Here is a 57,671-nt window from a genome sequence, read left to right on the forward strand (position 1 = left end):
AAGTATAGATGCCAATGGAACTTAAAAAAGATGACTCCTGTTCAATACAGAAATCATCTTTTATCTTAGGGTCTTTTTATAAAATGTCCTTGACTTAGGGTACATTTTATTTATTAATTTGAGAAGACTTTTTATTTGTCTACTTAGTTTTAGAGTCAAATAGAACTGACATCATATATCCAAATACTACAGCTGCAGCTATACCTGCAGAAGTAGCACTTACACCTCCTGTGACAATTCCTAATAAACCATTTTTATCAACTTCCTCCATAACACCTTTAGCTAAGGAATATCCAAATCCAGGTAGAGGAATCCTAGCTCCAGATAAACCAAATTCAGCTATCTTTTCATATATGCCAAATCCTTGAAGAACTACTCCCGCTACCACAAAGATAACTAATATTCTAGATGGAGTTAATTTTGTTGTATCCATTAAAACTTGACCTATCACACAAATGATTCCACCAACTACAAAAACCCTTAGAAAATCTCCCCACATATTTATTCACCCCCAAACTCTAGAGCAATGGCATGGGCTATACCTGGTATAGTTTCACCTTGATAGTTAGATATTGTACTTAGAAGAGCTCCTGTAGCAATTAGTAACACCTTTTTATACTTTTTCTGTATCATTCCTTTATAAATCATACTACTCATAACTGTAGCAGAACATCCGGCTCCACTACCTCCACAGTTGGTACTCTGCGATTTACAATCAAATATTTCATCACCACAATCAATATAATTTGATCCTATATTATAGCCATATTCCTTTAATAACTCAGTAGTTATTTGCTTACCTACAGAACCTAAATCTCCACTGACAATGATGTCGTAATCACTAGGCTTTCTGCCTGTGTCTTGAAAATGTTGTTTTATAGTATCAACTGCTGCTGGAGCCATGGCTGCTCCCATTTCATTAGGGTCAGTTATTCCATAATCCTTTACCTTACCAAGGGTAATATGAGTTACACGAGGTACATTATTTCCCTTTTTAGCTAATACCACTGCTGCTGCACCTGTAACCGTCCATTGAGATGATGGAGCTCGTTGACTTCCCATTTCTAGAGGTACTCTAAACTGACGCTCTGATGATGAGAAATGAGATGAAGATACTGCCATCATATGATTACCTATATCTGCTTCTAAACATATTGATGCTAGTGAAAGTGCTTCTATAAATGTAGAACATGCCCCATATAAACCCAAAAACGGAATATCTACTTCTCTTGCCATAAAACAAGATGGCATTAATTGATTTATTAAATCTCCAGCAAAAACATAAGAGATATCTTGTTCTTTAAGGTGTGCTTTTTTAAGTACTTCTTGAACTACATGTAATTGCATTTTACTTTCTGCCGATTCAAAGGTCTTACAACCACATAAATCATCCTCTAGAATCTCGTCAAAATTATCCTTTAATGGACCTTCCCCTTCTTTGGGACCAACAACGGTATATGTAGCTATAAGTCTTGGTTTTGTCAATAATTCTACTGTTTGTAATCCTACTTTTCTTCCCATCTTATTACCACCTAAAAATATAATATAAAATTCCAAGTATAACAGAGGCACTAATGCTATAAACAAGCACTGGTCCTGCTATAGTAAACATCTTTGATGCAACTCCAAACACATATCCTTCTTTTTTAAATTCTATGGCTGGTGATACAATAGAGTTTGCAAAACCTGTTATTGGGACTACAGATCCAGCCCCTGCATAATCTCCAATTCTGTCATATATACCTATCCCTGTTAATAGGGCTCCTAGAAATATCATAATAACTGTTTCCCATGCAGTAGCTTGTAATTTATCTTGACCTAAATAAATCAATGTTTTAAATATAATCTCTCCAATTACACATATTAATCCACCAGTCCAAAAGGCTCTGAAAGAATTCTTAAATATAGTAGGTTTAGGTTTGGAACTTTCATATACATTTTGAAACTTAGCTTTTATTTTAGTTTCTTTTACTTTCATTATTATCCTCCTAACATCAAAATTGTAAAAGTATTAATGATAGTATCTGCATTTTACTAAAATTTAAACAAAAAAAGATGCTTACGCATCTTTTTCAAATTTACAAATTAAAAATTTATGATTTTTTTAACTTTCCATCATAAAAGCTAAGAACTCTGTTTACCCGATGACTATCAGCTCTAATACTCCCACTTCTTCAAAGTGGGAGTAAAGAGCTGCTACGTCCCTGGATAACGATTTCTAACCTTCGAAGAAGCTAAGAACTCTGTTTACCCCGATAGCCTATCTCTCATAATTTTTAGAACTTTTTTTTCAATTCTAGAAACTTGTACTTGACTTATGCCCATCATCTTAGCTACTTGAATTTGAGTTTTATCTTTAAAATATCTAAGTATTATAATTTGCCTTGATTTAACATCCAATTTATTTAAGGCTTCCTTCAATGCTAGCTTATCAATTACCTCATTATCTTCTTCATAATCCTCACTAAGCTTATCTATAAGTAATACTGGAGCTCCATCATCTTGATGAATAGTGTCATATAAGTATTGCATACTACTAGCAGATTCTAGTGCAGTGATTATGTCTTCTTTATCTACCTTTGAATAGTCTGATAATTCTTCAATGGTAGGTTCTCTTCCGAGTTCTTTGGTTAATGCATCCTTATCATAGTGTAACTTTCTAGCCGTATTTTTAATGCTTCTACTTACCTTTATCATTCCATCATCTCTTAAAAATCTTTTTATTTCTCCTATAATCATTGGAACAGCATATGTAGAAAATTTTACATTAAAGTTCTCGTCAAAGTTATTTATAGCTTTCACTAGGCCTATGCATCCTATTTGAAATATATCATCGTACTCATAGCCTCTATTTAAAAACTTTTTGCTTATAGAAGAAACTAAAGGTAAATTCATTTCTGTTAAATATTCTAAAGCTTCATTATCTCCTTCTTTAGCCCGTTTTATTAGTTCTTTATTATCGTCATAATTATAGTTATTATTTCTATGAATTTTCTCACTCATATTTTTCACCTATCTTACAGTGTTGAAAGCTTTTTTCATTGTTACAGTTGTTCCCTCACCCTTTACAGATTCTACTATTAGGCTATCCATAAAAGTTTCCATAACTGTAAAGCCCATTCCTGATCTCTCTAGGTCAGGTCTAGATGTATATAGAGGTTGCATTGCCATATCTACATTATCTATTCCTGCACCATTATCTATTACTTTTACTGTAAACTCATTTTCAATAATTGTAGCCTCTAATTTTACAAAGTTACCTTCACTTTCATTGCCATAGCCATGAATAATTGCATTAGTAACTGCTTCTGATACTGCAGTTTTTATATCACTAAGCTCGTCTAATGTAGGATCTAACTGCGCAGCAAAAGCTGCTATTACAACTCTTGCAAAGCTTTCATTTTTAGATAAACTACTAAATTCAACTTTGATTTTATTTTCCATATCATTAATTCCTCCCACTAAATGTTCCTTAGTGCTTCTTCAACATTTTCATACATTGAAATTATTTTAAACATACCTGAAAGTTCAAATATTCTCTTAACTGTAGGTGTAACATTTGTTAAGCACACCTTTCCACCCCTTAAGGACATCTTCTTATATCTCCCTATTACTGCTCCAATTCCTGAACTATCCATAAAATTCACACCAGAAAAATTGAAAATTAAAGCCTTATATCCATCTTTATCTAAAATATCATCAATCCTAGTTCTAACTTCTTCTGCACTGTGATGATCAAGTTCTCCTTGAAGTGTAACTACGATTTTGTCATCTAATGGTTCAAACCTAAGTAACATATGCTTCCCTCCAACCTATATTATATTCATAAATTTTTACATTTAGAACATACACTAATTATACACTATATTGTTAATTCGTTACAGTTTTTTCCAAAATTTATTTGAGAAATTTAATACAAAAATATTTACTTGTCAACATATTTTTACATTCATCGCCTTCATTATTTTACATTTAAGCATAATTCTCATATTTGCACAAATATTATTGATTTAAAACTTAACAACTTAGCAACTTAGCGTAATAAAAATTAGAGGTATTGCATCTCTGTATCTTACTAATTTAAAAATTATTCAGTGAGTTCTTCATATTTATAACTATATTTATAAAAATAATCTTATTAAAAAAGAGAATGCACTCAATGGATATTCTTCCCTGAGACATTCTCTTTAATATAGTGTTTGTAATTATCTTAAGCTACATATGTTGATTTACAATAGCTAATATCTCTTTTTGCTTTTTCATACCATCTTCACTTAATTTTTTTAATTCACTTCTAATTTCCTCTGTATAAGCTTCATCCTTTATAGAAGAAAGATTTATTTTTACATTTAAAATTGCTCCCTCTATAGCACTTTGAGCCAATAATGCTGCTACACCACCATCAGAAATAGCATTTTTATTACCATATTTAACACATACTAGAATTCCTTCATAAATTTCATAGGATCTTCTTGCTACTTTTAATGGTACTTGTGTTGCCGCCTTATACCCTAATTGTATTTTAGTACTTCTAGCAGCTTTTTCTTCATCAGTGTCCTTAGGCATTTTAAATGCAGCCATAAGTTCATTGAAAGCTTCTGTATCTTCATTCATAAGGTCTAAGAATTCATCCTTTTCTCTTCCTGATACTTCTAAATATTTATTTACTAATGCTTTCTCTTCCTCATTTAATGCTTCATAAGCTTTTTTGCCTACAGTTAAGTTAAAAACCATTGATGATAATGCACTAGATAATGATGCACAAAGAGCTGCTACACTTCCACCACCTGGAGCTGGTGAATTTGAACCTAATTCTCCAATAAACTCTCTCACAGTTTTTGTATCTAACATAAATATTCCTCCTGTAATTACTTATTTTTTTCTCTATCTACAACTATCTTACCATTTTTTATTACCTTGTCTATAGAATTTATTCCAAAGTGATAAACTAGATAATTTAAGTTTTTGCTATTAAATATAGCTATATCAGCCTTTTTACCTTTTTCTATAGAACCTACAGATTTTTCTCTATTAATAGCACAAGCTGCATTTATAGTCATAGCATTGATTATCTCATTAGGAAGCATTCTCATTCCGAAACATGCAAAGGTCATAACATTTTGCATGGATTCAGTAGGAGATGTTCCTGGGTTACAATCTGTAGCAAGTGCAACGGCCACGTTATTATCAATCATATCTCTTGCTCTTGCAAACTTACCAAGCATTAAATAGAAAGCTGTAGATGGTAATAATACCGCTACCACATCATTTTCACTTAAAGCCTTTATTCCTTCATCAGAAGCTGCTATTAAATGCTCTGCTGAAATACATTTTAACTCTCCTGCAAGCTCTGCTCCCTTAACAGATTCAACTTCATCACCATGAAGCTTGAGTTTCATTCCATATTCTCTACCCTTTTCAAGGATTTTTCTACATTCCTCAGTAGTGAATACTCCTTCTTCACAGAAGCAATCTATAAATTCTGCTAAATTTTCTTTTGCTATACCTGGTATCATTTCTTCCATTATAAGTTTTATAAAACCTTCTCTATCACCTTTATATTCCTTAGGAATAGCGTGGGCTCCCATAAAAGTAGATACCACATCTATTGGATGAGTCTTATCTAATCTTTTATTTACTTCTAATATTTTTTTCTCAGTCTCTAAGTCTAAACCATAGCCTGATTTACTCTCTACAGTAGTTGTACCGTGATTTAACATTATATTAAGTCTACTTTTAGCTTCTGCTACTAATTCATCTAGAGATGCTTTCCTAGTGTTTTCTACAGTACTTAATATTCCTCCACCCATATTTAGAATTTCAATATATCCTACCTTATTTAATTTTAGAGGTAATTCATTTTCACGACTTCCGCTATAAACTAAATGAGTATGGGGATCTACAAGTCCCGGTGTAACTGTTTTGCCTTTACCACTAATAATTATGGTATCTTCATCTATATAGGATTTATATTCCTCATCTTTTCCTACAGCAGATATTATATCGTCTTCTATAAATACAAAACCATTATCTATGATATTGGCATCATTCATTTCCTTGCCTTTTTTTCTATGGCTACCTTCACAGGTAACCAGGCAATCAATATTCTTAATTAATATAGACATGTCTTTCAACTCCTAAGCTATTTTATTCGCTTATTCTTCTTTCTAGTATTTGATCCATTGAGAAATTTTCTATTTGAAGATAGTACTCAGCACTATTGATTAAAGCAGCCATTGGTACAAGTCCTATAACTTCACTACCAACTACTGGTACTCCATAGCGTTTTGCTTCCATCTTAACCATTTCAAAAGCTCTGTATACTGCTGTTTTTTCATAGTTTACTAAGTTCATAGATACTTGTGCTATATTTCTATCTTCAAGCATTACTCCCATAGCCTTTGCAAATCTTAATCCACCACCTAAATGTCTAACTGTCTTAGCAATGGTATCTGCTATTTGTAAATTGTCTGTGCCTAAATTTACATTGAAGGCTACTAAAGGTTGTCTTGCAGCAATAGCAACGCATCCACCCTTAACATTAACTTCTTTTGGACCATAGTCTGGTGCCCATTTATCTTCTTTTATTTTTTCAAAGAAGCCTTCATATTGACCTTTTCTTACCGTTGCTAAATTTTCTCTATGTGAAGCTGAAGCAGCTTTTTCATATAAATATACTGGAATATTAAATCTTTCTGCAATTACTTTACCAACTCTATTAGCTATTTCTACGCACTCTTCCATGGTAATTCCATCGATAGGTACAAATGGAACTACATCTAGAGCACCCATTCTTGGATGAGCTCCTGTATGAGCACTCATATCTATATTTTCATAAACCTTTTCTGCCATATTTATTATCGCTTTCTCTAGAGCTTCTGGTTCTCCTACCACAGTAACAACAGATCTATTATGGTCTGCATCACTAGAATAGTCTAGTAACTTTACTCCCTCTACTCCTCTAAATACATTTACTATAGCTTCAATTTTTTCCTTGTCTCTACCTTCACTAAAGTTAGGTATACATTCTACTATTCTTGCCATAATTAACTCCTCCTATTTATTTGTAGTTGATACCAATACCTGTATTTATAGATATTGGTATCACTTTTTATTTTTAAATTATAATATACTAATTCTTTAAAGTCTTTAGGGTTGCATTAATAATTAACCTTAACTACTTCTTCAACTTTATTAGCTAGTTCTCCACTACGAAGAAGATCTGTAACCTTATCTATCTCTTTATACATAACTACATCATTTTCTATAAAGTTAACTACGTTTCTAACTGATTCATAGGCAACCTTAGTTCCTTTACCTAAAGTATAATCCTCTCTAAAATCGATAGCTTGACATGCTGCTAAAATTTCAGTAGCTACTACTCTCTCTGCATTTCTTATTATATCCCTTGCCTTTCTAGCTGCTATTGTACCCATGCTAACATGATCTTCTTGGTTTGCAGAAGAAGGTATTGAATCAACACTAGCAGGATGAGCAAGGATTTTATTTTCAGAAACTAAAGCTGCTGCTGCATATTGAGTTATCATAAATCCAGAATTTAAGCCACCATGTTTAACAAGAAAAGCTGGAAGATCATTTAATTGATAGTTAATTAATCTTTCAAGTCTTCTTTCAGATACATTGGCAATTTCACTCATAGCTATACCTAAGAAGTCAAAAGTTAATGCCATAGGTTGACCATGGAAGTTTCCTCCTGAAATAACGTCTCCTTCCTCTGTTACTATTGGGTTATCCGTTACTGAATTAATCTCTATTTCTACTTTATGTTTTGCATAATTTAATGCATCCTTAGAAGCTCCATGAATTTGTGGTATACATCTTAAAGTATATGCATCCTGTACTCTAATTTCCCCTTGAGATGTCACAAGAGAACTTCCATCTACTAAAGCTAATATGTTCTTTGCTGTTTCAATTTGCCCTTCATGAGGACGTATGTTATGAGTTCTTAAATCAAAAGCATCTCTTATTCCTCTTAGTGCTTCTACTGTTAATGCAGCAGCTATATCGCCACTCTTAATTAAGTTTATTCCATCCCATAAAGCCAAAGCTCCAACAGCAGTCATAACTTGAGTACCGTTAATTAATGCAAGACCTTCTTTAGCTATTAATTGAACTACTTCTATACCAGCTTTATTCATAGCTTCTCTACCACTTATTATTTTACCCTGATACTCAGCTTCTCCTTCTCCTAACATTGGTAATACCATATGAGATAATGGTGCTAAATCACCAGATGCTCCTAAAGACCCTTTCTCCGGTATTACTGGATGAACTCCCTTATTTAGCATAGCCACCAAGGTTTGTAGTGTTGATAATCTTATTCCTGAGTATCCTTTGGATAAAGCATTAGCTCTAAGCAAAATTATTGTTCTCACTATATCTGTATCAAGGCTGTTTCCAAAGCCACAAGCATGAGATATAATTAAATTTCTTTGAAGAGTTTTGCAATCTTCACCTGATATAGATACATCAGAAAATTTTCCAAAACCTGTAGTTATTCCATAGACTACTCTATCTTCTTCAACAATTTTATCTACAATTCCTCTAGATTTTTCTACTCTTTTTATAGCTTCTTCACTAAGCTCAACTTGATAATTATTTCTAGCCACATTTACTATATCTTCAAGTCTTAGGTCATTTCCATTGATTATTACTTTATTCATTAATATCTCCCCTTTACAATATACTTCCCTATATAATTACTATTCTTTATAAAATCAAAATAACCTTTTAATTACCTCGTCGGAATATTATGAATATTTTTAATGTATTATCATTTTAACTTACTAAAGAATTAGTTATTTAGCTAAATAAAGTGTTAAAACAGTATTATTCTTCTATATTGTATAAACAAAAAAATTTATACTATATTCATGTTTTATATATAATTTTATAATCTTAAAAGACTGTATCAGAATAGTTTTGCAAATTACACTGATACAGTCTTCCTAATTCCTAATGGTATCCTTAGCCAATTCAATCATGGCTAAGATAATAATAGTACTTCCAATTATTATTTTAAAAGATATGGATTCTCCTAAAATAATAACTCCTAAAACTAAAGATACTATAGGCTCTAAAGCACTAAAAATAGCTGAATTAGTCGGCCCTATTAACTTTACTCCTTTTAGGAATGCCATTAATGCAACAACGGTAGATATAAATGCAATCAACAATATAGATATAATTCCATAAAAATTGATTGGATTATTAAAACTATTAGTAACAATTCCTGTAGTACTTCCAACTATTGCTGAAATAATAGATATGTAGAATGTCATAACATAACTATCTATATTTTTAACTTTATCATTAGAAGCACCTAGGACGTATATAGCATAACATAATGCAGATAACAATACCAATACTACTCCAATAGTATTAATGCTTCCAACCTTAATATCTAACATTATAAATACACCTATAGTAGTTACCATCAAATATAAAAACTTTTTTAATTTAAATTTTTCTTTGTATATTATTATGGATAAAATCATAACCATTAAAGGATATGTATGTAATATCATTCCTGCTATACCTACATCTATATAATTATAGGCTATGAATAATAGTATAGATGTCATAGAATATCCTATCACTCCCATAAATAATATAAGTTTTATTTGTTCTTTACTTACCCTAAGTGAAAGTTTTTTAGTTTTTATATATATAAACAGTATTATTGATGCAAAAGTAAACCTTAGAGCTAAGGTATTTATTGGATTTGCACCACCTTTATATGCAAGCTTTGCTAAAATGGGCATTATTCCAAAGGCTATAGATGCTATTGCAATATAAAAAATTCCCTTAATTTTATTGCTACTCTTGTCCATGATTTTACCCCTCCCCTACTAAATCGACATGTATATTAAAATTTTAATATATATGAAAGGTACATCACAAATTAATTCTATATTTATTTATAGCTATCATTATTATAGCTGTGTTCGTGCTATTGTTCTTTATAACTACATCTGTATTCTTTTAGTATATAACCTTGTTTAAACCTAAAATAATTATTTCTATTCTATCTTTAAAAAGCTCCCTCTCTCTTAAATACTTTAAAAAAAGTAGTAAATAATATTTTTATATCGTACCAAATAGAAAAGTTACATATATAAGTTAAATCATAGTAAATAGTTTTTCCTAATTCTATTTCTCCTCTTCCACTAACTTGTGCAAGTCCTGTGATTCCAGGTAATACTAATAATCTTTGATAATAGTTTTCTGGATAATATTTTACAACTTCAGGTATTTCAGGTCTTGGTCCAACTAAGCTCATATGGCCAAATAAAACATTAAATAATTGTGGTATTTCATCAAGGCTTGTGTTCCTCAAAAAACTCCCTACTTTTGTGATTCTATTATCACTCTTACTCTGAAATACAAAGTTATCCATATTAGTTGGGTCTATTTGTAATTCTCTCTTACTTTCAGCTGATACCACCATAGTTCTGAATTTATATATGGTGAAATTTCTTCTATCTTTTCCTACTCTAATTTGCTTAAATAATACTGGCCCCTTACTATCTAGTTTTATTGCTATAGCAATAACTAAATATATTGGAAGTAATATCACTATACCTATAAAAGATAATATAATATCAAAAATTCTTTTTATTCCAAATTGAATTTTTTTATTCTCTATTTTTTCCTTTATATCTATTACTATATTGTTCTCCAAAATAATTCCTCCTTGTACGAACACAAAATTATTATATCATTTATTTCATAAAAAAAATATTTTTAAATTATTATGAATTTATTATTACATATCTATATTATGTGAATTTGCAATATAAATATATATATTTATGCCTATATTTCATACAAATTTAACTATTTTTCATCTCTTTTGTTAAATTATAAATTAAAAGATCTAATTCCATATAAAAACTAGATCCTTTAACTCTTATAATTATTTACGGTAATTACTTATAATATGTGTAACTGCATTAATTACATCTTGAACATCTTCATCTGTCATCTTTGGATACAATGGTAATGAAAGTATAGTATCAAAGTAACTTTCAGCTACTGGGAAATCCCCTTCCTTATAACCAAAATTCTCTCTATAATAGCTCATTAAATGTACTGGTATAAAATGAACACTGGTACCTATGTTAGCTTCTCCCATAAGTTCGATAAACTTATCTCTATCAATTGTAAGTTTATCGAGCTCTAGTCTTACTACATAAAGGTGCCAAGAATGAGTAGTATAATCTGCTTCTGGTGGAAGTTTAATTCCATCAAGCGTAGAAAATCCTTCTTCATATTTCTTTACAATTTCTTTCCTTCTATCTTGCATTGCAGATAATTTATTCATTTGTGTCTTCGCAAGAGCTGCTTGAATGTCAAACATATTATACTTATGACCCGGATATTCTATATCATATCTCCAAGCTCCACCTTTTCCATATCTATTCCATGCTGCTTTGCTCATACCATGAGTTGACATTACTCTTGCTTTTTCAGCTATGTCTTCACTGTTAGTTGTAAGCATTCCACCTTCGCCTGTACATATATTTTTAGTTGCATAGAAACTAAAGGATGCACAATCACCTTTTTTACCTATTAAATCACCCTTATAAAAAGTATCAATTGCATGAGCTGCATCTTCTGATACGAAAAGATCATATTTTTCTGCTATAGCTCTAATTTTATCCATATCACAAGCATGACCTGTATAATGTACTGGAACTATAGCAGTAGTTTTATCTGTTATCTTCTCTTCTATCTTATTTGCATCTATACAAAATGTTTCTGGATCTACATCTACAAATACAGGAGTTGCTCCTACATGAATTATTGTATTAGCTGTAGCTGCAAAAGTAATTGGAGTTGTTATAACCTCATCTCCAGGTTTAACTCCCCCAGCTATCAAGGCAATATGTAATGCAGCTGTAGCAGAATTCATAGCAACAGCATATTTAGCACCTGTATATTCTGCAAATCTCTTTTCAAATTCTATAGTTCTTGGTCCTTTAGCTACCCATCCTGATTTTAATGTTTCTACAACCTCATTTATATCCTCATCATCAATTAGCGGCACTGCATAAGGTAAAAAAGTTTCTCTTTTTTTATACATATAAATTCTCCTTATCTTGACATCTCTGTATTTTTACTTATTTTTTTATTCGATTTAAATAAATAAAAATGAATCAGTCCTTCTAAAAATCCAATTCCATAACTAATATGTAATATAGGAAATATTATGGATGTATATTTGAATAATTTTCTTTTTTGTTTTGTAATTTTAAAGGATTGAAATAAATCACTTATTATGTATATTCCTAATACACTCATCCATATATAGAATATTGGCTTAAATAATATACTTAATAAAATCCCTAAAACATTTCCTAATACAAACATCATAGGAATTAAGTGTCTTATAGATGCAGTTTTACCATGTTTTTGCATAACTCTAACTTTCCAAAATCCATATTGATAATATTGTTTCCATAATTTTTTTAAAGAGCCTCTGCTATAGTAAACTGATTTAATACAAGGTGATAATAATATTTTATATCCATTTTTTATCACTCTAAAATTCAATTCATCATCTTGATTTCTAACTAATTCCTCATCAAAATATCCTATTTCATTCAATACTTCTTTCCTGTAACCTCCAAAAGCTACAGTATCAACAAATACTTCATGTTGAGCATATCTAAAAAGTGCATTTCCAACTCCAAATGGCGAGCTCATAGCAAGAGATATTGCTTGCCCAACTTCATTCTCACTTACTGTTTCTATTGGGCCACCTACACAACCTATTTCCATATCTTTATACAACAACTTTACATTGTTCTCTACAAACTTTTCATCAGCATAAGCATGGGATCCAAAAATTATTATTATGTTAGAATTACTATATTCTATCCCACAATTCATACCTTTAGGTGCAGTCAATTCTTTATTATCTATTAATTTTACATTTTCATAATTACTTTCATATTTTTTTATTATTTCTCTACTTCCATCTATAGACATACCATCACATATCAATATTTCATATAAATTTTTTGGATAAGTTTGTTTTAAAAATGAATCAATACACTTTCCAATATACTTTTTTTCATTTCTGCAGGGTATTACTATAGAAACTGTTTTAGTAAATTCCATACTTTCACGTCCTAAATAATTAATTTATTATATAATTCTGTTTAATTTTCTCTTTATATCTGATGAGGTAAAACCTTTCTTTTTTTCTATGTAATTAATATATCTTTTAATATATTACTATTCTAATCTATACTTCAAATAAAATATTAGTCTATACTATCTAAGTTCTAAAGCACTAGTATATATATTATTTACATTATTAAAATTATCTAATACATTATAATTTTCAACAACAAATTTTCTTCCATACTCTCCCATTGTTCTTCTTAACTCTTTATCTAGTATTAATTTTTCAATAGCATTTTTTAATTGATTCACATTTTTTGTTTCAACAACTATACTACTATTGTTAGGACTCGTAGCTTCTGGCAATCCTCCCGTATTAGTTACGATAGTAGGCGTTCCACAAGCTTGAGCTTCTACTGCTGAAACTCCAAAACTTTCAAATAGAGAAGGTATTACTGCGATATCGAAATTATTAAAATTTTCTACAACCTTTTTTTGATCAATATAGCCTAAAAACTTTACTCTATCTTCTATATTTAATTCTTTACACAGTTTTTTCAAGCTTTCTTCTAATGGTCCTCTTCCAGCCAATTGAAGCTCTATATTATCATATTTATGGCATAGTTCGCCAAAAGCTCTAATCAAATACTCTATACCATATTTAATATCAAAAGTTTTTATTGTACCTATAATAACTTTTTCTTTTTCTTTATCTTTGTATCTACTATCTAATGGTTTAAATATATTAATATCAACTCCAAATGGAGTAATTTGTATATCTTTATATGTATATTTTTTAGTCTCTTCTGCCATAGCTTTACTAGTAGACAAAATTATATCTGCCCTTGATAAGTTTTTCTCTAAAAACTTTTGACATATTATATTTTTCTTTGGAAATTCATAAACATCACTTCCCCATACTGATATAATATAGGGATGAAATCCAGTTAATCCACCTAGAAAACCATAGCTAGTAGCATAATGAGCATGTAGAATATCTGGTTTAATGTTTTTAACTAATTTTCTAACCTTGGCAATAAACTTAAAATACTCAACTTTATATAATAAACTTTCTTTTTCTACTTTTTCTGAGTCAATATTAAGGCTATGAACTGTTACTCCAGGTATATCTCCATTATTTAAGGATATTACATGAATATCATATCCTAGATCTTTAAAAAAAGAACACCATTTCTTAGTATGTACACTATTTGCATCTGATAAATAACAAATTCTCATATTTATACCTCGTGTTAATTTATTTTAAAATTTCTTCATATACTTTCTTTAATTCATTACCTATAATATATAAAGAATAGTTCGCTTTAACATAATCTTTAATATCTTTACTAGAAAAGTTAGAATAATTTATTACCATTTTATTTAACCCATCATATAGACTATCAACACTTCTACTTTCAACCAACATACCGTTAGTTTCATTTATTATTTCGTTTGGTCCTCCACATTTTGTTGCTAATACTGGCCTCCCATAACTCATGCTTTCAATAATAACAGCACCAAAAGTTTCCTTTATACTGGATGAAACTAGAAAATGACTATCTTTTATATATGAACCAATTTCTGAATTAGGAATGCGTCCAACAAACTTGCAATTTTCTCCTATTCCTAGTTTTTTTGAAAGACTTACATAATCATTCTTATATGTACCATCACCTATAAATGTTACCTTAACTTTAATGGAAGTATTTTTTATGAATTTTTCAAGAGCTGGAATTAAGTACTTTATCCCTTTAACTTCATTTAATCCCATACTTCCTATAAATAATATATTTATGCAATCTTTTATTTCTTTATCATACACCTCTTCATTTGAAATATCTATAACATTTCCTATTACAATTCCACTGAAATTATAACCTAAACTTATAAGTTCTTTCTGCAAAAATTCACTAACTGTTATAACTTTTTTAGCATTAAAATATACCTTTTTAAGTATATTATTATAAAATCTGTCTGCAAATTCTTTTACATTAGATCTATGTTCTGTTAATACATATGGAACTTTTTTATTCAATAAGTATGACATATAAGAAACAATTCCAGCTGGATAAGCCACATGAGTATGAATTATATCTATATTATTTTCTTTAATAATTCTTCTTAAATTTCTAATTGCATTAATATAACTAAAAATTTTAGATAATTTATGATTACTATCATAATCTGTATTTGCTCTATATATTTTCACCTTATCTTCTACTTCAACATTTAATTTATTTGGTAAAACTTCACTATCATATGGAAAATATACTACTGGTTTGATTCCAACACTTTGAAGTGCTTTAACTTGCTGTTTTACAAAGATACCTGCAACATAATCCTTTTTATTAGGATACCATGCTGGTAATATTAATACATTCATATAAAACTCCTTTTATACCCTATTTTATAGAATAATTAACTTACTTAATACTAATTTAAATATTATACATTTATATTATTAAGTATTATTTTTATAAATATAAAAACTTATTCCAAACTACATATAACTGTATTAGCTCTCATTTTCCAAGTATTTAACTCATGGGTCTTTTTTAAAGCTTTTAGTTTATTATTGTATTCTATATCATAATTTTTTTCTATATAACTTAACATTTCACCTATATCTTTTAAATTATATTCTGATACATATCCAATATTAGCATCTTCAATAAATCTACCACACACAGTATTATTGACACCTAAAATTGGTTTACCATAAGATATATATGAAAAAAGCTTCATTGGCATTGCAAATTCCCAGTAAGGTGATGGTTCTATGGCTAAAGATAATAAATCTGAACTTTCAGCAAATAAATCTAATTCCTTTCCATTCTTATGTATAACATGAATTCTATTACTTGTAAGATATTTTTCATAATAAGGTTTATTTTTTACCCATTCATTTGGTCTACAACATATATATAACTCAAAACTTTCATTTTTATATACTGCTTCAACTAAAGTTTCAATATTATACAGAGACTTGCTTAATCCCCCTACATAAAGCAATTTAAGTGGTAATGAACTTACATTTTGATTTCCCATAAATTCACTATCGCATCCAGAAGGAAGTTCTATAACTTTCTTACTTAAATTTATAGGTATATGTTTTTTCATTTCATGAGATGGTAAGTACAGTATATCTATATATTTCTTAAATTTAATTAAATCATAATAGTAAAAGCTATATGCTACTAATCTTTTAGGTAAAGAAACGCTGTTTTTATATTGATCAAATCGCCAATGAATATCTCTATAGAACAACCCAACTTTAATATCCTTCTTCTTACAATAACTAAGAAATTTGAAATCAAATATAGGATGTATAGGTAAATGATGTTTTTCTGTTAACAGAGTTGGTTCTGTTGAATTTTCCATGTAAAGAAAATCATAATTCTTACCTTTGCTTATATTTTTTTTAATTAGTTTTATAGATTTTTTTCTTTCTTTTGCATATCCTTGTATAACTTCAACATTATACCCAGCTTCCTTGAGCCCTTTAATAAACTTAACAGGTCTTATATTGGAAGCACTTGGGTGATTGGGATCAATTTTAAAAGGATAATATACGATACAATTTTTCATTTACACCTTACCTCTTTAATAACATATAGCTAATTATTAATAAACCTATTTATATATTTTGAATATAGTTACACCTTTCATTAAGTTCATTTTAAATCTGATGATCCTAAACTAAAAGCTCCACCCAAACCAATCCAAAATATAGGGAAGTTTCCTACTGTACTTGGAGCAAAACTTAATAAAATTAAAGTAAATAGCCATACACCACCTATAAACAAGTTTTTCCTTTCAACATTTTCTTTTTGCACATTCAAACTTAAATATTTTTTTAAGATCCTTATACCTTGTGAAATAAAAACTACAGTAAATATAATTAACATTACAACCCCATAGTCCCCCAATATCTCCAATATAAGGCTGTGGAGACTATATATTCCGTATGTGTTATCTCTATGCTTTATATACTCTGAAGTTATTCCAGGTCCAAATCCTAAATATTTTTTTTCTTTAACTACGCCTTCTAAAACATCTGTAATTAAAGTTAATCTTACATTAACAGAACCAGCTTGACCTATGTGTGCCCCTGTCTCATTTCCTAATAAAGTATCCGACGTTATTTCTTTTAGTTGGCTCATTTTACCATAAAATGGTCCCATAGCAGGTATCATTGATAACCCATTATAAACTAGCAAACTTATTACAGTTAGTATAATCGCTCTTTTCATATATATTTTTTCTCTAGATATAATAAAAAATATTATCATAAATGCAAATGTAAATAAAAGACTTATCCATGCTGTTCTAGACATAGCAAATATTATATTAACCATTCCAAGCACATAAAAACATATATTTTTATAATTTATATTTTTATATATAATATCACCTATAATTATTACCATCATCATTACTAAAAATACAGAATAATTATTAGGATTATAGAAGAATGTAACTGGTACATGTGCCACATGAGGATATTTTTCAGGAGTAATTCCACTTTCATAGAAATGATTTCTCATGCCATAATTTACACCTAAAATTTCTAGTAAACCTAAAAGTGCTACACCTAGAAATAAATATTTTAAAAATTTTATCATAGCTTTAAAGTTATCATATTTTTTAAGTTCTATGAAAGCTATTATAAAAGTTGCAAAAGAAATTATATGATTTTTAACTTTTCCAATTGATATACTTAAATAATCTGAGGTTAAAGTTGAAAATATTATATATAATCCCACTATGACTATCACTATAAGTTGTGTCATCGATAAAATTGTAACTTTTTTATTTTTAATAACATCTTGAAAAATATTCCACAAAAGGGATAATATAAATATAAATATAACTATATAATATACGTATATAGTTGAATTCCCTAAATTCATAGATGCATTAGAATTTATTATAGCAAATATTAGTAGTGAACTAATTTGTATTTTTTCAAAATCAAATCTATAACACTTATAAGCTAAAATAATATAAGTAAAAGCAAATGCATATGCTACTGCATATCTAGGCTCTTGTATAAAACATACCAATGTAGAAATAACTAATAATAATAAGTATCCAAAAGTTAAAATCTTTTGTACCTTTTTTACCGATTCCATAATACCTCCAAGTATTTTATAACTAATTATTTTTATTTTTCATTTCTTTCATATCCATAGTAGAAAAATCTCCTAATGGAAACTTAACAGGCATTCCTGTTGCTGTAGACTTGTAAGCAGCTAATATTATTTCTAGAGGTTTTTTAGCCTCTTCTCCACTCACTAGTGGCTGTCTATCTTCTATGATAGAGTCTACTACATCTTTAAATAATAAAGTATGTCCAAATCCATAAACACTATCTGGATCTGCTTCTTGTGCTGCCAAAACTTCCTCTTCACTTTCCTCTGAACCTTCAATTCTCCAAGTTTCAATTTTATTTACTGCAAGACCACCTATGCAAACAGCTGCCTTTTCCCCAAAAATACTTAATGTTTCCTCTAAATTCGTAGGATACACACAAGCACTTCCTTCTATTATTCCTATAGAACCATTTTTAAACCTTATTAGTATAGCTCCAAAATCTTCAGCATCAATATCTCTTAAGAAAGTATCACATTGAGCATATACTGTATCAACATCTGAACACATCATCCATTGTAGTAAATCTATATTATGAATACATTGATTCATTAATGTTCCACCATCAAGTTCATAAGTCCCTCTCCAAGGAGCTTGCTCATAATATCCCATGTTTCTATTCCAAAGTATTCTAGCTGTACCATTAACCATCTTACCAAAATTATTAGCTTCAACTTCACTTCTTAGTTTTTGAATAGCAGTATTAAATCTATTTTGATGTGATACACATAATTTAACATTATTTTCTTTAGCACAAGCTATCATTTCATCAGCATCTTTAATTGATAACGCCATTGGTTTTTCAACTATAACATGAATATGTTTTTTCATACAATTTATAGCGATTTCTGGATGATATCCACTTTCAGTTGCTATATACACTATATCTATATCTTCTTTTTCCAACATTTCTTTATAATCTTTATATGTATTTACTATTTCATACTTACCTAATTTTTCAATATATTCGTCTTTTTTCGCAATTGCCTTTTCTTCAACAGGGTCACAAGTTGCTACTAGTTTTAATGTTTCTTTATTATTTACTATTGCCTCTATCCCCTTATAGGATATCCTCCCACATCCAATAACAGCTACATTAAAATTATTCATTACTAATTCCTCCTAAAACTTTATATATATTTATAAGCTTTTCTTCTTCTTGTTTCCAATTAAATTCCTCTGAAATAGCCTTTATCCCGTTATCACCCATACACTTAATTAAATCTTCATCCATGAGTAATTTTGCTATATTTTCAGCGATATCAACCTCATCTAGAGGATTTATTACAATACCTGAATTATATGCTGTTATATATCTCTTTATAGGTGGCATATAACTTCCTATTACAGGAATACCACAACTCATGTATTCAAATTGCTTTGTAGGAATATTTTTAAAATATTTAGGTTCAGGTAATAGTGGAACAAGTCCTATTTTAGATTTATACATATATTCTCTCACTATATCATGATCTACTCTACCAGTAAAAATAATATTACTTTCTAAGTCATTTTCACTGATATATTTCATTAATATATCCTTACATTTAGCATACCCAAAAGGTCCTACAAATACCATCTTTATATTTTCATACTTAGGATTGCTTTTTAAAATTTTAATTGACTTTAATATTTGTAGAGCACCTCGCTCTATTGTTATTCCACCTTGATATATAATATCATATTCTTTTTTTATTAAATCATTTTTTATAGCATTAAATTGAGTGTAATTATGTATTACTTCAACACTGTTACTAATGCTATTAAACCTATCTTTAACAGCTTCATCAGCTGTAATTATAAAATCAAATTTTTTTGATATAAAAAGTTCACTTTTATCTACCATAAGTGTGGTTAATGCTCGTATAGGTTTGGGTACCTTCTTTGACATCCTAACCATATCTGGATAATGTTCATGAACATCATAAATTATTTTTGAATTTGGTAATTTTCTTTTTATCTTTAATGCTTTATATATAATTTCAAAATCATGAAAATGATATATATCGGCTCTTTCTTCTATAGCCTTTTCAATTATTAAATCTAAAATAAAAAATCTTCCTTTTAAATCTTTTGGTTTAGGTATACCTTTTATTTTTATTCCTGAAACTATCTCAAATTCCTTATCATAAGGACCTATTATAGTAATATCATCACATATCTTTTTAAGAGAATTTGCTTGCTTATAGAATATTCTTGAATCAAAAGGACTATGCCCCGTGGTTAGTATACATATTTTCATGCTATATATTCCACCTCTTCTCTTTTACTTACACGCCTCTAAATATTTTTCTTTTAGACTTATAGCACTTCTCTTCCAAGTAAATTTAGTCATAACCTTTTTCTTAGCTAATAATGCCATATGCTCTCTTTTGTCCTCATTATTTATTATATATTCCATCTTTACTACTAAATCTTCTACATCTCTTGGATTCACTAATAATCCATCTATGTTATCTTCAATTACATCCTCTATGCCTTGCCCTTTACAACCAATGACAACTTTCTCTTGAGCCATTGCTTCAATATATACTACACCAAATCCCTCTTTGTAACTTGGAAGAACAAAAAAGTAACATTGATTCATATATTGCATTAATTCTTTATGAGGTATTTTACCTTTAAAAATCACCTTATCCTCAACGCCTCTATTCCTAACAAGCTCTTTTAAATTCTCTATTTCTTGTCCTTGTCCAACAATGACTAAAACTAACTCTTCATATTTTCCATGAATTTTAGCAAAAGCCTCTATAATATAATTAATTCCTTTAGTCTGAATAAGATTTCCTGCTGTCAAAATATATTTTTTATTCTTAAATTCTTCTTGTATTTGCTTATTTTTATCAACTAAAATATCTTTTTCATTTACTCCATTAGGAATTACCACATAGTTTTTTCCCGACTCAGAATATTTAAGTGCATCATTCTTTAGCTTATTGCTTACAAAAATACACTTATATGAAGCTTCTAAAACTTTCATTACATTATCTCTACATGCCTTGCTAAAGTTAACCGTATAGTTCATATCTTGACCATGAATAGTTACAAACAAAGGTTTATTATAAGACTTATTTAACAACATAGCTCCATACCCATCTGGCAGAGCTACATGGGCATGAATTATATCAAACTTAAAATTCTCATATATCTTTTCTACTGTCTTTTTTATTCCTTTATAAATTCTATTTCCATCTGATTTAAAATCTATATTTCTAGGTAAAAATATAGCTCTTGGATAATATACTTCTATTCCATCCCAAACAGCTTTCTTTGGGATATTATAATATCCCTTATATTTATCTGAAACTAATGATAATAAAAATGGGGTATATGGCACCGGTGATACAACCTTCACATTTATATCTGGAAATTCTTCTAGCATTGCTTCAACTTGCTTATGTATAAATATACCATTATTTTCATTAAAACTATTAGGATACATATGTGATATTATCAATACATTCATAAGTAATTCTCCTCATAATTTTTAGATACAGTACTTTTTTGTACTGTATCTAAATCTAATACCTAAATATATTAAAGTTTATTTATTTTATCTCTATTTTTTTTAACATTCTTTGTTGCATTTCTTGTATCATAAAGGAGCTTAGCCTTTTCAACCATCAATTCATAGTCGTAACAACTGTGATCTGTAGTGATGATTACTATATCAGCATTATCAATTTCTTTTTCCCAATCTACTGATATATATTCAATACCTTTATGTTTAAAAGACGGAATATATGGATCATTAATCATTATGTTCGCACCATTTTTATCTAATATCTCAAGGACTTTCAATGTTGGTGACTCTCTCATATCATCTATATCTTTTTTATATGCCGCACCCATAACAAGTACTTTTGCACCATTTAATGCCTTTTTATGTCCGTTTAAAAGCTTCATTACATTCTCAACTACAAATTCTGGCATAGAATCATTAATTATACCTGAAGTCTCTATAAGTTTTGTATGATAATCATACTCTTTAGCCTTCCACTCTAAGTAGAATGGATCTAATGGTATACAGTGTCCACCAAGACCTGGACCTGGATAGAATGGCATAAATCCATAAGGCTTAGTTTTTGCAGCTTCAATAACTTCCCAAACATCAATTCCCATCCTCTTACACAATATTGCCATTTCATTAGCTAAGGCTATATTTATATTTCTAAAGGTATTTTCAAGAATTTTTTCCATCTCAGCTACTGCTGGTGAAGATACCTCCATAATTTCTCCATCTAATACACATCTGTATAAAGTTCCTGCAACCTCAGTACACTCTGGTGTACATCCACCTACAACCTTAGGTGTATTTTTAGTGTTATATTCCTTATTACCGGGATCTACTCTTTCTGGTGAAAATGCTAAAAAGAAATCCTCTCCGCATTTTAATCCACTTTCTTCAAGAATTGGTTTTATAACTTCATCCGTTGTTCCAGGATAGGTTGTGCTCTCAAGAACTATAAGCATTCCTCGCTTTAAGTATTTTGCTACATCTTTTGTTGAGTTAATTACATAGGATAAGTCCGGCTGTTTATAAAGATCAAGAGGTGTTGGTACAGCTATACATACTGTATCTACTTCTTCTATGAAACTAAAATTCGTAGTTGCTTTTAGCTTACCTGCTTTAACAAGGTCTGATAAGTCATTATCTACTATATCACCTATATAATTTTCTCCATTGTTAACCATAGCAACTTTTTTATCTTGAACATCAAATCCTATAACTTCATATCCCGCCTTAGCTTTTTCTACTGCTAGAGGAAGTCCTACATATCCAAGACCTACTACACCTAGTTTAGCTGTTTTATTCTTTAATTTTAATAATAAATCTTCCTTTAATTGACTCATAATTGTTCCTCCCATTAGTAATTTACTACATTACACAATTCGTTACATATCTTAGTCTTTCTTTCTTTTATATGTAGGAACTTTCTCTTCAAGCAATTTTATTATTTCCTCTTTAGTCATATTATCTACATTTCTAAACTGTTTTATAGCTTCTTCAATAAATTCTATAGTAGCATCTTTAGGTTTTTCTACAAAAATTTTATTGTGCTCTGTAGATGTAAGTGCTACTTCATCCATTAAAAGCTCTTCATACAACTTTTCACCTGGTCTTAATCCCACATATTCTATTTTAATATCTACATCTGGCTTGTATCCAGATAGTGTTATTAAATCTCTTGCTAAATCAACCATTTTAACCGGTTTACCCATATCTAATACAAATATCTCTCCACCATCTGCAAGACCACCAGCTTGAATAACTAATTGAGCTGCCTCAGGAATAGTCATAAAGAACCTTGTTATTTCTGGATGGGTTACTGTCACTGGTCCACCCTTTTCAATTTGCTTTTTAAATAGTGGTATTACTGAACCATTACTTCCAAGAACATTTCCAAATCTAACTGCCACATAATCTGTTTTACTAACTTCATTAAAAGCTTGAATTATAAGTTCACAAAATCTTTTAGTGGCTCCCATTACATTAGTTGGATTTACTGCCTTATCTGTACTAATTAAAACAAACTTTTTAACATTATATTTATCACAGCATTTAGCTACATTATATGTACCTAAAATATTATTTTTAATAGCATCCCCCGCATTTCCCTCCATTAGAGGTACATGTTTATGGGCTGCTGCATGGAATACCACATCTGGTTTGTGATCGTGAAATATTTGATCTATTCTTATCCTATCTCTTACAGATGCAATAATTACTTGTTTATTTATTTCTGGATAGTTTCTGTTAAATTCCATTTCTAAATCATAGGCATTATTCTCATATATATCCAGAATTATTATTTTCTTAGGTGAGAATTTTGCTATTTGTCGAATAATTTCAGACCCAATACTCCCACCACCACCAGTAACTAGTATTGTTTTATTTTTTATATATCTATCTATGTGCTCTGATTTTAGTTTTATTGATTCTCTTCCTAATAAATCATCAATGTTCACATCTCTCATATGATTTACATTTATGTTATCATCAATAATTTTATAAATACCTGGCATGGTTTTAATATTTTTTGTTACCTGCTTACATATGTCTAAAATTTCTTTCTTAGTATTCTTATCTACCGATGGCATTGCAAGCATTATTTCATCAACTTTATTTTGCTTGCAAAAGGATATAATCTTATTTCTATCTCCTATAACCTTTACTCCATGAATTCTCTTACCTATCTTATTAACATTGTCATCAATCAAACCTACAATTTTATAGTGCAAGGTACTATTATTTTTTATTTCTTTTATGAGTATAGCTCCAGCATCTCCCGCACCTATAATTAATAAGTTCTTTATTTTATTAAATTGCCCTTTATCTGTCCCATTATTCTCCATGATTCTATATAAAAATCTAACTCCACCTAAGCTTATGACGCTTAATAACCAAAATATAATATGAACTGTAATAGGGAATCTGAAAAATCTACTTTTTAACATGGTATGACTTATAAAATATCCATATATTATAAATGCTATATTAGAAGCTGTCATAGAATAGACTATAGATAATAACTCCTCAACAGATGCATATTTCCAAATATTACTATACAACTTGAATATAACGTTAAATATAATAGTTAATACTACAACTGGAATTATTGATAGTAAAAAAAACTCTATATAATCAGGTTGAATCCTAAAGTCAAATTTTAGAAGCAAAGCCAAATACAAACTTATTACGACAAGAATTACATCTAAAACTATAATTTTATTTTCTTTTTTCATAATTTCACTTCCTAAATCAATTATGGTAATCAAATAGGTCAATGTGTTTTAACAGCAGATTTCAAAAGTTTATCACAGTTATTATACTGTTTTTTACATATAAACACAATTCCATTCAAAGTTATTCATAAAATGTTATTTAATTATTTATATTATTATATTGATACGTTCTTATTCATTTGATTATCCTAATGTCTCTTCAAGTTCCTTTACAATTTCATCCTCTGGATCTAATTTTTTAGCTATATCTAAATGTATTTTTGCTTGATTAAAATCCTTAATATTTATATAACACATTATTAAATTAGTGCATACCTCTATAGATTTGGTAACTTCAAATACTTTCCTTAAATACTTAATTGCACTTTCAAAATCATTCAAGCAAGCATAGTTTATTCCCAGTTCATTAAACACCTGAACATAGTTACTATCTATAGATAATGCTTCATTTAAATAGTATATAGCTTTTTCATAGTTTTGTAAAATTCTATAAGAAACTGCAATATAATAAAATATCTCAGCACTATCCCCTAATACATCTATTAGTGGTAATAATACTTCTAACGCCTTCTTTGGCTCTTCATATACAAGTTCTTTACCCTTATCAAAAGAATTGATTATATCTAGATTCTCTTTTAATACCTCAACCTCTTCACTGACATTTCCCCCCAATGATATATATTGTTTAATATTAAAATAAGCTTTTTCAAAATCTTTATCTTCATAACTTACTAAGGCCGAATAATAATAGGGTTGTGGATAATCCTTAATCCCTTTTCCAATTTCAATAAGTTTAATAATCTCTTCTTTAAATACAAGATTATTTTTTCTCATTCCATCAATTAAAATAAAAGCTTTATTTAAATTATCTGTCGTAATTTCAACTTCCAATAATCCTTTTAATAATATATATCCATCTTCATACTTTTCATTTTTAATATTCTCAAATATTTTTCCTTTTATATAATTAACGCTATTAGGAATGGATTTTATTATTTCCTTATATACATGATTAAATTTAAAGTTTTTATCTGCTCCTAGTGCATAAAAAATTCCCTCTATAAAAAAATTAACAGGAATATTAGATAAATCATCTCCTTCTTTAGTTTTGGAAACTATTTTATCTGAATTTACTGGTAGATATATATTATCTTTAAATACATATTCATTTATTTTGCTACCTTTTTTTATTTCAAGAAATAGCATTTTCTCAAGTTTTTCTAAAAAATAATTTTCATTACTCATAATGCACCTTCTTACTATTCTATATTTTTTAATTTATTCCACTAAACTATATTACCATTTATTTTATTTTTAATCATCTGTTTTTTGTATAAAGTAATATTTTCGTAATTTTTTCATGTTTTATATAACACAATTTAATAAGCACATAAAATTTATATGCTTTATTATACATTTATAATCTTATAACTCATATAATAAGTAAAACATTATAAATATTTAATTATAAACTAAAATCTTATTGCATTGATACTAATATTATTCTATAATAAATTTGTTTTATAACTTTATAAATATTATATTTGGAGTAAAATTATTATAGGGAGGTCATTAAATTATATTATTGATATCTCTATACTTTATAAATTAGAAAGAGGGTATGGAATTGTATAAGTTAAACCAAAATGAAACCCCATTATTTGATGCCTTAATGGAATATGTGAATAGAGACACTCTTCCATTCCATGTTCCTGGGCATAAAAAAGGTGTTGGAGTAGACATAGATTTTAAAAACTTCATGGGCGAAAATCCGTTTAAGATTGACGTTACAGTTTTTAAACTAGTAGATAGTTATCATCATCCAACAGGTCCTATAAAAAAAGCTCAAGAATTAGCTGCTGATGCCTACGGTTCAGATGCATGCTTTTTCTCTGTTCATGGAACATCCGGCGCTATTCAAGCAATGATTCTTTCTGTAGTGGGTGCTGGGGACAAAATAATAATTCCTAGGAATGTTCATAAATCCATTACTGGAGGAATTATCTTAGCTGGTGCTATCCCTGTATATATGCAACCTGAGTTAGATAAAAAGATAGGAATTGCAAATGGAGTTACACCTGAAACAGTAAGAACTACATTGGAAGCTAATAAGGATGCTAAAGCTGTTCTTATAATCAATCCAACCTATTATGGTGTATCTACAGACATTCAGCAAATTGCTGATATCGTTCATGAATATGATATTCCTTTAATAGTTGATGAGGCTCATGGACCACATTTAAACTTTAATAAAAATTTACCTATGTCTGCCATGGAAGCTGGTGCTGATATTTGTGCTCAAAGTACTCATAAAATTATTGGTGCTTTAACTCAAGGATCTCTACTTCAAGTTAACTCTAAAAGAGTAAGTATTCCAAGGGTAAAACAGGTTTTAAACTTAATGCATACAACTTCGCCTTCTTATATTCTAATGGCTTCATTAGATACTGCTAGAAGACAAATTGCATTGGATGGAGAAGAATTACTAGATAAAACAATAGAACTTTCTAATTATGTTAGAGATGAAGTTAATAAAATTCCTGGTTTCTATTGCTTTGGTGAAGAAATCTTAGGAGTTCCTGGAGCATATGCATTTGATCCAACTAAAATTACAATAACTTGCAGAGATTTAGGTATAACTGGTTATGATTTGGATATGATTTTAGCAAACAAGTATCATATTCAAATGGAACTTTCAGATTTATATAATGTCCTTATTGTAGGTTCCTTTGGCGATACTGAAGAGGGCATGGAAAGACTTTTAAGAGCTTTGAGAGAAATCAGTGATGACTATTATGGCAAGGGTACTGCTAAAGCAGACTTCATAGACATCCCTTCCATTCCTGAGCAAATTCAAATTCCTAACGAAGCCTTCAACAGCGTTAAAACTTCTGTTAGAATTAAAAATAGCGTAGGCATGATTAGTGGTGAATTCCTAATGGCTTATCCACCAGGAATACCTGTACTATGCCCAGGAGAAAAAATCACACAAGAAATTGTAGATTATGTACAACAACTAAAAGATACTGGTCTTTATGTTCAAGGTACTGAAGATCCTGAAGTTGAGTATATAAATGTAGTTAAAGATGAGGATGCAGTATTTATTAACGTTGAATAATAAATGTGAATTTTATACTATATAAATTATAATAATTAAAGGTATGATATCTCTCAGATACATACCTTTAATTATTTTTATTAATCTTTAATTGTATTGCTTTGTTAATTTTTTTTCTTATTTCTTAACTCTAATAATTTAAATTCAGCATTGGTTTTTCCTGAATTTACTATACTTTTTAAATACTGATTATAAGACATGTTAATAATGCTTTCATAAGCTCTAATTAAACTTTCAAAATAACCCATCATATAGTTTACCTTCATTAATGGATCTGTATAAGATATATTAAATCTTATAGTATATTTTTTCCTTACTTTCTCTGCAGCCTTTTTTAAGCAATTATAACTTGAAGCTCCTTTAGCTATGAGTATCACCTTTTCATAATTACATGCCATCACTTCTTTATATGCTGGCATACATGCTTCAATAATATTTTCATCAAAGTATTTCTGTTTTGATGTTTCTTCCTGTACTACCTTGAGAAAATCTTGTAATTTCAAGTTAGTTTTAGCTCTAAGTTCTATTAGTTTTGATAATATATCTTTAACCTTTTCAACTTCCTTATGTTCAATATCATATTTTTTATTCATTTTCTCAATGATTTCAAAGCCTTTCATCATTAATTCCAAATCAGTTTTATTTTTTTCTACTTCTTCTTCATTTTGAAGAGCCTTAATTATACTACCATTATCATCATTTAAGAATGCTTCCATGAAAAAGAATATTCTTCCTAGTCTCATTATTGTTTTCTCATCTTCTACTACTTTATTATTTGCATCAATATATATATATCCCTTTTTCTTACCAATTAAGCTGGCAATACCTTTCTTTTCAAATATTACCTCTTTGTATGTATTTCCCAAAAATAGCGCTGGCTCAGATACCTTAATATCTTCAAATAACTTACTATATTTTTTTATAGCTTTTTTTTCTTCTGAATTTGGTGCTTTGTATATTCCCATTAATTATCCTCCCATAGTAATTTTACTTATATAATTATGAATAGTAACCACTAAACTTAATATATTCTTATTATCATTAGATCTACTTTTCAGACTTTTATTATAATATATTATATCAGAAAATAATGAAAATCATATAAATTTATTGCTTATATAAAAAATATTAGCTTTACCTCTATATAATAGAGTAAAGCTAATATTTTATAGAAACTTATTCTAAACCTTATAATGAACAAGCTTCAACCATGAAATTAACTCTTCTGATTTTCCTCTATACTTCCATTCCTGCAACTAAAGCTTTCTTATTTAACTCTACAGCCTTTGCTGGCACTAATGAAGCTACAACCTCTTCCCAATTTACTTCCTTTATATCTAGGGCTTTAAGTAACGCTCCTAGTAATACAACGTTTTGTGCTTTCATATTACCTAGATCTTTTGCAATTTCTGCAGCTTTAATTATAACTGTATTTTCTGCTGTAGATCTTAGTGCCTCATTTACACCCTCTGGATATTTTTCTAGTCCTATTAGTACTGGTACAGGATGAATTTCATAATCATTTACTATTAAATGTCCACCTTCTTTTAAATAAGGTAGTGCTCTTAGTGCTTCACTTTTTTCAAAAGCAACTATGGCATCAGCTTTTCCTTTTTCTATCAAAGGAGAATATACTTTTTCTCCAAATCTAACTTGAGTAGTAACACTTCCTCCTCTTTGAGCCATTCCATGAACCTCAGACATTTTAACATCATAGCCATTTCTTAATAAGCCTTCAGATAATATTTTTGAAGCTAGGATAGTTCCTTGTCCTCCTACACCTATAAATAATATATTTTTTACTTCCTTCATATTATTCACCAACCTTTTCTATAGCATCAAATGGACAAACTTGCTTACATATTTCACAACCATTACACATGCTTTCATCTATTTCCACTACACCATTTTGGAATTTCAATGCTGGACATCCTGTTTTTAAGCACATTTTACACTTCTTACATTTTTCTGCATCAACTTTACACTTTAAGTTAGCTCTTTTCTTCAATACGTCTTTTATTAAAGCACAAGGTTGTTTTGTAATAATTACAAAAGGTTCTGTGCTATCATGAGCTTCTTTTACAGCCTTTGAAGTTTCTTCTATTTTATATGGATCTACTACCTTTATATTTTCCTTTTTAATACCACATGCAAGGACTAAAGCTTCAATATCTACCATTGGAGCTTCTCTATTTTGAAGGGTTCTACCTGTTCCTGGATTTTCTTGGTGACCTGTCATTCCTGTGATTCTGTTATCAAGAATTACAGTTACTATCGGTGTATTGTTATAAACACTTTCAATTAATCCAGTTACTCCTGAATGGAAGAACGTTGAATCTCCAATAAATGCAAATACCTTTTTATCTTCTCTATTAGCTACTATACTAGCTCTTTCCATTCCTACACCAGCTGATATAGAAGCACCCATGCAAATTACAGTGTCAGTTACACTAAGTGGTGCATTCATACCAAGGGTATAGCATCCAATATCTCCAGAAGCTATTACATCCTTATATTTTGATACTGCATAGAATATTCCTCTGTGAGGACATCCTGGACATAGTACTGGTGGTCTAGAAGGTGGATTAGTATCTGCTGTATAAGTTATTTTATTTTCTTCTCCTAAAATACCTCTTCTAATAATGTCTGGATTTAGTTCTTCACATATAGGAATAACTTCCTTACCTATGCAGCTAATTCCTAAAGCTTTAACTGAATTTTCTAAGTATGGATCATTCTCTTCTACTACATATAATTTTTCTACCTTAGATGCAAACTCTTTAATCATTTCATCTGGTAATGGGTAAGAGAAACCTATCTTTAAGTATGATGCATTATCTCCAAAAACTTCTCTACAATATTCATAAGAAATACCACTAGTAATTATCCCTATCTTTGTATTGCCCATTTCCATTCTATTAAGCTTTGTAGTATTAGAATATTGTCTTAGCTTCTCTAATCTCTCTTCTACTTCATAGTGTTTAATTTTTGAATGACCTGGAGTCATTATATATTTTTTAATATTTTTTTCATATGGCTTCACTTCTACAGCTTGTTTATCTCCAACCCCTACTACTGTTTTAGAGTGTGAAATTCTAGTTGTAACTCTAAATAAAACTAATGTATCAAATTTTTCACTTATTTCATATGCTTCCTTCATATAGTCAATGCATTCTTGTGAGTTTGATGGCTCAACCATTGCAACCTTAGCATGAGGAGCATAAAATCTGTTATCTTGCTCATTTTGAGAAGAGTGCATTCCTGGATCATCAGCAGTTACAACTACAAAACCTCCGTTAACTCCTTCATATGCCATAGTAAATAATGGGTCAGCAGCCACATTAAGTCCTACATGCTTCATTGTAGTAAGCACTCTTGCTCCTCCAATAGATGCACCTGATGCTACTTCAAAACCAACCTTTTCATTTGGTGCCCATTCTGCATATACACCTTCATATAATGCAAAGTTCTCTAATATTTCTGTACTAGGTGTTCCTGGATAAGCTGATGCTACATGACATCCAGCTTCATAGGCACCTCTAGCGATGGCTTCATTACCAGTCATTATAACCTTTTTCATATTCACATTCCCCCATTACAATTTATCTTTTAATAATTAATTAACTATCCTACTTCAATTATTCCCCAATAATTGTTTACCCTAAAATACTACCTAATGCTATTGAATAAAGCTTGGATTTTGCACTATCGGCTCTAGAAACCAATACTACAGGGCATTTTGCACCTACAATTACTCCAGCACTTTCAGCACCAGCAAAATAAGTCATAGACTTTCCTAGGAAGTTTCCAGCTTCAATGTTAGGTACAAGAAGTATATCCACTTCTCCTGCTACATCACTTACAATTCCTTTGTGGTGAGCCGCTTCCTTAGATATAGCGTTATCAAGTCCCAGTGGACCATCTATTATGCAACCTCTAATTTGTCCTCTCTTATTCATTGCTGAAAGAGCTGCTGCATCTAAAGTTGCCTGCATTGATGGATTAATCACTTCTACAGCACAAATTGGTGCTACCTTTGGCATATCTATCTCTAGTGCTTTTGCCACTGTTACTGCATTCTTTAATATTCCTATTTTGTCTTTTAATTCTGGATATGGCACCATTCCTCCATCGGTAAGAAGTAATAGCTTATCATAAGACTTTACATCATATACCATTACATGAGATAGCAGATTATTTGTTCTTAGATTTGCTTCCTTATTAAGTACGGCTTTTAATAAATCTGAAGTTCCAAGTAATCCTTTCATTACATAATTAGCCTCGCCCTTTGTAACCAATTCCACAGCCTTTGCTGCAGCCTTAGTTATGTCGCACTCATTAATTATTCTTACTCTAGATAAGTCTATATTAGAATCTTTTGCTATAGTTTTAATTTCATCTTCATTTCCAACTAATATAGCATTTATGATACCCATGTCCACTGCCTTTATCACTGCCTCTAGAACAACATTGTCTTGTGCTACTGCTACTGCCATAGTTTTCTTTTCTTTTTTCTTTGCTAATTCTAACAATTCTTCTAAACTTTTAACCATATTTTCACTCCTTATGTATAGGTTTACTAAAAAAATTGAAATAAGTAGTAGATATCCAACACTTTTTTTATAATATTTTATATTTTCTTACTTTTAAGTATAATGTGTAATCCTTTCTGAGTCAATTTTAACTGCTAAAGTGTAATAGTGTATTTTTTATTTAAAATTAACAAAAATAGATATCTTAAATTATACAATTTAAGATATCTATTAAAAATTTTTATTACTTTAAAAAACTTTACTTATTCGATTATTTTCTTTGGAATATAATTCTCTTATCTATACTATCTACATCTTTACATCCCGTAAGTACCATAGCAGATTTTAACTCTCCCTTTAATCCATTAACATAAGTTTTTACACCATCTCTTTTACCACCAAAGGATGCAGTTACAAAAGGCCTTCCTATTAATACAGCATCTGCACCAAGGGCTAAGAATTTAAGTACATCTACTCCTGTTCTTACTCCTCCATCAGCTAAAATCTTAACTTTACCCTTTACTGCTTTTGCTATATCTTCTAGAACATCTGCTACACCTGGAGTTTCATCTAAAACTCTACCTCCATGGTTAGAAACTACTATAGCATCTACACCTGCTTCTACTGCAAGTAATGCTTCATCTACTGTCATAATTCCCTTTAGTATAAATGGAAGTTTAGTACTATTAACTAATTCCTTTATCTCCTTTACTCCTTTAGGCATTACTGGCTTCCCATGAAGAGCTAAAGTTATAAGTCCACAGGCATCTATATCCACGCCTAGGGCAAATGCTCCTGACTCCTCAGCTAATTTTATCTTTTCAATTATATTTTTATTTTCCCATGGTTTTATAAATACAATACCTTCACCATTAAACTCCTTTAACACTTTTAAATTAGTTGTTAAAAATGTATCTACTGCTGTATCTCCTACCATTGGGTATATACCTGCATCTAAAGTACCTCCAATAACCCAAGAAATATACTCTTCTTCAGAATACTTTCCACCCATGTTAAGAGTAGTTCCTGAAACTGGAGCTGCAAAAACTGGTATATCTAACTTCTTACCAAAAATCTCAATAGCTGTATCTGGATCCTTAGCATCGTGAATTACGCGCATATTAAGCTTATATCTTTCAAGAGCTTTAATGTTTTCTGTAAATGCATTTCCAGTACCTTTTCCACCCATACCTGGGACTTCTCCTGCACAAACAATTCCATTACATACATTACATACTTTACAACTATTATTTAAATTAACTCTAGCTTCTTTTCTAACATCACTATAATTCATAAAATCCCCACCTAACTATAAACTTAAATATTATTTTCCTCAAAGAATTTATCTAATTCATCTTCAGTATAAATCTTTATATTATTTCTAATTAAAAGCTCTGCAGTTACTCCATTACCCGTTTTTTTACCACCTGAAAAAGTACCATCATATATAATTCCTTTTCCACAAGATGGACTCCTTGCCTTTAAAATAGCTGCATCAATTTTTAACTCTCTAGCTATATTTAATGTTTCCTCTGCACCTTTAATAAATTCAGCAGTTACATCATCACTTACATCTCTTCCCAAAACCCTACATTTTCCATCTAAAACCATAGCACCATCACCATTTACAACCTCATGAGCCTCTCTAGGAGTCGCCTGTCCTCCAAGTTGCTCTGGACATACTGGTATAGCCTTTCCTTGTCTTAAAAGTTCAAGAACTTTTTCATTTAAATTATTGTTACCGTCATATTTGCAGTTAATACCACAAAGACATCCACTTACTAAAATCATTTCGTCAACCCCTATACTCTAGTATTACTTTAACTCAACCACAGTAACTCCTGTTCCACCTTCTCCATAATTACCAAGTCTATAGCTTTTAACATGGGGATGATGTTTTAATAAATCAGTGATAGAACTCTTAAGTACTCCTGTTCCTTTACCATGAATTACTGTAACTTCGCCGAGACCACCAAGATAAGCTTCATCTAAATACTTATCTGTGGTATAAATAGCCTCTTGAGAATCCATACCCCTTAAGTCTACTGAAGATGATACTGCTTTTAGATTAAGCTTAGCTTCTCTTCTTTGAACCTTAGCTTTTTTCTTATCTTCACTAGATATTTTTCCCTTCCTTAAATCCTTAAGCTTTACAGAGATTTTCATTATTCCAGCTTGAACTTGAACTTCTCCCTTATTATCCACCTCGGATACTACTATAACATTTTGATTTAAAGATGGAAGATATACCTCCTGTCCTTGAGTTACAGAAGTTAATCCTTCTCCCTTAGGCTCGTCTTTTTTACTTAATTTTTCTTCCATGTTATCAAGAGAATCCTTTATCTTCTTTCTTTCATTCTCTATTTTAGTTCTTGCTTCTGAAGAATAACCTAACTTTTCAAGTTCTCTTATGTTTTTAACAATGGAATCAGCTTCTTCCTTAGAAGCTTTTATAAGCTCTTTAGCCTCTCGTTGTGCTTCATAGATAGCTTTTTCTCTAACATTTTCGAACTTATATAACTTTTCTTCATATTTATTTTTTAATTTTTCTGCTTCTGCTTTTAAACCTTCTGCCTTCCTAGCATCATTTTCTGCTTTAATGCTCTTTTGCTGAAGATTTTGTATTAACTCTTCAAACTTTAAGCTCTCTGTGGAAATATTTTCTTTAGCACTATTTATAATATACTCTGGAAGACCAAGCCTTCTTGATATTTCAAAGGCATTAGATTTACCTGGCACACCTATAAGCAAATTATAAGTTGGTCTTAAAGTTTCAACATCGAATTCTACAGAGCCATTTTCTACTCCAACAGTTTTTAAAGCATAACCCTTAAGTTCACTATAATGGGTAGTTGCTACTATTTTTGTATTTCTATCCCTTAAGTTATCCAAAATACTCATAGCAAGAGCTGCACCCTCCGTTGGATCTGTCCCTGAACCAAGCTCATCAAAAAGTGCTAAAGTATTTTCATCTGCTTCATTAATAATATTTACTATATTAGTCATATGAGATGAGAAAGTAGATAAACTTTGCTCTATACTTTGTTCATCACCAATATCAGCAAATATATTTGAGAATACACTAACAGCTGAACCTACTCTTGCAGGAATCATCATTCCACTCATTGCCATAAGCTCTATTAAACCTACAGTTTTTAGTGTTACAGTTTTACCTCCTGTATTAGGACCTGTAATAACTAAAGAAGTAAACTCTCTACCAAGATAAATAGTGCTTGGTACTACTACCTTTTGGTCTATTAAAGGATGCCTAGCCTCTATTAAATCTATAATTCCTTTATCATTTACCTCTGGACATATACAATTTAATTCATTGGCATATTTAGCTTTTGCAAATATAAAATCTAATTCCCATATAATACTTCCATTATTCTCTATAACATCAATATTGCCTGCAATTTTTAAGGTAAGTTCCTTAAGAATTCTATTTATTTCTGCCTTTTCTTTATTTCTAAGTTCTCTTATTTCATTATTAAGATCTACTAGTCCCATAGGCTCTATAAATAATGTAGCACCTGTACCACTCTGGTCATGGATCAAACCCTTAACCTGTTCTTTGTACTCAGATCTTACAGGAAGTACATATCTATCTCCTCTTACAGTATAAAGACTTTCTTGAAGATATTTAGAGTAGGTCCTAACCATGCTGTTAACTCTGTCTTTAATGGAAGAACTTTTATCTTTTAGTTTCTTTCTAATTATAAATAAAGTTTCACTAGCTCTATCTGCAATTTCATCCTCTCCAATAATAGCTCTAAAGATTTCATCTTCAATATTCTTAAAGGGAACTATACCTGCTATTATATCTTCCAAAACTCTATAAGTTGTTTCCTCGTCCTTACTCTGTACATATTCCTTAAAATTTCTAGAACTTTTAAGCATATTACCAATTCTAAGTAATTCTACTGGCATAAGTGTAGAATTTTTCTTAGCTCTTAAAAGCGCTTCCCTAACATCATATATTCCTTCAAAGGGTGGTGCACTTTTTGTAGTTAATAAAATTAATGCTTCCTTAGTCTCCTCTAAATGCTCTTTGATTTCATAGAGATTGTTATATGGTTTCAGATTATCAATTAAATCTTTACCAGCTTTTGTAACTGTATACTTTTTTAATATTTCCTTGATTTTATAATATTCAAGTACTTTAAAGGTCTTTTCATTCATTTCTTATCCCCTACTTTCTATTCAATTCCCCTCTTATAATGTCCTTTTGTAGTTTTCCCTAAATCTACATCTTCATATTTAAATATATATTTCATCACCTTTAAAACCTGATTATAATCTTCATCTATAAAGTCAACTCTATAATTGTTAATATTATTTTTCCTTAATTCCTTAATGAATGGAACTATGTTTACAGGTAATGTATTATATATATGGCTTCTACAATATTTATCTGTAGTAACTAGAAACTCTTCATTCATCCTATCTCTTAATACAAACTTATCCTTGTCACATCTGAAATTACAGTTTGAAGTAGAGCTCTTATCACCAAAGGTACTGCCAATTACACAGTATTCACTTACCATAAGTTCATACTTACCATAAACTACTACTTGCACTGGAGTTTTAATATTTTTAGCTAGAGAGAACATTTCTTTATTATTAAGTTCTACGCTTAAAGCTGATATATCTGTAAATCTGTTATAAAAATCATAGCTTTCACTATTTAAAATATTTAACTTATAATCTCCAATTATGTTAAGCCTGTTTTTAAACACATTTATTATACCTAAATTAGCTGTAATTAACCCCTTAATTTTAGAAATATTCTTTTCTATAGCTTCAGTAACTAAATTAAATTCACTTTTTATTATATTAGGAACAATCATATATAAATTTTCATAATCTACTCCTTCTAAATTAAAACCTTCACCCTTTTTAAATAAATCTACTCCTATAGCTGGATCTATATCTGGATTTTCACCTATAAAACTTAATACACTTTTTAATTGTTCTAGAGTTTTAACGCATATTAGATACTCATCATTAAATGTATCTTTAGCTTCTTTAGAATTCCTATTAAATTCTTTATAAGCCTTTTCTTCCACATGCCGTTTATCACGAATTTTAACATACTTCATTATATCTTCAATAAGCTCACGTCTTACACTATTTATAGATGATACCCTTAAAAATCCTTCTTCAAAGGTTTCAAATTCAATGTTTTCTAATTTAAAAGGAGTATCCCCTAACTTATTGAGATTTTTAATTATAGCTTCCTTATCCATAGGCTTATTAGCTGCAACCTCTACATTTTCTCCATAGACTTCAAATTCTTTTTCCTTATAAACCGTAGATAAATAAAATCTTTCTCCTGGAGCGAATCTAACCTTTATAGTTAAGGGTAACTTCACACCATAAATATCTTCATAATTTTTTTGAAGTTTAGTTAAAAGTTCAGTGTCTGAAGTTACATATACTTTATCTCCAACCTTATATTTAGTAGGCATAAGCTTCACTTTTTCGCCTTTAAAGGCCTCTTTTACCTTTTCTTTCCCCTTTAAAATATTTGTGATTGTAAATCCACTATTATCAGTTCTAACTCCATCCTGAGCTTTTATATCCTTTTGAAGCTGTATGGTTAAATCTTTTTCAACGGTGCCTAAAAATACTCCTGTATTTTTGGGGCAATTATATGCCATCATGTCTCTTCCAATGTTTCCTCTAAGATATGCCTTGGAAAACCCTTCTCTATTAAATAATTGATTTAGTATGGCCTTTTTAGGTGCTATCTCAAAACTTTTGTTATGATACACACTATCTATAGCTTCTCTATAGGTAGTTACAACACCACTTACATATTCAGGCTTTTTCATTCTACCTTCTATTTTTAATGATGAAGTCCCACTTTCAATTAAACTTTTAATTTCATCTATAGTACAAGTATCCTTTGGACTTAATAAATATCCTTCCTTATTTTCTCCACTAGATTTTTTTATTATAGTATAAGGTAATCTACAAGGCTGTGCACATCTTCCTCTATTTCCGCTTCTTCCTCCTATGATACTACTCATAAGACATTGTCCAGAATAACTTATACATAATGCTCCATGGACAAATATTTCTGTTTCTATATCTAAGTCCTTTGAAATATATCTTATTTCATCTAGACTTAGTTCCCTTGATAAAACTATTCTTTGAAAGCCCTCATTCTTTAAAAATATAGCCCCTTCTCCATTATGTATAGTCATTTGTGTGGATGCATGAATTTCAAAATCTGGTATAGCTTCTTTTATAATTTTAAATAATCCCATATCTTGAGTTATAATAGCATCTACACCAATTTCATATAAAAACTTCCCATATTCTAAAGCTTCACCTAACTCTTCTTCTTTTATCACAGTATTAAAGGCTATATATACTTTAACATTATATAAATGACAATAATTCACTACTTCTATTAATTCTTCTTCATTAAAATTATTTGCATAGGCTCTAGCAGAAAACTTACTCCCGCCCATATATATAGCATCTGCACCACCTTGAACAGCAGCATAGATACTTTCTTTACTTCCACCTGGCGCTAATAATTCTATTTTATCCATATGTTCTCAACTCCTATCAATAAGAAATGTCTTTATTCTATATTAAAAAAGTCATACTTATTTTATTAGTACTTATTTTTTACTTCTCATGGATTATTATATCACAATTCTCTTTGTTACAAACTGTAAAAAATAATAGGAGCTAATACCTTTTTATTGGTTAGCCCCTATACATCTTAATTCATCAATTTTAAATATCCCTCATATATGCCTTCTAACATATTCTTCAAGTTATAATTATATCTTATATATTCTTTTAGTTTATTATTTTTTCTTTTTACCCTACTTTTCTCTACTGCTAATTTTATACTATTATGATTATAAGGATCACAATATATTGCCATATCCTTAAAATATTCCTTTGAAGCCCCTTCCTCCGTAACCACTATGTTACATCCATAAGCTGCTGCCTTAAGGGATGATAAACTTGTAACTTCTGAAAAACTAGCTAATACGTGAGCACTAGAAAAAGTGTATGCATTATACAAATCATAGTCATTCATAAATCCTAAATAATGGGTAGTAGGATAAGCTAAACATTCTTTTAAGTAACGCTCCTCTGATGCCGTTCCAACTAGAACTAAGTCTACTCCTATTTCATTACATATCTTGCTCAATTCTAATTGGTTTTTCACTTCACAAATTCTTCCTACGCACAATATATAATTATCTAAATTATATCTCTCCTTAAAATTATATAAAGGAACTTCATCATAATTTATATCTACTCCATTATAAACAACTTTAATATCTCCCTTTGTAGTGAAATCCCTGGTTATTAAAGACTTTTCGTATATACTATTGCAAAATATGATTTTACTCTTCTTCAAAATTAATTCCTTATAAGCTTTGCAATTATTCCATAGATTTTTTCGTTCCATATTATTACTATATTCGAAAAACTTCTCCATATTAAAATACATCGGTGATACTACTATACTACATTTACTATTACTAGCTAATTTAAAATGTTTATAAGCATCAAATATATTTTTAATATCAAAAAGATGTACTATATCATAATCATCATAATTAGCCTCCTCATTGGCTCCACATATATCTACCTTAACCCCTTTCTCTTTTAAAAAAGTGTATATTTTAAATATTATAGTAGTATCTCCTGAACTTAAATTTATATAATTACTTCTAGCACACAGCAAAACTTTCATGTATAATCCCCCTAAGAATTATGGTTTTACCTAATACCTATGCCTGTAAAATTTTAATTATCACAATATTAAAGAATAAAATTATATTTAATTCATAAATATAGCTAATTATCCTAAAATAAAAAATAAGTGATAATATATAAAAATAATATTATCACCTAAACTTTTACTTTTTTCTTACATTGACTTGTCCATTTTTCATAAGCTGAAGATTTTTATCCTCAATCTCATGACTAAGTTTCTCTAGCTGTCTTACTCTAGCTATTTGGTCATATCTTAAATTATTATTTTCAGATAGAAGCTTTTTGTTAAAGGTCATTTGTTTTTTATTATCCTTTTTTAACTCTTGAACAACTTGGTCCATAAGTTCTAATTGTTCTTTAAGATATGTAACCTCATCCTTTAGCTTTCCTATCTCTTCATCTTTATCCGAAGTGTTAACTTTTCTTAAGTCTTCATTTTCTTTTTTTGCAGCCTGTAAATCTCTTTTTAGTCCTTCTACTTCGGAAATAAGATTTTTTTGTTCCTTTGCAATCATTTTATAATTTTCATTTGCCCTTTCACAGGCCTCTTTATTTTTAAAAACCTCATCTCCTAAATTAATTGCTGCAAGAATAGTAGCATCAGGACGACTTATTTTAGAATTCTTAAACATTAGACTATTTATTTTATTATCTACATATTGAGCAACCATTTGTAGATATTCATCATTTTCTTCTCCTCTAAGGTTATATTCCATTCCATTTATCTTAACTGTTATAATGCTCACATAAACACCCTCTTAATTATAAATTTACATCTGCATAAACTTATAATCATTTTAACATATATTAGCTATTTATTAAATAAGGTATTTAATAAATATTCCAAATACTTGTCAACAATATGTTTCATAAAACTTAATTAAATATAAATATAGTATATTATCGTACATATTTTATAATTATATTGTAATATTTTACCATGTTGAAACGCATTGCTTTTGCTTTTCACCGTGTTCACTATAATTATAATCTATTTAAAATTGTAAACTATTCATTTTATAGAAAACTCCATAAAAAAATAAGTAGATGTAAATTTACACCTACTTATTGTAATTAATAATTATCTTAATTCTGCACCTAACTTATGCTCTAAGCTTCTTAAAATCTTATCATGAACCTTATTTACTTCAGTATCAGTTAAAGTTTTATCTGCATGTCTATAGGTTATAGCATAAGCTATGCTCTTCTTACCTTCTGGAATTTGGCTTCCTTTATAAACATCAAATAGTTTAGCACTTTCTAAGATGCCGCCACCTTGCTTTTTAATAGTGTCTTCTATCTCTTGTACTAGAACTCTATCATCTACTAAAACTGCAATATCTCTTGTTACTGCTGGGAATTTAGGAAGTGCTTTATGTTTTTTGTCTATCTTAGCACATTCCATTAACATATCTAAATTTAATTCAGCAACAAAACATCTTGTATCTATACCATAATTTTCACTTACATCTGGATGAATTTCACCTAAAACCCCTGAAATTTTATTTCTAAGTTTTAATGCAGCAGTTTTCCCTGGATGGAAGCTAGGGTTCTCACTTTCTCTAATAAAAATTCCATTATCTATTCCTAAAGCATCTAGTACATTTTCTACCACACCTTTAAGTTCTAAATAATCTCCCGCTCCATACATTCCTAAGGTTAGAGTATTTCTTTCTTCTGGCAACTTCTCTTCATCAGTATTTTTTATATATACTTTACCTATTTCAAAAAGCATTGCACTTTCATTACTCTTTACATAGTTTCTAGCTAAAGATTCCATCATTGATGCAAGAGTAGTAGTTCTCATAACCTTGAAATCTTCTCCTAGAGGATTTCTAATTTCAACTACATTTCTAAGTTCACTATCTTGTGGAATTAAAAGTTTATCAAAAATTTTATTACTTACAAAGGAATAACTTATAGATTGATTTATTCCACTAGCTACTAAAGCTTCTATTATTTTATCTTCTAGCTTATGCTTATCTGATTTTCCAGACTTTATAGCCTCACAATGAGGAAGGGTAGATTCAAAATTATTATATCCATGAATTCTAGCGATTTCCTCTGCTATATCCTCTTTTATATTTAGATCACTTCTAAATGTTGGACAATTAACAACTAAAACATCACCTTTAATTTCAGTAGTCAAATCTAATCCATCTAAATATCTTTTCATATCTTCTTTTGATATATTGCTACCTAAAAATCTATTAACCCAGTTACTATCTACTTCTAAGGTATGAGGTTCTTTAACTTCATTATATATATCTATAACCCCAGTCATAACCTTACCTGCACCTAATTCTTCCACTAGGGCACATACTCTATCTATAGCTAACTTACATAGGTTTGGATCTAAATCCTTCTCAAATTTAGTTGAAGCTTCTGTTCTAAGTCCTAACTTTTTAGATGTATTTCTTATATTAAGACCATTAAAATTTGCACTTTCTAGGACTATCATAGAAGTATCTTCTTTAACCTCTGAGTTTAATCCTCCCATAACTCCTGCAAGTCCTACAGTTTTATCCCCATCCTTTATACAAAGCATAGAACTATCTATAGTTCTTTCCTCTTCGTCTAAAGTAACAAATTTTTCTCCATCTTTTCCAGTATCAACGACTATAGTATTAGATACTATATCTCTAGCATCAAAGGCATGTAATGGTTGACCTAGCTCTAACATAACAAAGTTTGTTATATCTACAATATTATTGATAGGTCTTACATCAGCTTCTAATAATCTTTCCTGCATCCACTGTGGTGATGGCTGAATGTTTATATTGGAAATTCCTTTAGCCATATATCTTCTACATAGTGGGCTCTTGATTTCTACTTTGTAATTATCAACTATACTTGTTTTATCTTCTTCACTATATTTAAGATTTGGCATTTTATAAGTTAATCCTAAAGTAGCGGCTGCTTCTCTTGCCATTCCAATTATACTAAAGCAATCTGCTCTATTAGAAGTAATTTCAAAGTCAATAATAGCACTTTCAAGAGGTATTACAGACTTGATATCTACTCCAACAGGTGTATCTTTAGGTAATATCATAAGTCCATGTACTGGCTCATCTCCAGCAATTCCAAGCTCTTCTTCTGAGCAGAACATACCGTTTGACACTACTCCTCTTAATTTACCTTTCTTAATCTTAAGTCCTCCATGTAGCGTTGCTCCATGTAGTGCTACTGGAATAATATCCTGCTCCTTCATATTTGTAGCAGCAGTTACTATTTGTATTTCTTCCTCTTTGTTAATATCCACTGCACATACAACTAGTTTTTCTGCATCTGGATGTCTTTCTATTTTTGTTATCTTTCCTGTAACTACATTAGAAATTTCATCTCCTGTAAGTATAACCTCTTCAACATGAGACCCTGAAAGATTTAATGCATCTGCAAGTTCTACAGGGGAAACATTTATATCAACATAGTCTTTTAACCATTTAACTGGATACTTCATAATCTTCCTCCTTATATATTAAAACTGATTTAAAAATCTCATATCACTTTCATATAATAATCTAATATCTTCAATGCCGTATTTTAACATTACAATTCTATCTAATCCAAATCCGAAAGCAAAACCGCTATATTTTTCTGGATCAATTCCGCAATTTCTAAGTACTTGTGGATGCACCATACCACAGCCTACAATTTCTATCCATCCACTACCTTTACAAACTTTACATCCCTTACCTCCACATACAAAGCAAGTTGCATCCATCTCTGCTGATGGTTCTGTAAACGGGAAGTGGTGTGGTCTAAATTTAACCTTCATGTCATCTCCAAACATTTTTTGGATAAACATTTCTAGTGTTCCCTTTAAATCTCCAAAGGTAATATTTTCTGCCACTACTAATCCCTCAATTTGATAGAATATTGGTGAGTGAGTTGCATCTACAGCATCTGAACGATATACCTTTCCTGGTGCAATCATCTTTATTGGTGGCTTTTGATTTTCCATAGTTCTTATCTGGATTGGAGATGTCTGAGTTCTTAATACTATATTATCATTTATATAGAAAGTATCTTGTTCTCCTCTCGCTGGATGATCCTTAGGTATATTTAAAGCTTCAAAATTGTAATGATCAAACTCTACTTCTGGTCCTTCTTCTATAGAAAAACCCATAGATAAAAATATATCATTTACTTGATCAAGAGTTAAACTTAATGGATGTTTTTTCCCCATAGTTTGTTTCTTTCCTGGCATAGAAATGTCAATTACTTCACTATTTAACTTTTCAGTCTTTTCTGCACTTCTAATAGCTACTACCTTTGTATCAATGGCACTTTCTATTTCTTCTCTTACTTCATTAGCAATTTTACCTACCACCGGTCTTTCTTCTGCTGATAGTTTTCCCATACCTCTTAAGATTGCAGTAAGCTCTCCTTTTTTCCCTAAATACTTTACTCTAATATTTTCAAGTTCAGCTTTATCTGTTACTTGACTTAGTTGTTCTAGGGCAATTTTTTTAATTTGTTCTAATTGTTCTTTCATATTCTAAGCTCCTTTCTAAAATTCATGAGTTCATTTAAAATTATGGATTAAAACTTTCTTTAGGAAAAAATTTTCACTTCATAATTAATAAAATTTCTACTTAATTTCATGTATAAATAATAGTTTCTGAAATTAAGTTTTTGCTTTATAGACATAAAAAAACCGTCCCTAAAAAGGGACGGAAAATCCGCGGTACCACCCTAATTGAGTTTTATTAAAACTCCTCTTAGTAAATCTATCGACCATAGCCGCTAATTACTACTATTACTTCATAATTAGTACTCAGAAGTGAACTTCGATATAATCCTATAAGAACAGCTTTCAGTCTTTGGCTCTTCCTCCCTTATATAAAAATATATATCTACTCTCTTCGTCATTGTATAAATATTTTATTTTTATTAAACTAGTTTGGATACTATTTTACTTAAAAAACATTTAAATCTTAACTTGATAGAAACATTATACATATAATATATAAAAATTTCAAGTATTAATACTTTTTATTTAACTTTTGTCTTACACCTTCATATATCATAATAGATGCAGCTATAGCAACATTTAAGGATTCTGTATTTCCTAGCATAGGAATTTTAACCTTACAGGTAGCTAAATTCATAACTTCATCACTAATACCATTACCTTCATTACCTACAGCTATTATTGCATTATCTACTAGATTAACTTCATAAAAGTTTTTTTCTGTATCAAGGGAACTGCATACTAAATTATATCCTTCACTAATTAATCTTTTTGTGAAATCTAAATCTTCATCATGGATTATAGGAATATTAAATATGGAACCCATAGTAGCTCTTAAGGTTTTTTCATTATATAAGTCTACTGTATCTTTACTTAAAATAACGCCCCTACAACCAGCACTATGAGCTGTTCTTATTATAGTTCCTAGGTTGCCTGGATCTTGTACCTTATCAGCTAAAATATACAATCCTTCTTCTTTATTGAAATTTTCCTCTTTCATTTGAAGTACAGCTAAAACTCCTTGAGAATTTTCTGTACCTGAAATATTTTTAAATAGACTGTCATTTATAATAAATAATTTTTCTTCATATTTATTAATATAAAAAGAAAATTTTTCTTTAAATTTATCAACTGAGCTTTCCTTTATAAAAAGTTTATCTATAATAAAATCTGATTTAAAACCTTCTTCTAGAAATCTAAATCCTTCTACAATAAACTTCTTATTTTCAACTCTATATTTTTTTTCTTTTAATTTTTTAATTTCTTTTAATGTATTATTATCCTTACTTTTTATAACCTGCACTTATAAATCTCCTTATCTAACTAAACTTTCAATTCCGTTTAGCTCAGCAGTTCCTCCTATGGCTACTATTATATCGCCTTCCTGTATAACCTCATCTGCAGATGGAGATACCTCTATGTTATCATCTCTTTTAATAGCTACCACATTTACACTGTATCTTACTCTTAAATCTAAGTCTTTTAGAGAGTGACCTTCCCATTCCTTTGGGGTAACAATTTCTGCAATGCTAAAGTCTGGTGATAATTCTATATAATCAAGTATGTTAGAAGAACAAAGGTTATGAGCAACTCTAATTCCCATATCTCTCTCTGGGAATATAACTCTATTAGCACCTATTTTATATAAAACCTTTGCATGCATAGCATTATTAGCCTTAGTTATAATATGCTTAACATTCATTTCTTTAACTAAAAGAGTAGATAGAATATTAGCTTGAATATCAGAACCAATACTAATTATAGCTACATCAAAGTTACCAATTCCAAGGGCTCTTAGACTAACTTCATCATTAGCATCTACTTGAACAGCATGAGTTACTCTCTCTGCAATGTTTTGAACTGCTTCTTCATCTATATCTACAGCTAATACATCATTACCAAGTGCATATAAAGTCTCTGCTACTGAAGTTCCAAATCTACCTAACCCAATAACTATAAATTGTTTTTTACTCATTAATATATCCCCCTTTATCCAACTAAGATTTTATCTTCTGGATACTTAATAGAATTTCCTCTTTTACTTTTTCTTATAGAAATTGCTACAACTAATGTAAGTGGCCCAACCCTACCTGCATACATAGTTAGAGCTACTATACCCTTGCCTATAGTGGTAAGTTCTTGAGTTAATCCTAATGTTAACCCAACAGTTCCAAAGGCTGAAGTAGCTTCATATAAATAATGTTCAAAAGGAGCACCCGATGCTCTTTCTGTAATAGATAATAATATGGTTGTAGTGAACACTAACGCCAGTGCTATTACTACTACTGCTAAAGCCTTATATACAGTTTCTTTATTTATTTTTCTTTTAAATAACTCTGTATCTTCTCTTCCATTTATAACTGATAGTATTGTCATAAAAAGCACACCAGCTGTAGAAGTTTTTATTCCCCCAGCCGTTGATCCTGGTGAACCACCAATAAACATCAACATTATGGTTAAAAATGTAGATGCCATAGTCATCTTTGTCAAATCTATAGAATTAAATCCTGCTGTTCTTGGTGAAACCGATGCAAAGAATGCTGACAGCACTTTTTCTTTAATCCCCATAGGCTTTAAAGTATCTGGATTAGAAAGTTCAAATACAAGAAACATTATAAATCCAAATAAAATTAATCCTGCACTCACAGCTATTACTAGTTTAGTCTGTAGTGTTAATCTTTTTGTACGTTTATAATTAAATATATCATTCCATGCATAGAAACCTAGCCCACCAATTACTATTAAAGAAGATATAGTAAGTATTATCAAAGCATTATCACTATAGGCAGTTAAACTACTATAATTCCCCATGAGATCAAATCCAGCATTACAAAATGCAGAAACTGCATGAAATATACTATAATATATACCTTTAATAATTCCAAACTCAGGTATAAATTCAAAGGAAAGCAGTAAAGCTCCTATAAATTCTATTGAAAAAGTAAATACTAATATATATCTAGCTAATTTTACTATTCCCTGAAGAGATGTTGAATTTAATGATTCCCTTATAATTAATCTTTCTTTAAGAGTTATTTTTTTACCAATAATTAATGATAAAAGTGTAGCAAAAGACATAAATCCAAGACCACCAATTTGTATCAAAATAAGTATTACTGTTTTTCCAAAATAGCTCCAATAAGTACCAGTATCTACAGTAACTAATCCTGTAACACAAACTGCAGAAGTTGATGTAAAAATACAATCAATAAATGGAGTTCCTACACCTTTTATAGTAGCAATAGGTAAGCTTAATAATAGGGCACCTGTAAATATTATAGTTGCAAATCCCATAGCTATTATTTGAACGGGAGTAAAGTTTTTACGCCTTAGAATATCCCTTAATCTTAACTGCATAGATAACACCTCAAACTTTTAAAAAAATTTATCACGATTATATATTTATATATAGTTTCCCCATTTCCTTATTAAAATATATATAGTATAAAAATGTAGCCATGGCTACATTTCTATACTATATATATCCCTACATCTATTATCTTTATTTCTTATATAAAAATAATAAATAATTATGTACATTAAAATTTAGTCTAACAAAATCCAGAGACATGACATAGTCATCCTCTGGCTTTTATTTTTTATATTTAATTAATCTTATAAATGCTTCTTAGCAACTTCTACTAATTCAGCAAATGCTTTTGGATCGTTGATTGCTATTTCAGAAAGCATTTTTCTGTTTATTTCAACTCCAGCAAGCTTCATTCCATTCATGAATTTTGAATAAGAAAGATCATTCATTCTAGCAGCTGCATTTATTCTAGCTATCCATAGTTTTCTGAAATCTCTTTTCTTTAATTTTCTTCCAACATAAGCATTTCTTAATGCTCTTATTACTGATTCATTAGCTGTTTTAAATAACTTGCTTTTTCCACCGTAGTATCCTTTTGCAAGTTTTAATACTTTTTTATGTTTTTTACGACTATTCATCGCTCTTTTTACTCTTGCCATTATATTTACCTCCTAGATAACTTCCTACTATAAGTATGGTAGTAATTTCTTCATTATTTTTTCTTGAGTAGTTGAAACATATCCTGTTTTTCTAAGATTTCTCTTAGTCTTTCTGCTCTTTTTAGTTAATATATGGCGTCTAAAAGCTTTAGATCTTTTTAACTTACCTGTTCCTGTCTTTTTAAATCTCTTTGCTGCACCTCTATGTGTTTTCATTTTTGGCATTGTAAAGTCCTCCTCTCGGTTATGCTCTTTTTGGAGCTAATATCATTATCATATTTCTTCCTTCTTGTCTAGCTGGCTTTTCAATAACATAAACATCGCCTAATTTTTCTACAAAAAGGTTTAATATCTTGTGTCCTACTTGTGAGTTTTCAATTTCTCTTCCTCTAAATCTCACAGTAACTTTAACTTTGTCTTCATCTAATAAGAACTTTCTAGCATTATTAGCTTTTATCTCAATATCGTGCTCTTCTATGCTAGCACTTAGTCTAATCTCTTTAAGAGTAGTGATTTTTTGTTTCTTTTTAGCTTCTTTTTCCTTCTTTTGTTGCTCATAAACAAACTTACCAAAATCCATGATTTTGCATACCATAGGTTTTGCATTTGGAGATACTACAACTAAATCTAATTCCTTTTGTAATGCAATTTCTAATGCTTCTTTTGTAGAAATTACTCCTAGTGCTTCCCCGTCTGAGTTAATAACTCTAACTTCTTTGTCTCTTATCTCTTCATTCATCATGAAATCTTTATTTTTACTGATAACATTCACCTCCGGCTTTTAAACCACATATTTTTATCTTATATAAAATAAAAAGGACAGCAAACGCCGTCCTGTTATTACAATCATTGTAAACCAAAATTTTACCTTACTAGCAGTACTGTAAGGTGAGAAACGGCAGTTTCTACTTGTTAATTAGTTATTTACTTTTTCACTAACATAGTTAATCTTACTACACCTTTATATTATTGTCAATAGGCATTTCTATAATTTCTTTAAACATTAAACATTCATTACAACCACTGCAATGATAAATTCTATTCTCAAAAACTTTCTCTAGAGTATTAATTAGCTCCTTATTTTTACATCTATTAGCAGAATGTATTACTATTTTTTTCGGGCACATAGTTATTAGTCCACTTATAACTAAATCATCTTGACTAACGTCTACTATATTTTTATTTTCGCAAATTTCATTCAAAAGGGTTTCCATAATATTATTTCCAAATTCATCTCTGAGTATATATGAATCTCCTCTTTTTCCAATATACAAATCTACCTTTTCAGCCTTACTTTCTTGTATCTCAACAAAATACTTTAAAAGACTAATAAATTCATTATACTCTTTTTCTATCATATAACTTTCTACCACTTTTTCTATTATCGTATATATCTGTGGCATTAATTCCTTGGATCTAAAGTCCATAAACCCTTTAATATTTAATACGTTACCTTCTTCTATACAATTAATAATTCTATCTAAAATACTATTTTTCTTATTCATATAATATATCACAGTATCATCTATAGGTACTTCTTCTTTTAAAATTTTATATATATCCTTTTTTACAATACTTATATCGTTATAGTTAAGAAAATTATACGTTTCATTCAGATGTTTATTAACCCTTTTTTCTAAAAATTCATTAATAATTACACCATATAAAATATTAGCTGTATAATAGTTAAATAATTTCTTAACTTCAGCCTCAGTGTAATCACCATCTTCCCAATATATATGTATACATTCATCTAATTCATCATTTTCAATTTTTAAATTTATACTTTTCTTTTTCTCTCTCAAATACTCACTCATACTCTTAACTTGATTTAATACATAATCCTTATAACTATTATTTACAATGGTCAACAGTAGCATTCAATCACCCCACTTCATGTTAAGAATTTTATAGATACAGAACTTTACTTTAATATATTATGTGTTTTTATTTTTTACTATATACAATTTATTAAATCCAATTTATTCTACAAATTTTATAGCATATATGATATATTATTTTTAAATTAATATATTGCTTAAATTAAATAAAGGCTCTATTTTTTTAGACAACTACTCCGTAAATAAATCTTTCTATAAAAATATGGATATGAATGTTTATATCCGTAACTTTTTAAATATATATCTATACATCTATATATCTATATATCTATTTAACTATTTCTCTATTTAACTATTTAACTATTTAACTATTTGTTCTATCTATGCGGGTTTTAGGAGAATCTGTGATTTTGATAGTATGGTTAAGTATATATTAAAATGTTAATTATTAATAACAAGCAACCTTAAGGTGGTGACATTTTTGAAATACGCTTTTGTAGACTTTAGAATTTCTTTTGAGGAAATATTTGCTTTAGAAAATTTAAATTGTAAAGTTATCCTTTGCGAACCTTGCAATTCATTATATCCGGCTATATGTGGTCATCCTGATATTCTTATGCATTTCATAGACAATAGTAATATTATCATTCATAAATATACTTCTTCTATCTTTGAAGAAACTCTAAAATCTTTAAATCTAACAGTATTAAGAAGTACTAGCACTTTAACTGATAAATATCCTAATGATATTATTCTTAATGCTGTAAACACTCCTGATTTTTTTATGCATAATATAAGGTATACTGATAAAACTTTATTAGAAAACATTCATCCTAAGACTTTAATAAATGTTAATCAAGGTTATACTAAATGCTCTACTGTAGTATTATCTAATAAGGCCTTCATAACTTCTGATATATGTATTTACAAAGAATTAAATAACTATGGATATGATGTACTATTAATTCCACCAGGGGACATTCTTTTACCTCATTTGAATTACGGCTTTATTGGAGGAACTTGCGGTATGATAGATTCTAAAACTATAGTTTTTTATGGAGATTTAGATTTATATCCTCATGGGAATTTAATAAAAAGATTTTTAGATAAGCATGGCATAACCCCTATTTCTTTAGTCAACTCTCAACTAATTGATAGAGGTAGTATATACTTTTTAGATATTTAGTAGCTCATCTATACAGAATACTACAGTATGAATTTTTAATATTTAATTTAAATACCTCTATAAGAAGCACATTTATATTATGTACAAAATAAAAAAGCAAGTAAATAAATTACTTGCTTTTTTGGAGGCGCCACCCAGATTTGAACTGGGGATAAAGGCTTTGCAGGCCTCTGCCTTACCACTTGGCTATAGCGCCATATTGGAGCGGAAGACGAGATTCGAACTCGCGACGTTCACCTTGGCAAGGTGACGCTCTACCACTGAGCCACTCCCGCGTAATAATGGTGGCTCGAGCAGGAATCGAACCAGCGACACGAGGATTTTCAGTCCTCTGCTCTACCGACTGAGCTATCGAGCCAGACACAAATTTTAGAATTTATTGGCGACCCAGAAGGGACTCGAACCCTCGACCTCCGGCGTGACAGGCCGGCACTCTAACCAACTGAGCCACTGGGCCATATGGTGGTCGCAACAGGGATCGAACCTGTGACCCCCTGCTTGTAAGGCAGGTGCTCTCCCAGCTGAGCTATGCGACCAAAATTTAAATTTGTGACACCACTATTAAAATAATCTTTGCTAAGCTTAAAAAACAATAAATTTTCCAAGTCTTAACAAAGACTATTATATTAAATTTTTAGTTTATTGTCAATATGGTTTTTAGAATTTATTATAGAAATTAGTTAATAGCTTCTAATATTTTTTTAATATCTTCTGGTTTAAAATCATAGGTTTTATTACAGAAATGGCACAATATCTCTTCTGTCTTGCCCTCATCATATATCTCTTGTAAATCATCTTTACCAATACTAATCAGCACTCTTTCAACTCTTTCTCTTGAACAGTCGCATTTATACGCTGGTACTAAAGCATCATATATTTTCAAATCCATATCTTCAAATATAAATTCTAATATTTCTTCTATAGTCATTCCTTTCTCTATCATAGCCGTTACTGATGGAACTTCTTCCAATCTATAAGTTATAATATCTGCTAAGAATTCTGATGCACCTGGCATCATTTGTATAATAAACCCCCCAGCAGCTTTTATAGATAAATCTGTATCTACCAATACTCCTAAAGCAACAGCAGATGGTGTTTGCTCAGATACCGTAAAGTAATATGCTATATCATCGCCTACTTCTCCTGTATATATAGGCACCTGCCCTATATAAGGTTCTTTAAGCCCCATATCCTTAATTACTTTTAGATATCCATTTTTACCTATAGCACCACCAACTTCTAATTTACCTTTTTCATTTAAAGGTAAATCCACTTTTGGGTTTCCTATATATCCTTTAACACTTCCATCATGATGGGCAGTAACAGTAACGCCTTTCGCCTCTCCACCACCATCTATTTGAATAGTTAAACTATCAGTATCATTTTTTAGCATAGCACCCATTAAAACCCCACCAGTTAACATTCTCCCTAATGCTGCTGAAGCTGTTGGCATACATTCATGAGTTTTAGTTGCTTCATTCACTAATTCAGTAGTAATAGCTGCAATTATTCTTACTTGGCCATCCTTTGCAGTGGCTCTAATTAATTTATCTTTCATTACTCTAACATCCTTTCTTACTCAAAACATAGGTTATTCTTTCTGTATTCTTGCCTATGGCAACTTCTTCATAGCAATTAAGTTTTTTTTCTATGACAAGGTTTGATTCTTTTATAAACTTTTCTATTTTACTCTCACTATAGGCTCTCTCTCTGTGATGTTCATCAAATCTATGATACACTTGTCCTTCTTTAACAAAAAAGGTTAAGTACATATCAACAATATCCTCTTGTAATTGATTTTCCCAAATATATACCACATCTTCTCTGTCATAGTTAAAGCTATTATTTCCTAATATATTTTTTATTTTGTACTCTGTATTAATGTCAAAAATAAAAATACCATCATTCTTTAAGTGTTTATTAACTGACATAAAATATAATTGAAGTTTTTCATCCTCAATTATATAATTAGTAGAATCCAATCCACAAGTTATCAGATCAAACTGCTTTTTAAGATTAAAGGTACATATATCTTGGCACATGACCTTAGCTTTAATTCCCTCTGCCTTTAATTTTTCATCAGCAATAGATAACATATACTCTGATAAATCTATAGCCGTTGTAAATATAAAGTTTTTCCCAATTAACTTGGTAAAATTCCCTGTACCACAAGCTAAATCTAAATATTCTCTTCTTCCAACTTTATATTCCTTGCAAATCTCAATAATTTTTTCTGCCCAACCTCTATAATTGATATCTTCATTAATAAGTTCATCATATATATCAGCAAAATCATTATAACAGTCCATAGGTTCACCATCTTTTCTATATAATCACCTATTTATTTTACATTACTTTTTTTATTTTGTCTAAGAAATCTTCAATGACTATGTAACAAATCTCATATCCATATGTTTATTCACATATATATATTATTCATATATTAAGCTATTATTAAATCTCTTCATTAAATTAATATAATTTATCTTAATTATTCTAACAAAGTCTTAGTTAAGCTTGATTATCATTAACATATTATATAAAACTAAAAAAACTCATCATTCTTAGGAATATTTAGACCCTTCTTCTTTTTGGTCATCATACCTCCAATTCTTCCCGTTTCTTCTGCAGTTAAACTACTCCATCCAAATTCATTTACTTTATCAGCCAAACCTAATTCTTCTACTATATCATATTTTATTTGCTCTCTTAAAGCCTCCTGTGGAGTTAATTCTTTATTAGCTTTCAATTTAGATTTTATCACTTTTTTTATAGGAGTCTTACCCACAAGCTTCCACCTCCGCGTTATTAAAATATAGTTTTAATGTAATAACTATATTTTCTACCATAGACTTTTTTTTATTCATATCCTTTATAAATTCTATAGTTTTTCTTACTCCCATCATAAGTAGTTTTAAATTTACACTAACTAATAAAATACTCCTTAAAGTATTTCTAAATACTTTAAGGAGTATCAAACATTATAATAATATTTTATATTATTTTCTACCTGAAGTGTAGGTGTATTTTAAATCAACTGTTCCAAATAATGGAGCACTGTAAGTCTTAACATACTTTCTTACATAAGTGTTTTTAAATCTCCAAGATTCTGGACTTATAACAGCATCTTCATATAATAAAATTCTTTCTGCTTGTTTAAATAATTCGGTTCTTTCTGCTGGATCTACAGTTTTTGCTGCATCAGCTATAAGCTTATCGTATTTAGGATTTGACCATCCTGTCATTACAACGTTAGCTCCAGTTACCCAGAAATCAAGGAATGTGTTAGGGTCATTGTAGTCACCGCCCCATGCCATAGCTGCTACTTGATAATCAAAGTTATCAGTTCTTTCTTGGAATTGTGCCCACTCAACATAATCAACTTTTACTTTTACACCAAGTTTATCTTCATAAACACGTTGTTGGAATTCAGCCCATACCTTATTTTCAGCTGAAGTACCTGATTCTAAGTAGTTAATAGTTATTTTAGATGGATCATCTCCAAGTCCTAATTCTTTCATTCCTTCAATTAATAAAGCCTTTGGATCTGGATTTTCATCTAGAAGATCCTTAACTGGAGTATCACCTACTTTATCTCTATAATCTTCTCCGCCTATTTGTACTTTAGGAGGTACGAAAGACATAGCTGGCTCTCCAAGACCTTTTCTTAAAGTTTTAATTTTATTTTCTCTATCTTCAGCTACCATAAATGCTTTTCTTACCTTAGCATTACTAAATAACTTATCTTTATGGTTGAAGAAAGTATAAGTAGTAGAACCATCATATCCTTTTTTAGCCTCATACTCACCAGTTGCATCAAACTTTTCTATCCATTCTGGTTTAGAAACTCCTGCCATATCTAATGAACCATTAAGTAATTCATTCATTTGAGCAGATTCTTCTTTAATGATTTTCATTGTAGCTTTTTCAAGTTTTACATTTTCAGCATCCCAATATTCTGGATTTTTAGTAAATTCAATCTTATTATTGTGTACCCATTCAGAGATTATGAATGGTCCACTATATACCATTGTATTTGCTTCAGAGCCATATTTATCGCCATGTTCTTTTATTATATCCTCTCTTTGTGGTTGCATTACTTTAAAGTATGTTAAATCTAAGAAGTATGGACATGGTGAATTTAATGTAAATTCAATTGTTTTATCATCTACAGCCTTAATACCTAAATCTTCTCCTTTAGCTTTACCTGCGTTAAATTCTGAGGCATTCTTAATTGGATATAAAAGGAATGCATATGGTGATGCAGTATTTTGATCTAAAGTTCTAGTGATACCATAAACGAAGTCTTTTGCAGTAATTGCTTTTCCATCACTCCATTTAGCATCTCTTAATTTAAATGTCCAAACTGATTTATCATCGTTAGGTGTCCAACTTTCAGCTATACCTTCTATGATTTTATCTTTTCCAGTTTCGTCTTGAATAATTCTTGTTAATGCCTCTTGGCTGTTTGCAAGAACTTGTGATGAATACATATCACTTGATTTTGATTGGTCAATTGTTTTTGGTTCAGCCCTCAATAATAAGTTAAGATACTGTTCTTTATCCATATCTCCAGAAGCAGCAGTCTCTCCACCTTTGCCCTCATCTTTTTTGTCATCTTTACCGCAACCTACTAAAGCAACAGAAGTTACCATAGATACAGCTAGTAAAGCAGCTAATATTTTTTTGCTTTTCATGAATAATCCCCCTTCATTAATCATCAATATAATAGATATAATGTCATATCCATCTGATTTAAATTTATTATATATTAACACTTTCACTATTGCAATACCTATTATCTGAATATTTATAAGATTACCTCAATTCGACTTATTGTCTTATATAAGTACAAATATCTTATGAAATATTAATACAACTTCTCATTTTGATTAATTATATTAATATTTTTTTAATTAAAATTTATTTCTTAATTTATTTTACTTTTTTTCATTTGTTTATTTTTCTTTTTTCTTCTTTTTTCTCTATTAATCGGGTTTTATTTGCATTTAAATTCGAAATTTGTAATACGAATTTTATCATTTAATCACTACATACAATATATATATTATAGTATTTTAGATAATATTGACTTCTTTACCCTAACTTTGTATTGCATTAAATTAGAATTTCCTTATAAAACCCACTTTTATAGACAAAAACATCAAAGCATCTAAAAAAAGTGAAGCATTCATTATTTGCTTCACTTTTTCTCATTTCATTATAATATTATTTTCTTCCAGTAGTATAAGTATATTTTAAGTCTATCGTTCCAAATAATGGAGCAGTGTAGTTTTTAACATACTTTCTTACATAAGTATTTTTAAATCTCCAAGCTTCTGGACTTACAACACCATCTTCATATAATAGTATTCTTTCAGCTTCTTTGAAAAGTTCAGCTCTTTCATTCGGATCATCACTTTTTCCTGCTTTAGCTATAAGTTCATCATACTTAGGATTTGACCAACCTGTTGGTACAACTCCAGCTGTTGATGTCCATAAATCTAAATATGTGTTAGGATCATTATAGTCTCCAGTCCATGCCATACCTGCAACTTGATAATCAAAGTTATCAGTTCTTTCTTGGAATTGTGCCCATTCAACAAAATCAACTTTAACATTAATTCCAAGTTTTTTTGTATAAACTTGTTGTTGGAATTCAGCATATTCTTTAGCTACCGCATCAGTACCTGATTGTAAGTAACTAATAGTTATTTTAGATGGATCTTCT

At 29.7% G+C, this 57,671-nt stretch carries 51 protein-coding genes, 5 tRNA genes and 2 other annotated features (1 of these 58 running past the window's edge); of the genes, 2 read left to right on the forward strand and 54 right to left on the reverse strand.

Going from position 1 to position 57,671, the window contains the following annotated elements; translation table 11 throughout:
- Positions 1-139: 139 nt before the first annotated feature.
- The 24 genes from spoVAE to ACTNBA_RS10810 all read right to left on the reverse strand — a co-directional run bounded on the left by spoVAE (position 140) and on the right by ACTNBA_RS10810 (position 26,304).
- Entirely contained in the window at positions 140-499 is a 360-nt protein-coding gene (gene spoVAE, locus ACTNBA_RS10695; protein WP_441073998.1) for a stage V sporulation protein AE, read from the reverse strand.
- A gap of 2 nt (positions 500-501) precedes the next feature.
- Positions 502-1,521 (reverse strand): stage V sporulation protein AD, encoded by a 1,020-nt coding sequence (gene spoVAD / locus ACTNBA_RS10700; protein ID WP_150844476.1) that lies wholly within the window; start codon positions 1,519-1,521, stop codon positions 502-504.
- A gap of 4 nt (positions 1,522-1,525) precedes the next feature.
- Complete coding sequence (gene spoVAC / locus ACTNBA_RS10705) at positions 1,526-1,978, reverse strand: stage V sporulation protein AC (RefSeq protein ID WP_035134416.1); 453 nt, start codon at positions 1,976-1,978, stop codon at positions 1,526-1,528.
- Between the two features lie 269 nt (positions 1,979-2,247).
- Positions 2,248-3,003, reverse strand: a complete 756-nt coding sequence (sigF, locus tag ACTNBA_RS10710; protein ID WP_035134413.1) for an RNA polymerase sporulation sigma factor SigF — start codon at positions 3,001-3,003, stop codon at positions 2,248-2,250.
- Positions 3,004-3,012: 9 nt separating this feature from the next.
- The gene (spoIIAB, locus tag ACTNBA_RS10715) at positions 3,013-3,444 is read right to left on the reverse strand and encodes an anti-sigma F factor (RefSeq protein ID WP_035134411.1); all 432 of its coding nucleotides are present in this window, start codon (positions 3,442-3,444) and stop codon (positions 3,013-3,015) included.
- A 17-nt stretch (positions 3,445-3,461) separates the two neighbouring features.
- On the reverse strand, positions 3,462-3,797 hold the full coding sequence (gene spoIIAA / locus ACTNBA_RS10720; RefSeq protein WP_035134409.1) for an anti-sigma F factor antagonist: 336 nt from the start codon (positions 3,795-3,797) through the stop codon (positions 3,462-3,464).
- A gap of 418 nt (positions 3,798-4,215) precedes the next feature.
- Entirely contained in the window at positions 4,216-4,851 is a 636-nt protein-coding gene (locus ACTNBA_RS10725; protein ID WP_441074001.1) for a cyclodeaminase/cyclohydrolase family protein, read from the reverse strand.
- Positions 4,852-4,868: 17 nt separating this feature from the next.
- The gene (gene hutI, locus ACTNBA_RS10730) at positions 4,869-6,125 is read right to left on the reverse strand and encodes an imidazolonepropionase (protein WP_441074002.1); all 1,257 of its coding nucleotides are present in this window, start codon (positions 6,123-6,125) and stop codon (positions 4,869-4,871) included.
- Positions 6,126-6,147: 22 nt separating this feature from the next.
- A complete protein-coding gene (gene ftcD, locus ACTNBA_RS10735; RefSeq protein ID WP_441074003.1) occupies positions 6,148-7,044 on the reverse strand; it encodes a glutamate formimidoyltransferase in 897 nt (298 codons plus the stop codon).
- Between the two features lie 116 nt (positions 7,045-7,160).
- On the reverse strand, positions 7,161-8,684 hold the full coding sequence (gene hutH / locus ACTNBA_RS10740; protein ID WP_441074005.1) for a histidine ammonia-lyase: 1,524 nt from the start codon (positions 8,682-8,684) through the stop codon (positions 7,161-7,163).
- Between the two features lie 285 nt (positions 8,685-8,969).
- Positions 8,970-9,854 (reverse strand): DMT family transporter, encoded by an 885-nt coding sequence (locus tag ACTNBA_RS10745; RefSeq protein ID WP_035134402.1) that lies wholly within the window; start codon positions 9,852-9,854, stop codon positions 8,970-8,972.
- Positions 9,855-10,054: 200 nt separating this feature from the next.
- Positions 10,055-10,708 carry a sugar transferase gene (locus ACTNBA_RS10750; protein ID WP_441074187.1) on the reverse strand — a complete coding sequence of 218 codons (654 nt, stop codon included), beginning with the start codon at positions 10,706-10,708 and terminating at the stop codon, positions 10,055-10,057.
- A gap of 231 nt (positions 10,709-10,939) precedes the next feature.
- Complete coding sequence (locus tag ACTNBA_RS10755) at positions 10,940-12,109, reverse strand: DegT/DnrJ/EryC1/StrS family aminotransferase (RefSeq protein WP_441074007.1); 1,170 nt, start codon at positions 12,107-12,109, stop codon at positions 10,940-10,942.
- Between the two features lie 11 nt (positions 12,110-12,120).
- Entirely contained in the window at positions 12,121-13,149 is a 1,029-nt protein-coding gene (locus ACTNBA_RS10760) for a glycosyltransferase family 2 protein (protein WP_441074008.1), read from the reverse strand.
- Between the two features lie 156 nt (positions 13,150-13,305).
- Positions 13,306-14,394, reverse strand: a complete 1,089-nt coding sequence (locus ACTNBA_RS10765) for a glycosyltransferase (RefSeq protein ID WP_441074009.1) — start codon at positions 14,392-14,394, stop codon at positions 13,306-13,308.
- 19 nt (positions 14,395-14,413) lie between these two features.
- Positions 14,414-15,541 (reverse strand): glycosyltransferase, encoded by a 1,128-nt coding sequence (locus ACTNBA_RS10770; RefSeq protein ID WP_441074011.1) that lies wholly within the window; start codon positions 15,539-15,541, stop codon positions 14,414-14,416.
- 107 nt (positions 15,542-15,648) lie between these two features.
- Positions 15,649-16,746 carry a glycosyltransferase family protein gene (locus ACTNBA_RS10775; RefSeq protein ID WP_441074013.1) on the reverse strand — a complete coding sequence of 366 codons (1,098 nt, stop codon included), beginning with the start codon at positions 16,744-16,746 and terminating at the stop codon, positions 15,649-15,651.
- An 86-nt stretch (positions 16,747-16,832) separates the two neighbouring features.
- Positions 16,833-18,293 (reverse strand): O-antigen ligase family protein, encoded by a 1,461-nt coding sequence (locus tag ACTNBA_RS10780; protein WP_441074015.1) that lies wholly within the window; start codon positions 18,291-18,293, stop codon positions 16,833-16,835.
- 22 nt (positions 18,294-18,315) lie between these two features.
- Positions 18,316-19,422: a Gfo/Idh/MocA family protein gene (locus ACTNBA_RS10785; RefSeq protein ID WP_441074017.1), complete on the reverse strand. Its 1,107-nt coding sequence runs from the start codon at positions 19,420-19,422 to the stop codon at positions 18,316-18,318.
- Entirely contained in the window at positions 19,415-20,554 is a 1,140-nt protein-coding gene (locus ACTNBA_RS10790; protein ID WP_441074019.1) for a glycosyltransferase family 4 protein, read from the reverse strand. Before ACTNBA_RS10790 ends, ACTNBA_RS10785 begins: the two co-directional genes overlap by 8 nt.
- A gap of 24 nt (positions 20,555-20,578) precedes the next feature.
- A complete protein-coding gene (locus ACTNBA_RS10795; RefSeq protein WP_441074021.1) occupies positions 20,579-21,778 on the reverse strand; it encodes a glycosyltransferase in 1,200 nt (399 codons plus the stop codon).
- A 71-nt stretch (positions 21,779-21,849) separates the two neighbouring features.
- Positions 21,850-23,166 carry a nucleotide sugar dehydrogenase gene (locus ACTNBA_RS10800; RefSeq protein WP_441074023.1) on the reverse strand — a complete coding sequence of 439 codons (1,317 nt, stop codon included), beginning with the start codon at positions 23,164-23,166 and terminating at the stop codon, positions 21,850-21,852.
- Between the two features lie 51 nt (positions 23,167-23,217).
- Complete coding sequence (locus tag ACTNBA_RS10805) at positions 23,218-25,059, reverse strand: polysaccharide biosynthesis protein (protein ID WP_441074025.1); 1,842 nt, start codon at positions 25,057-25,059, stop codon at positions 23,218-23,220.
- A 183-nt stretch (positions 25,060-25,242) separates the two neighbouring features.
- Positions 25,243-26,304 carry a tetratricopeptide repeat protein gene (locus ACTNBA_RS10810; RefSeq protein ID WP_441074027.1) on the reverse strand — a complete coding sequence of 354 codons (1,062 nt, stop codon included), beginning with the start codon at positions 26,302-26,304 and terminating at the stop codon, positions 25,243-25,245.
- Positions 26,305-26,686: 382 nt separating this feature from the next.
- Between ACTNBA_RS10810 and ACTNBA_RS10815 the strand changes: the two genes are divergently transcribed.
- Entirely contained in the window at positions 26,687-28,177 is a 1,491-nt protein-coding gene (locus ACTNBA_RS10815) for an aminotransferase class I/II-fold pyridoxal phosphate-dependent enzyme (RefSeq protein ID WP_150844493.1), read from the forward strand.
- A gap of 104 nt (positions 28,178-28,281) precedes the next feature.
- Here ACTNBA_RS10815 and ACTNBA_RS10820 read toward each other — a convergent pair whose 3' ends face one another.
- The 19 genes from ACTNBA_RS10820 to ytxC all read right to left on the reverse strand — a co-directional run bounded on the left by ACTNBA_RS10820 (position 28,282) and on the right by ytxC (position 50,793).
- Entirely contained in the window at positions 28,282-29,142 is an 861-nt protein-coding gene (locus tag ACTNBA_RS10820) for a hypothetical protein (RefSeq protein WP_441074028.1), read from the reverse strand.
- Between the two features lie 271 nt (positions 29,143-29,413).
- On the reverse strand, positions 29,414-29,989 hold the full coding sequence (locus tag ACTNBA_RS10825) for an indolepyruvate oxidoreductase subunit beta (RefSeq protein ID WP_441074030.1): 576 nt from the start codon (positions 29,987-29,989) through the stop codon (positions 29,414-29,416).
- Between the two features lies 1 nt (position 29,990).
- Entirely contained in the window at positions 29,991-31,757 is a 1,767-nt protein-coding gene (iorA, locus tag ACTNBA_RS10830; protein WP_441074032.1) for an indolepyruvate ferredoxin oxidoreductase subunit alpha, read from the reverse strand.
- 76 nt (positions 31,758-31,833) lie between these two features.
- Positions 31,834-32,730, reverse strand: coding sequence for a phosphate butyryltransferase (locus ACTNBA_RS10835; RefSeq protein WP_441074034.1), 897 nt, complete (start codon positions 32,728-32,730; stop codon positions 31,834-31,836).
- Positions 32,731-32,980: 250 nt separating this feature from the next.
- Positions 32,981-34,003 carry an alpha-hydroxy-acid oxidizing protein gene (locus tag ACTNBA_RS10840; RefSeq protein WP_441074035.1) on the reverse strand — a complete coding sequence of 341 codons (1,023 nt, stop codon included), beginning with the start codon at positions 34,001-34,003 and terminating at the stop codon, positions 32,981-32,983.
- A gap of 23 nt (positions 34,004-34,026) precedes the next feature.
- On the reverse strand, positions 34,027-34,500 hold the full coding sequence (locus ACTNBA_RS10845) for a 2-thiouracil desulfurase family protein (protein ID WP_346886263.1): 474 nt from the start codon (positions 34,498-34,500) through the stop codon (positions 34,027-34,029).
- A 24-nt stretch (positions 34,501-34,524) separates the two neighbouring features.
- Entirely contained in the window at positions 34,525-36,891 is a 2,367-nt protein-coding gene (locus ACTNBA_RS10850; RefSeq protein ID WP_441074036.1) for an endonuclease MutS2, read from the reverse strand.
- A gap of 17 nt (positions 36,892-36,908) precedes the next feature.
- On the reverse strand, positions 36,909-39,275 hold the full coding sequence (locus ACTNBA_RS10855) for a U32 family peptidase (protein WP_441074037.1): 2,367 nt from the start codon (positions 39,273-39,275) through the stop codon (positions 36,909-36,911).
- A gap of 176 nt (positions 39,276-39,451) precedes the next feature.
- A complete protein-coding gene (locus ACTNBA_RS10860) occupies positions 39,452-40,444 on the reverse strand; it encodes a glycosyltransferase family 4 protein (protein WP_441074038.1) in 993 nt (330 codons plus the stop codon).
- A 166-nt stretch (positions 40,445-40,610) separates the two neighbouring features.
- Entirely contained in the window at positions 40,611-41,213 is a 603-nt protein-coding gene (locus tag ACTNBA_RS10865) for a cell division protein ZapA (RefSeq protein ID WP_346866733.1), read from the reverse strand.
- Between the two features lie 335 nt (positions 41,214-41,548).
- On the reverse strand, positions 41,549-43,927 hold the full coding sequence (gene pheT / locus ACTNBA_RS10870; RefSeq protein WP_441074039.1) for a phenylalanine--tRNA ligase subunit beta: 2,379 nt from the start codon (positions 43,925-43,927) through the stop codon (positions 41,549-41,551).
- 18 nt (positions 43,928-43,945) lie between these two features.
- Positions 43,946-44,965, reverse strand: a complete 1,020-nt coding sequence (gene pheS, locus ACTNBA_RS10875; protein WP_035134359.1) for a phenylalanine--tRNA ligase subunit alpha — start codon at positions 44,963-44,965, stop codon at positions 43,946-43,948.
- Between the two features lie 171 nt (positions 44,966-45,136).
- Positions 45,137-45,351 (reverse strand) — a binding site (T-box leader).
- Positions 45,352-45,455: 104 nt separating this feature from the next.
- Complete coding sequence (locus ACTNBA_RS10880) at positions 45,456-46,247, reverse strand: TrmH family RNA methyltransferase (RefSeq protein WP_441074041.1); 792 nt, start codon at positions 46,245-46,247, stop codon at positions 45,456-45,458.
- A 12-nt stretch (positions 46,248-46,259) separates the two neighbouring features.
- The gene (locus ACTNBA_RS10885) at positions 46,260-46,919 is read right to left on the reverse strand and encodes a potassium channel family protein (protein ID WP_441074042.1); all 660 of its coding nucleotides are present in this window, start codon (positions 46,917-46,919) and stop codon (positions 46,260-46,262) included.
- A 14-nt stretch (positions 46,920-46,933) separates the two neighbouring features.
- On the reverse strand, positions 46,934-48,301 hold the full coding sequence (locus ACTNBA_RS10890; protein ID WP_441074044.1) for a TrkH family potassium uptake protein: 1,368 nt from the start codon (positions 48,299-48,301) through the stop codon (positions 46,934-46,936).
- 258 nt (positions 48,302-48,559) lie between these two features.
- The gene (gene rplT, locus ACTNBA_RS10895; RefSeq protein ID WP_035135825.1) at positions 48,560-48,913 is read right to left on the reverse strand and encodes a 50S ribosomal protein L20; all 354 of its coding nucleotides are present in this window, start codon (positions 48,911-48,913) and stop codon (positions 48,560-48,562) included.
- Between the two features lie 27 nt (positions 48,914-48,940).
- Positions 48,941-49,138 carry a 50S ribosomal protein L35 gene (gene rpmI / locus ACTNBA_RS10900; protein WP_035135823.1) on the reverse strand — a complete coding sequence of 66 codons (198 nt, stop codon included), beginning with the start codon at positions 49,136-49,138 and terminating at the stop codon, positions 48,941-48,943.
- A gap of 19 nt (positions 49,139-49,157) precedes the next feature.
- Complete coding sequence (gene infC / locus ACTNBA_RS10905) at positions 49,158-49,685, reverse strand: translation initiation factor IF-3 (RefSeq protein WP_441074045.1); 528 nt, start codon at positions 49,683-49,685, stop codon at positions 49,158-49,160.
- 33 nt (positions 49,686-49,718) lie between these two features.
- Positions 49,719-49,830 (reverse strand) — a sequence feature (ribosomal protein L20 leader region).
- A 36-nt stretch (positions 49,831-49,866) separates the two neighbouring features.
- The gene (ytxC, locus tag ACTNBA_RS10910; protein WP_441074047.1) at positions 49,867-50,793 is read right to left on the reverse strand and encodes a putative sporulation protein YtxC; all 927 of its coding nucleotides are present in this window, start codon (positions 50,791-50,793) and stop codon (positions 49,867-49,869) included.
- A 442-nt stretch (positions 50,794-51,235) separates the two neighbouring features.
- On the opposite strand from ytxC, the gene ACTNBA_RS10915 reads away from it, so the two are divergent.
- Positions 51,236-51,940 carry a DUF6873 family GME fold protein gene (locus ACTNBA_RS10915; RefSeq protein ID WP_441074049.1) on the forward strand — a complete coding sequence of 235 codons (705 nt, stop codon included), beginning with the start codon at positions 51,236-51,238 and terminating at the stop codon, positions 51,938-51,940.
- Between the two features lie 122 nt (positions 51,941-52,062).
- Here the strand turns inward: ACTNBA_RS10915 and ACTNBA_RS10920 are convergent.
- The 11 genes from ACTNBA_RS10920 to ACTNBA_RS10970 all read right to left on the reverse strand — a co-directional run.
- A tRNA-Cys gene (locus tag ACTNBA_RS10920) sits at positions 52,063-52,136 on the reverse strand.
- A 4-nt stretch (positions 52,137-52,140) separates the two neighbouring features.
- Positions 52,141-52,215 (reverse strand) — tRNA-Gly (locus ACTNBA_RS10925).
- Between the two features lie 7 nt (positions 52,216-52,222).
- Positions 52,223-52,298: transfer RNA gene (locus tag ACTNBA_RS10930), tRNA-Phe, on the reverse strand.
- Positions 52,299-52,320: 22 nt separating this feature from the next.
- Positions 52,321-52,397: transfer RNA gene (locus tag ACTNBA_RS10935), tRNA-Asp, on the reverse strand.
- A 3-nt stretch (positions 52,398-52,400) separates the two neighbouring features.
- Positions 52,401-52,476: transfer RNA gene (locus tag ACTNBA_RS10940), tRNA-Val, on the reverse strand.
- Between the two features lie 140 nt (positions 52,477-52,616).
- A complete protein-coding gene (gene hslO / locus ACTNBA_RS10945; RefSeq protein WP_441074050.1) occupies positions 52,617-53,498 on the reverse strand; it encodes an Hsp33 family molecular chaperone HslO in 882 nt (293 codons plus the stop codon).
- Between the two features lie 4 nt (positions 53,499-53,502).
- Positions 53,503-54,249, reverse strand: coding sequence for a class I SAM-dependent DNA methyltransferase (locus ACTNBA_RS10950; RefSeq protein ID WP_441074051.1), 747 nt, complete (start codon positions 54,247-54,249; stop codon positions 53,503-53,505).
- A gap of 236 nt (positions 54,250-54,485) precedes the next feature.
- Complete coding sequence (locus tag ACTNBA_RS10955) at positions 54,486-54,728, reverse strand: alpha/beta-type small acid-soluble spore protein (protein WP_035135812.1); 243 nt, start codon at positions 54,726-54,728, stop codon at positions 54,486-54,488.
- The gene (locus ACTNBA_RS10960; protein ID WP_441074053.1) at positions 54,721-54,846 is read right to left on the reverse strand and encodes a hypothetical protein; all 126 of its coding nucleotides are present in this window, start codon (positions 54,844-54,846) and stop codon (positions 54,721-54,723) included. The genes ACTNBA_RS10955 and ACTNBA_RS10960 overlap by 8 nt, the downstream gene beginning before the upstream one ends.
- Positions 54,847-54,939: 93 nt before the next feature.
- Positions 54,940-56,637: a peptide ABC transporter substrate-binding protein gene (locus ACTNBA_RS10965; RefSeq protein ID WP_441074054.1), complete on the reverse strand. Its 1,698-nt coding sequence runs from the start codon at positions 56,635-56,637 to the stop codon at positions 54,940-54,942.
- A 532-nt stretch (positions 56,638-57,169) separates the two neighbouring features.
- A protein-coding gene (locus ACTNBA_RS10970) for a peptide ABC transporter substrate-binding protein (protein WP_441074056.1) crosses the window boundary here: on the reverse strand, positions 57,170-57,671 show its 3' portion. It continues 1,184 nt past the right edge of the window; only the last 502 of its 1,686 coding nucleotides appear in the window; its start codon lies beyond the right edge, outside the window; it ends in the stop codon at positions 57,170-57,172.

It is taken from the genome of Clostridium sulfidigenes (genome assembly GCF_052067195.1).
GTDB lineage: Bacteria > Bacillota > Clostridia > Clostridiales > Clostridiaceae > Clostridium_J > Clostridium_J sulfidigenes.

What these genes read in the sequence shown, in the direction of transcription:
- spoVAE (WP_441073998.1), bottom strand. Translation starts at nt 499, where the DNA reads ATGTGGGGAGATTTTCTAAGGGTTTTTGTAGTTGGTGGAATCATTTGT.
- spoVAD (WP_150844476.1), bottom strand. Translation starts at nt 1,521, where the DNA reads ATGGGAAGAAAAGTAGGATTACAAACAGTAGAATTATTGACAAAACCA.
- spoVAC (WP_035134416.1), bottom strand. Translation starts at nt 1,978, where the DNA reads ATGAAAGTAAAAGAAACTAAAATAAAAGCTAAGTTTCAAAATGTATAT.
- sigF (WP_035134413.1), bottom strand. Translation starts at nt 3,003, where the DNA reads ATGAGTGAGAAAATTCATAGAAATAATAACTATAATTATGACGATAAT.
- spoIIAB (WP_035134411.1), bottom strand. Translation starts at nt 3,444, where the DNA reads ATGGAAAATAAAATCAAAGTTGAATTTAGTAGTTTATCTAAAAATGAA.
- spoIIAA (WP_035134409.1), bottom strand. Translation starts at nt 3,797, where the DNA reads ATGTTACTTAGGTTTGAACCATTAGATGACAAAATCGTAGTTACACTT.
- ACTNBA_RS10725 (WP_441074001.1), bottom strand. Translation starts at nt 4,851, where the DNA reads ATGTTAGATACAAAAACTGTGAGAGAGTTTATTGGAGAATTAGGTTCA.
- hutI (WP_441074002.1), bottom strand. Translation starts at nt 6,125, where the DNA reads ATGTCTATATTAATTAAGAATATTGATTGCCTGGTTACCTGTGAAGGT.
- ftcD (WP_441074003.1), bottom strand. Translation starts at nt 7,044, where the DNA reads ATGGCAAGAATAGTAGAATGTATACCTAACTTTAGTGAAGGTAGAGAC.
- hutH (WP_441074005.1), bottom strand. Translation starts at nt 8,684, where the DNA reads ATGAATAAAGTAATAATCAATGGAAATGACCTAAGACTTGAAGATATA.
- ACTNBA_RS10745 (WP_035134402.1), bottom strand. Translation starts at nt 9,854, where the DNA reads ATGGACAAGAGTAGCAATAAAATTAAGGGAATTTTTTATATTGCAATA.
- ACTNBA_RS10755 (WP_441074007.1), bottom strand. Translation starts at nt 12,109, where the DNA reads ATGTATAAAAAAAGAGAAACTTTTTTACCTTATGCAGTGCCGCTAATT.
- ACTNBA_RS10760 (WP_441074008.1), bottom strand. Translation starts at nt 13,149, where the DNA reads ATGGAATTTACTAAAACAGTTTCTATAGTAATACCCTGCAGAAATGAA.
- ACTNBA_RS10765 (WP_441074009.1), bottom strand. Translation starts at nt 14,394, where the DNA reads ATGAGAATTTGTTATTTATCAGATGCAAATAGTGTACATACTAAGAAA.
- ACTNBA_RS10770 (WP_441074011.1), bottom strand. Translation starts at nt 15,541, where the DNA reads ATGAATGTATTAATATTACCAGCATGGTATCCTAATAAAAAGGATTAT.
- ACTNBA_RS10775 (WP_441074013.1), bottom strand. Translation starts at nt 16,746, where the DNA reads ATGAAAAATTGTATCGTATATTATCCTTTTAAAATTGATCCCAATCAC.
- ACTNBA_RS10780 (WP_441074015.1), bottom strand. Translation starts at nt 18,293, where the DNA reads ATGGAATCGGTAAAAAAGGTACAAAAGATTTTAACTTTTGGATACTTA.
- ACTNBA_RS10785 (WP_441074017.1), bottom strand. Translation starts at nt 19,422, where the DNA reads ATGAATAATTTTAATGTAGCTGTTATTGGATGTGGGAGGATATCCTAT.
- ACTNBA_RS10790 (WP_441074019.1), bottom strand. Translation starts at nt 20,554, where the DNA reads ATGAAAATATGTATACTAACCACGGGGCATAGTCCTTTTGATTCAAGA.
- ACTNBA_RS10795 (WP_441074021.1), bottom strand. Translation starts at nt 21,778, where the DNA reads ATGAATGTATTGATAATATCACATATGTATCCTAATAGTTTTAATGAA.
- ACTNBA_RS10800 (WP_441074023.1), bottom strand. Translation starts at nt 23,166, where the DNA reads ATGAGTCAATTAAAGGAAGATTTATTATTAAAATTAAAGAATAAAACA.
- ACTNBA_RS10805 (WP_441074025.1), bottom strand. Translation starts at nt 25,059, where the DNA reads ATGAAAAAAGAAAATAAAATTATAGTTTTAGATGTAATTCTTGTCGTA.
- ACTNBA_RS10810 (WP_441074027.1), bottom strand. Translation starts at nt 26,304, where the DNA reads ATGAGTAATGAAAATTATTTTTTAGAAAAACTTGAGAAAATGCTATTT.
- ACTNBA_RS10820 (WP_441074028.1), bottom strand. Translation starts at nt 29,142, where the DNA reads ATGGGAATATACAAAGCACCAAATTCAGAAGAAAAAAAAGCTATAAAA.
- ACTNBA_RS10825 (WP_441074030.1), bottom strand. Translation starts at nt 29,989, where the DNA reads ATGAAGGAAGTAAAAAATATATTATTTATAGGTGTAGGAGGACAAGGA.
- iorA (WP_441074032.1), bottom strand. Translation starts at nt 31,757, where the DNA reads ATGAAAAAGGTTATAATGACTGGTAATGAAGCCATCGCTAGAGGTGCC.
- ACTNBA_RS10835 (WP_441074034.1), bottom strand. Translation starts at nt 32,730, where the DNA reads ATGGTTAAAAGTTTAGAAGAATTGTTAGAATTAGCAAAGAAAAAAGAA.
- ACTNBA_RS10840 (WP_441074035.1), bottom strand. Translation starts at nt 34,003, where the DNA reads ATGAATTATAGTGATGTTAGAAAAGAAGCTAGAGTTAATTTAAATAAT.
- ACTNBA_RS10845 (WP_346886263.1), bottom strand. Translation starts at nt 34,500, where the DNA reads ATGATTTTAGTAAGTGGATGTCTTTGTGGTATTAACTGCAAATATGAC.
- ACTNBA_RS10850 (WP_441074036.1), bottom strand. Translation starts at nt 36,891, where the DNA reads ATGAATGAAAAGACCTTTAAAGTACTTGAATATTATAAAATCAAGGAA.
- ACTNBA_RS10855 (WP_441074037.1), bottom strand. Translation starts at nt 39,275, where the DNA reads ATGGATAAAATAGAATTATTAGCGCCAGGTGGAAGTAAAGAAAGTATC.
- ACTNBA_RS10860 (WP_441074038.1), bottom strand. Translation starts at nt 40,444, where the DNA reads ATGAAAGTTTTGCTGTGTGCTAGAAGTAATTATATAAATTTAAGTTCA.
- pheT (WP_441074039.1), bottom strand. Translation starts at nt 43,927, where the DNA reads ATGAAGTATCCAGTTAAATGGTTAAAAGACTATGTTGATATAAATGTT.
- pheS (WP_035134359.1), bottom strand. Translation starts at nt 44,965, where the DNA reads ATGAAAGAACAATTAGAACAAATTAAAAAAATTGCCCTAGAACAACTA.
- ACTNBA_RS10885 (WP_441074042.1), bottom strand. Translation starts at nt 46,919, where the DNA reads ATGAGTAAAAAACAATTTATAGTTATTGGGTTAGGTAGATTTGGAACT.
- ACTNBA_RS10890 (WP_441074044.1), bottom strand. Translation starts at nt 48,301, where the DNA reads ATGCAGTTAAGATTAAGGGATATTCTAAGGCGTAAAAACTTTACTCCC.
- rplT (WP_035135825.1), bottom strand. Translation starts at nt 48,913, where the DNA reads ATGGCAAGAGTAAAAAGAGCGATGAATAGTCGTAAAAAACATAAAAAA.
- rpmI (WP_035135823.1), bottom strand. Translation starts at nt 49,138, where the DNA reads ATGCCAAAAATGAAAACACATAGAGGTGCAGCAAAGAGATTTAAAAAG.
- ytxC (WP_441074047.1), bottom strand. Translation starts at nt 50,793, where the DNA reads ATGCTACTGTTGACCATTGTAAATAATAGTTATAAGGATTATGTATTA.
- hslO (WP_441074050.1), bottom strand. Translation starts at nt 53,498, where the DNA reads ATGAAAGATAAATTAATTAGAGCCACTGCAAAGGATGGCCAAGTAAGA.
- ACTNBA_RS10950 (WP_441074051.1), bottom strand. Translation starts at nt 54,249, where the DNA reads ATGGACTGTTATAATGATTTTGCTGATATATATGATGAACTTATTAAT.
- ACTNBA_RS10960 (WP_441074053.1), bottom strand. Translation starts at nt 54,846, where the DNA reads ATGATGGGAGTAAGAAAAACTATAGAATTTATAAAGGATATGAATAAA.
- ACTNBA_RS10965 (WP_441074054.1), bottom strand. Translation starts at nt 56,637, where the DNA reads ATGAAAAGCAAAAAAATATTAGCTGCTTTACTAGCTGTATCTATGGTA.